The sequence below is a fragment of the Arthrobacter rhombi genome (assembly GCF_900163545.1).
In the GTDB taxonomy this organism is placed as follows: Bacteria; Actinomycetota; Actinomycetes; order Actinomycetales; family Micrococcaceae; genus Arthrobacter_H; species Arthrobacter_H rhombi_A.
In genome coordinates, this window is record NZ_FUHW01000009.1 from 1 (window position 1) to 56,433 (window position 56,433).

50 protein-coding genes and 1 tRNA gene are annotated in these 56,433 nt (G+C 63.3%); 11 read left to right on the forward strand and 40 right to left on the reverse strand.

The window, feature by feature from the left end; all coding sequences use genetic code 11:
* Positions 1-214: 214 nt before the first annotated feature.
* From FM101_RS01595 to FM101_RS01630, 9 genes are all read right to left on the reverse strand, one after another.
* Entirely contained in the window at positions 215-964 is a 750-nt protein-coding gene (locus FM101_RS01595) for a 3-hydroxybutyrate dehydrogenase (protein ID WP_086994504.1), read from the reverse strand.
* A gap of 153 nt (positions 965-1,117) precedes the next feature.
* The gene (prfB, locus tag FM101_RS01600; RefSeq protein ID WP_086994507.1) at positions 1,118-2,236 is read right to left on the reverse strand and encodes a peptide chain release factor 2; all 1,119 of its coding nucleotides are present in this window, start codon (positions 2,234-2,236) and stop codon (positions 1,118-1,120) included.
* Positions 2,237-2,253: 17 nt separating this feature from the next.
* Entirely contained in the window at positions 2,254-2,661 is a 408-nt protein-coding gene (locus FM101_RS01605; RefSeq protein ID WP_086994510.1) for a hypothetical protein, read from the reverse strand.
* A 106-nt stretch (positions 2,662-2,767) separates the two neighbouring features.
* Positions 2,768-3,226, reverse strand: coding sequence for a hypothetical protein (locus FM101_RS15510; RefSeq protein ID WP_143269162.1), 459 nt, complete (start codon positions 3,224-3,226; stop codon positions 2,768-2,770).
* Positions 3,216-3,593 carry a TadE family protein gene (locus tag FM101_RS01610; RefSeq protein ID WP_086994618.1) on the reverse strand — a complete coding sequence of 126 codons (378 nt, stop codon included), beginning with the start codon at positions 3,591-3,593 and terminating at the stop codon, positions 3,216-3,218. The genes FM101_RS15510 and FM101_RS01610 overlap by 11 nt, the downstream gene beginning before the upstream one ends.
* 73 nt (positions 3,594-3,666) lie before the next feature.
* Positions 3,667-3,846: a hypothetical protein gene (locus FM101_RS01615; RefSeq protein ID WP_086994621.1), complete on the reverse strand. Its 180-nt coding sequence runs from the start codon at positions 3,844-3,846 to the stop codon at positions 3,667-3,669.
* 115 nt (positions 3,847-3,961) lie between these two features.
* Positions 3,962-4,903: a type II secretion system F family protein gene (locus FM101_RS01620; RefSeq protein WP_245806595.1), complete on the reverse strand. Its 942-nt coding sequence runs from the start codon at positions 4,901-4,903 to the stop codon at positions 3,962-3,964.
* Positions 4,900-5,721: a type II secretion system F family protein gene (locus FM101_RS01625; RefSeq protein WP_342744338.1), complete on the reverse strand. Its 822-nt coding sequence runs from the start codon at positions 5,719-5,721 to the stop codon at positions 4,900-4,902. Before FM101_RS01625 ends, FM101_RS01620 begins: the two co-directional genes overlap by 4 nt.
* Before the next feature lie 26 nt (positions 5,722-5,747).
* The gene (locus FM101_RS01630; RefSeq protein WP_086994516.1) at positions 5,748-6,974 is read right to left on the reverse strand and encodes a CpaF family protein; all 1,227 of its coding nucleotides are present in this window, start codon (positions 6,972-6,974) and stop codon (positions 5,748-5,750) included.
* An 868-nt stretch (positions 6,975-7,842) separates the two neighbouring features.
* Here FM101_RS01630 and FM101_RS01635 point away from each other — a divergent pair.
* Positions 7,843-11,031 (forward strand): FtsK/SpoIIIE domain-containing protein, encoded by a 3,189-nt coding sequence (locus FM101_RS01635; protein WP_179204200.1) that lies wholly within the window; start codon positions 7,843-7,845, stop codon positions 11,029-11,031.
* Here the strand turns inward: FM101_RS01635 and FM101_RS01640 are convergent.
* Positions 11,028-11,423 (reverse strand): hypothetical protein, encoded by a 396-nt coding sequence (locus tag FM101_RS01640; RefSeq protein ID WP_143269165.1) that lies wholly within the window; start codon positions 11,421-11,423, stop codon positions 11,028-11,030. The genes FM101_RS01635 and FM101_RS01640 overlap by 4 nt on opposite strands.
* Before the next feature lie 353 nt (positions 11,424-11,776).
* Between FM101_RS01640 and FM101_RS01645 the strand changes: the two genes are divergently transcribed.
* Entirely contained in the window at positions 11,777-12,025 is a 249-nt protein-coding gene (locus FM101_RS01645) for a WhiB family transcriptional regulator (protein WP_086994524.1), read from the forward strand.
* Positions 12,026-12,171: 146 nt separating this feature from the next.
* Positions 12,172-14,325 (forward strand): Stk1 family PASTA domain-containing Ser/Thr kinase, encoded by a 2,154-nt coding sequence (locus FM101_RS01650; protein ID WP_342744339.1) that lies wholly within the window; start codon positions 12,172-12,174, stop codon positions 14,323-14,325.
* Positions 14,326-14,415: 90 nt separating this feature from the next.
* On the opposite strand, the gene FM101_RS01655 is transcribed toward FM101_RS01650, so the two are convergent.
* Positions 14,416-15,813 carry a class II 3-deoxy-7-phosphoheptulonate synthase gene (locus tag FM101_RS01655; RefSeq protein ID WP_086994529.1) on the reverse strand — a complete coding sequence of 466 codons (1,398 nt, stop codon included), beginning with the start codon at positions 15,811-15,813 and terminating at the stop codon, positions 14,416-14,418.
* Positions 15,814-15,916: 103 nt separating this feature from the next.
* Positions 15,917-16,855 (reverse strand): lysophospholipid acyltransferase family protein, encoded by a 939-nt coding sequence (locus FM101_RS01660; RefSeq protein ID WP_086994532.1) that lies wholly within the window; start codon positions 16,853-16,855, stop codon positions 15,917-15,919.
* 124 nt (positions 16,856-16,979) lie between these two features.
* Between FM101_RS01660 and FM101_RS01665 the strand changes: the two genes are divergently transcribed.
* Complete coding sequence (locus FM101_RS01665; RefSeq protein WP_086994535.1) at positions 16,980-17,768, forward strand: alpha/beta hydrolase; 789 nt, start codon at positions 16,980-16,982, stop codon at positions 17,766-17,768.
* Positions 17,761-18,216: a hypothetical protein gene (locus tag FM101_RS01670; RefSeq protein WP_086994538.1), complete on the forward strand. Its 456-nt coding sequence runs from the start codon at positions 17,761-17,763 to the stop codon at positions 18,214-18,216. Before FM101_RS01665 ends, FM101_RS01670 begins: the two co-directional genes overlap by 8 nt.
* Here FM101_RS01670 and FM101_RS01675 read toward each other — a convergent pair.
* Positions 18,213-19,178, reverse strand: coding sequence for an ROK family glucokinase (locus FM101_RS01675; protein ID WP_086994540.1), 966 nt, complete (start codon positions 19,176-19,178; stop codon positions 18,213-18,215). The genes FM101_RS01670 and FM101_RS01675 overlap by 4 nt on opposite strands.
* A gap of 140 nt (positions 19,179-19,318) precedes the next feature.
* Between FM101_RS01675 and FM101_RS01680 the strand changes: the two genes are divergently transcribed.
* A complete protein-coding gene (locus tag FM101_RS01680; protein WP_086994542.1) occupies positions 19,319-21,130 on the forward strand; it encodes an AMP-dependent synthetase/ligase in 1,812 nt (603 codons plus the stop codon).
* Between the two features lie 104 nt (positions 21,131-21,234).
* Here FM101_RS01680 and FM101_RS01685 read toward each other — a convergent pair whose 3' ends face one another.
* From FM101_RS01685 to FM101_RS01695, 3 genes are all read right to left on the reverse strand, one after another.
* Entirely contained in the window at positions 21,235-22,656 is a 1,422-nt protein-coding gene (locus tag FM101_RS01685; RefSeq protein ID WP_086994545.1) for a mycothione reductase, read from the reverse strand.
* 5 nt (positions 22,657-22,661) lie between these two features.
* Positions 22,662-23,987, reverse strand: a complete 1,326-nt coding sequence (locus tag FM101_RS01690) for a MinD/ParA family ATP-binding protein (RefSeq protein ID WP_086994548.1) — start codon at positions 23,985-23,987, stop codon at positions 22,662-22,664.
* 112 nt (positions 23,988-24,099) lie between these two features.
* Positions 24,100-27,546 (reverse strand): pyruvate carboxylase, encoded by a 3,447-nt coding sequence (locus FM101_RS01695; RefSeq protein WP_086994551.1) that lies wholly within the window; start codon positions 27,544-27,546, stop codon positions 24,100-24,102.
* 259 nt (positions 27,547-27,805) lie between these two features.
* Here FM101_RS01695 and FM101_RS01700 point away from each other — a divergent pair, with 259 nt between their 5' ends.
* Positions 27,806-28,627: a ParA family protein gene (locus FM101_RS01700; RefSeq protein WP_086994627.1), complete on the forward strand. Its 822-nt coding sequence runs from the start codon at positions 27,806-27,808 to the stop codon at positions 28,625-28,627.
* 95 nt (positions 28,628-28,722) lie between these two features.
* On the opposite strand, the gene FM101_RS01705 is transcribed toward FM101_RS01700, so the two are convergent.
* The 13 genes from FM101_RS01705 to FM101_RS01765 form a co-directional block, all read right to left on the reverse strand.
* On the reverse strand, positions 28,723-29,310 hold the full coding sequence (locus FM101_RS01705) for a MerR family transcriptional regulator (protein ID WP_086994630.1): 588 nt from the start codon (positions 29,308-29,310) through the stop codon (positions 28,723-28,725).
* A gap of 198 nt (positions 29,311-29,508) precedes the next feature.
* On the reverse strand, positions 29,509-29,991 hold the full coding sequence (locus tag FM101_RS01710; protein WP_086994553.1) for a bifunctional nuclease family protein: 483 nt from the start codon (positions 29,989-29,991) through the stop codon (positions 29,509-29,511).
* 18 nt (positions 29,992-30,009) lie between these two features.
* On the reverse strand, positions 30,010-30,696 hold the full coding sequence (locus tag FM101_RS01715) for a MerR family transcriptional regulator (protein ID WP_241895255.1): 687 nt from the start codon (positions 30,694-30,696) through the stop codon (positions 30,010-30,012).
* 74 nt (positions 30,697-30,770) lie between these two features.
* Entirely contained in the window at positions 30,771-31,247 is a 477-nt protein-coding gene (locus tag FM101_RS01720; protein WP_086994558.1) for an FHA domain-containing protein, read from the reverse strand.
* A 317-nt stretch (positions 31,248-31,564) separates the two neighbouring features.
* Positions 31,565-31,638, reverse strand: a tRNA-Pro gene (locus tag FM101_RS01725).
* Positions 31,639-31,722: 84 nt separating this feature from the next.
* Entirely contained in the window at positions 31,723-33,261 is a 1,539-nt protein-coding gene (gene der, locus FM101_RS01730; RefSeq protein ID WP_086994561.1) for a ribosome biogenesis GTPase Der, read from the reverse strand.
* An 82-nt stretch (positions 33,262-33,343) separates the two neighbouring features.
* A complete protein-coding gene (gene cmk / locus FM101_RS01735) occupies positions 33,344-34,012 on the reverse strand; it encodes a (d)CMP kinase (protein ID WP_086994564.1) in 669 nt (222 codons plus the stop codon).
* The gene (locus tag FM101_RS01740) at positions 34,013-35,116 is read right to left on the reverse strand and encodes a prephenate dehydrogenase (protein WP_086994566.1); all 1,104 of its coding nucleotides are present in this window, start codon (positions 35,114-35,116) and stop codon (positions 34,013-34,015) included. It lies immediately after the preceding gene.
* Positions 35,117-35,119: 3 nt separating this feature from the next.
* Positions 35,120-36,145, reverse strand: a complete 1,026-nt coding sequence (locus tag FM101_RS01745; RefSeq protein ID WP_086994569.1) for a pseudouridine synthase — start codon at positions 36,143-36,145, stop codon at positions 35,120-35,122.
* A gap of 33 nt (positions 36,146-36,178) precedes the next feature.
* Positions 36,179-36,784, reverse strand: coding sequence for an SMC-Scp complex subunit ScpB (gene scpB / locus FM101_RS01750; protein ID WP_086994572.1), 606 nt, complete (start codon positions 36,782-36,784; stop codon positions 36,179-36,181).
* On the reverse strand, positions 36,781-37,680 hold the full coding sequence (locus FM101_RS01755; RefSeq protein ID WP_086994575.1) for a segregation and condensation protein A: 900 nt from the start codon (positions 37,678-37,680) through the stop codon (positions 36,781-36,783). Before FM101_RS01755 ends, scpB begins: the two co-directional genes overlap by 4 nt.
* Positions 37,680-38,576, reverse strand: a complete 897-nt coding sequence (locus tag FM101_RS01760; protein WP_086994633.1) for a ParA family protein — start codon at positions 38,574-38,576, stop codon at positions 37,680-37,682. The genes FM101_RS01755 and FM101_RS01760 overlap by 1 nt, the downstream gene beginning before the upstream one ends.
* Positions 38,577-38,766: 190 nt before the next feature.
* Positions 38,767-40,662 (reverse strand): acetate--CoA ligase, encoded by a 1,896-nt coding sequence (locus FM101_RS01765; RefSeq protein ID WP_086994577.1) that lies wholly within the window; start codon positions 40,660-40,662, stop codon positions 38,767-38,769.
* A gap of 161 nt (positions 40,663-40,823) precedes the next feature.
* Between FM101_RS01765 and FM101_RS01770 the strand changes: the two genes are divergently transcribed.
* Genes FM101_RS01770 through FM101_RS01785 form a run of 4 tightly spaced genes read left to right on the forward strand, consistent with a single transcriptional unit; the run spans position 40,824 to position 45,084 of the window.
* The gene (locus FM101_RS01770) at positions 40,824-41,474 is read left to right on the forward strand and encodes a GntR family transcriptional regulator (RefSeq protein WP_086994580.1); all 651 of its coding nucleotides are present in this window, start codon (positions 40,824-40,826) and stop codon (positions 41,472-41,474) included.
* A complete protein-coding gene (locus tag FM101_RS01775) occupies positions 41,471-42,988 on the forward strand; it encodes an MmgE/PrpD family protein (protein WP_086994583.1) in 1,518 nt (505 codons plus the stop codon). Before FM101_RS01770 ends, FM101_RS01775 begins: the two co-directional genes overlap by 4 nt.
* On the forward strand, positions 42,989-43,939 hold the full coding sequence (gene prpB, locus FM101_RS01780; protein WP_086994586.1) for a methylisocitrate lyase: 951 nt from the start codon (positions 42,989-42,991) through the stop codon (positions 43,937-43,939).
* Between the two features lie 2 nt (positions 43,940-43,941).
* Entirely contained in the window at positions 43,942-45,084 is a 1,143-nt protein-coding gene (locus FM101_RS01785) for a bifunctional 2-methylcitrate synthase/citrate synthase (RefSeq protein WP_086994590.1), read from the forward strand.
* Between the two features lie 439 nt (positions 45,085-45,523).
* Here the strand turns inward: FM101_RS01785 and FM101_RS01790 are convergent, their stop codons facing one another.
* The 11 genes from FM101_RS01790 to FM101_RS15670 all read right to left on the reverse strand — a co-directional run bounded on the left by FM101_RS01790 (position 45,524) and on the right by FM101_RS15670 (position 56,325).
* The gene (locus FM101_RS01790) at positions 45,524-46,081 is read right to left on the reverse strand and encodes an 8-oxo-dGTP diphosphatase (RefSeq protein WP_086994593.1); all 558 of its coding nucleotides are present in this window, start codon (positions 46,079-46,081) and stop codon (positions 45,524-45,526) included.
* 18 nt (positions 46,082-46,099) lie between these two features.
* The gene (gene xerD / locus FM101_RS01795; RefSeq protein ID WP_086994595.1) at positions 46,100-47,089 is read right to left on the reverse strand and encodes a site-specific tyrosine recombinase XerD; all 990 of its coding nucleotides are present in this window, start codon (positions 47,087-47,089) and stop codon (positions 46,100-46,102) included.
* A gap of 16 nt (positions 47,090-47,105) precedes the next feature.
* Positions 47,106-47,771 (reverse strand): NUDIX domain-containing protein, encoded by a 666-nt coding sequence (locus FM101_RS01800; RefSeq protein ID WP_086994597.1) that lies wholly within the window; start codon positions 47,769-47,771, stop codon positions 47,106-47,108.
* Positions 47,772-47,774: 3 nt separating this feature from the next.
* Complete coding sequence (locus FM101_RS01805; RefSeq protein ID WP_086994600.1) at positions 47,775-49,463, reverse strand: CTP synthase; 1,689 nt, start codon at positions 49,461-49,463, stop codon at positions 47,775-47,777.
* 63 nt (positions 49,464-49,526) lie between these two features.
* Positions 49,527-51,266 carry a DNA repair protein RecN gene (recN, locus tag FM101_RS01810; protein WP_086994603.1) on the reverse strand — a complete coding sequence of 580 codons (1,740 nt, stop codon included), beginning with the start codon at positions 51,264-51,266 and terminating at the stop codon, positions 49,527-49,529.
* The gene (locus tag FM101_RS01815; protein WP_086994606.1) at positions 51,263-52,273 is read right to left on the reverse strand and encodes an NAD kinase; all 1,011 of its coding nucleotides are present in this window, start codon (positions 52,271-52,273) and stop codon (positions 51,263-51,265) included. Before FM101_RS01815 ends, recN begins: the two co-directional genes overlap by 4 nt.
* Before the next feature lie 96 nt (positions 52,274-52,369).
* Positions 52,370-53,167, reverse strand: a complete 798-nt coding sequence (locus tag FM101_RS01820) for a TlyA family RNA methyltransferase (protein ID WP_086994609.1) — start codon at positions 53,165-53,167, stop codon at positions 52,370-52,372.
* On the reverse strand, positions 53,164-53,340 hold the full coding sequence (locus tag FM101_RS15515; RefSeq protein ID WP_241895246.1) for a hypothetical protein: 177 nt from the start codon (positions 53,338-53,340) through the stop codon (positions 53,164-53,166). Before FM101_RS15515 ends, FM101_RS01820 begins: the two co-directional genes overlap by 4 nt.
* Before the next feature lie 49 nt (positions 53,341-53,389).
* Positions 53,390-54,364, reverse strand: a complete 975-nt coding sequence (locus FM101_RS01830) for an HAD-IIA family hydrolase (protein ID WP_086994615.1) — start codon at positions 54,362-54,364, stop codon at positions 53,390-53,392.
* 15 nt (positions 54,365-54,379) lie between these two features.
* Positions 54,380-55,327, reverse strand: a complete 948-nt coding sequence (locus FM101_RS15665; RefSeq protein WP_179204201.1) for a hypothetical protein — start codon at positions 55,325-55,327, stop codon at positions 54,380-54,382.
* Positions 55,328-55,401: 74 nt separating this feature from the next.
* The gene (locus FM101_RS15670) at positions 55,402-56,325 is read right to left on the reverse strand and encodes a hypothetical protein (protein WP_179204202.1); all 924 of its coding nucleotides are present in this window, start codon (positions 56,323-56,325) and stop codon (positions 55,402-55,404) included.
* Between the last annotated feature and the right edge of the window lie 108 nt (positions 56,326-56,433).

Sequence of the window (56,433 nt, forward strand, 5' to 3'; positions counted from 1 at the left end):
AACCGCCGACAGATATCAAGGATCCATCCCCGATATCCGCTACGGCTTCCGCCGCGGAACCGACACTTTTATCCATTGTCACTTCAAAGACCTCCCTTGCCCCATGAAATATTGCTGCGGCCCCATCGCCGGGCGCTGTGACCGCCGTTACCTTCTAACCTAACGCCTCCGGGCAGGCCTGACCTCATTGGCCTTGCCGTCAGAAACGCTCATATCAGCGCGCGCTCCAGCCTCCGTCGACTGTGTAGGAAGCCCCGGTGACCATCCCGGAGTCAGGTGAGGCCAACCATGCGGCCAAAGATCCGACTTCCTCGGGTTCGACCAGGCGCTTGACGGCGGATTCGGTGAGCATGATCGAGGAGACCACCTCGTCCTCACCGATGCCGTGAATCTTGGCCTGATCAGCGATTTGGGCTTCCACCAGAGGTGTCCGGACGTAGGCCGGTTCGATGCAGTTGCTCGTGACTCCGTGTTCGCCACCTTCGAGTGCCGTCACCTTGGATAGTCCTTCCAGACCATGCTTCGCTGCAACATAGGCACTCTTATAGGCAGAGGCGCGCAACCCGTGGATGCTCGACAGATTGATGATGCGCCCGAACCCACGTTCATACATGCCCGGAAGCACGGAACGAATGAGCAAGAAGGGGGCTTCGAGCATGAGCCGGTGAATCAGCCGCCAGTCCTCGGGAACGAATTCGTGCACCGGGTTGATGCGTTGGATCCCTGCATTGTTCACCAGGATGTCAGCATCCAGACTGAGGTCCTCCAGCGCCGAAGTGTCCCCCAGATCAACCTGCCAAACCTTGCCTCCGATATCAGCGGCGACTTGTTCGGCGGCCTCACCATTAAGGTCCGCGACCGTGACCGTTGCGCCACGCTCCGCAAAGGCCCGTGCACACGCGGCTCCAATGCCGCTGGCTCCCCCGGTGACGATTGCGTGGCGTCCCTGCAGGTATCCGCTCATCTGTTTGCTCCCGTTCTCGCTGTTCCAGCTGTTCCAGCGATCAATGAAGGCGTACCGCCTAGCAGTACGCGTTCGATCGCTGCCTTCGGATCATTGCACGAGAGTAGGGCCGGTGTCAGGAGATATCAGCTCATCCAGGTGTCGCTGCGTGCGTTATTCAGCCGCTTCATGCCGGGCGTTGGCCCGCCAGCGAATACCTGCATCGATGAAGTCATCGATTTCCCCATCGAAGACGGCCCCGGTGTTGCCGACTTCGTGCTCGGTACGCAGATCCTTGACCATCTGGTACGGATTGAGCACGTACGAACGCATTTGATCGCCCCAAGAAGCCTTGACGTCTCCGGCGAGCGCCTTCTTCGCCGCGTTTTCCTCCTGCTGACGTGCCAAGAGGAGCCGCGACTGCATCACCCGCAGGGCAGCGGCCCGGTTCTGGATCTGGGATTTCTCGTTTTGCATCGAAACCACGATCCCCGTGGGGATGTGGGTCATGCGTACGGCGGAGTCGGTGGTGTTCACCGACTGGCCGCCGGGGCCGGAGGAACGGAAAACATCGATTTTGAGCTCATTATCGGGGATGTCGACCGAGTCGGTCTTTTCGATGAGCGGGATGACTTCGACGGCCGCGAAGGAGGTTTGCCGTCGCCCCTGGTTGTCGAAGGGGCTGATCCGGACCAGTCGGTGGGTGCCGGCCTCGACGGACAGTGTCCCGAAGGCATAGGGGGCATTGACCTCGAACGTCGCCGACTTCAGGCCAGCTTCCTCAGCGTAGGAAGTATCCATGACGGTCGTCGTATAGCCATGGCGTTCCGCCCAGCGGAGGTACATGCGCATGAGCATGTCAGCGAAGTCGGCGGCATCCACACCACCGGCGCCAGCACGGATGGTGACCACCGCTGCCCGTTCGTCATACTCACCAGCGAGCAGGGTCACGACTTCGAGCTGGCTCAAGGCCTTGCGCAGGGATTTCAGTTCTTTGTCCGCCTCGGCCAGGGAATCCGCGTCGTCCTCCTCTCCGGCAAGTTCGACAAGAACCTCAAGATCATCGATGCGCCCCTCAAGACGCTCGAGCCGGTTCAAATCAGTCTGACGGTGGGAAAGCTTGGAGGTGATGACCTGCGCTGCGGCCGGGTCGTCCCAGAGGTCGGGTTCACCAGCCTGTTCGGATAGTTCGGCGATATCCGTTTTGATCTGGTCGACGTCGGTGACGGCTTCGATAGAGGCGAATGTATTGCGCAAGTCGCGGATTTCCGCGGGAAAGTCAGTAGAGGCCATGATCTCCCAAGACTACGTCATCTGGTGAGTCCGGTTCGGGCACTGGACTCCACGTTGATAGGAATTCCCTCGGGTACGAACCAGCCGACGAGCGGCGGGCGCACCACTGCGCTCAGGCTGACAACCGCCGTGGTTCCGTCTCCGCTGGAGCTTGCCCGGACGATGGAAAATCCGTCAAACCGCTCGGCTGCACGGACGTCGGCGACATAATTGGAGACAGCAGCAGCCACCCCCGCATCGCTCAGATGCAGCTTCAGCGTCCCGTCTTCCCCGGTTTCCTCCACGTCGAAGCTGTCTGCCGCGACCGTGACAGCACTATCGGCAACACTCAGGAGTTTGCGGGCCTGAGTATTGACCAAAGTCGCCGCTAAGGTCGCGCTGATGGCTAGGAGCACAATCAAGACATAACCGATGATCAAAATCATCGATTGGCCCTCTTCACCAGTCCTTACGCGGCCTGACAGCCGCTGCTCTCTCGAGCACCAGGCGTGCGCGTTCAAGAAACGTTGGCCTCCGGTCACCATGGCAGCATCATCCAAACTGATCGACGCGGACGGTTGCCGACGAAGAGGTCCTACCAAAATCAGCATCAATACCCGGTGGCAGGAAAGGCAACCCCACACGAATAGAAACGTCTACTGACACCGTCGACCCCGGCTCAAGACAGGAAGGTGCGCAGCGATACTCCATCGTCGCCGCATGGGTATCGACAGCAAGGTTTTCCAACGCCACATCAACGGCATTCCTCGCCCGGGCCGCCCCTTCCGCCTCGGTATCAGCAGTCGCGAACGTTCTTGCTGCATGGTCTGCAGCACCAACTGCGGCAAATGAAGCGGCCTGCAACTGCGACGCGCTGATGATGAGATAGGTAACGGGCACCAAAAGGAGAACTCCGAGGAAAATAAATTCGACGATGGAGGACCCACTTTCCGAGGCATGCAGATCGGACCATGCCTGTCGACATCTATTCGAGATGCGGCTAACGACCATATTGTGCCGCCTCGCCGCTCACGTTCAGGTGCCCGCCGACAGCAAAGTACCCCAGCAGCGGGAAGGGCGCACTGACAGTTATTCTGAGGCCGGGCTGGCCGCCGATGGTGATGTCCTTGAACTCGACGTCCTGGCTCAGGCCCGCTCCCAGCGAACCAGCGATGAGTTCACGCGTCCGTTGAGCCCCCTCAGCTGGCGAACGATCAGCCAACGTGCCGAACCGCGCTCCCGACGCTGCAGCATCCATCAACGTATTGCGTACGTGCAAGACGAGCGCTAACTGGAGGACGGAAATGAACAGCATCGTCAACAGGGCAGAGACCATGACGAACTCTGCTACGGCTGATCCGCTCTCTGTTCCCCTCATAGAGACTCGCTTCCCGCAGGCTACGCTGGCGTGCTGCAGAAGTTTCATAGACGGTGTTCGGTCCATAGACCTATTAGCTGAGACCTGAAACTCGATTGATCGCCTGGTTGAAAAGATCGCTCAGGCGCGGACCGGCGACAGCCAGAAGTGCGGCAACCAGTACAGCTGACATCAGGGTGATCATGACCCAACCCGGCACGTCACCGCGTTCGTCGTCGTGAACTCGCGCCCCGATTCCCTGAACCCGTGCCATGCAAAGCAATGTCAAAGTCAGTCCGATCGCGGCGGCTTGGCTCCATGCGTTCTTCATTGTGTTGCGCCTTCCCTGTTGGTGTTTGAGTTCCGCGGATTCCCCCCGGCTCCGGCATTCATAAATTCATATCGATCAGTGAGAGGCCCGGATAGACCGCGAAGATAATGGTGAGGGGAAGAATGCCAAACACCACCGGGATCATCATGCTGATCTCCTTACGTCCGGCAGTCTCCATCAGCTCCCTTTTGGCTGCGTCCCGCACGTCTTGAGCCTGGGCCCGCAATACTTCTGCCAAAGGTGTCCCCCGCTCTGCAGCAACGGTGATGGCGTCGGAAAATCGAGTCATTGCGTTGAGGTCGAGCCGTCTGGCCAATCGTTGGAAAGCTGTCGTCATGGGGGTTCCGGACCGGATATCCGCCAAAAGCGCTTTGAATTCGTCCGGCAAATCGCCTTCGGAAGTGCCGCAAATACGTTCGATGGCACCCACTGTGCTCTCCCCCGCCCCCACGGCCAAGGCGATGAGTTCGGCGATACTCGGAAATTGGCCCAGGATCCTCCGGCTACGTCTGGCCCCCGACTCAGTGAGACGCCATTCGCTAAAGCCAAACCCGGCTACTGCTGCGGCAGACAAAACGGCGAAAGCAAAGAACCCGTTGAAGGTCCCTCTGGCCGCCGACGCGACGACGAAGAGGCTTCCTAACAGAAGTCCGGCACCTGCATAGGTCAATTGAGATATACGGAACTCAGTAACACTCGCCTCCAAGCCAGCCCGTTGGAGCCGTCGTTGTAACCCTCCGCCAGCTGGATTGAATCGGTTCAACATACTGACGAGATCCTTCAGCACGGGCCACAGGATTTTAACGAGCGGGCCGAGCGGCGTTTCTGACGTGACCTGGCCGGGGCGGGCACCCGAAAGCTGCGAAGCCTGACGCAGTTGCCCGGAAATCCTGTCGGAAAACTTCACGCGACGCATGGCGGGGAGTCGAACAAAACACAACCAGAGTCCTGCTCCCAACAGCAGTCCCAAGGCGAGCCCCCAGGCCATGGATCCCGTCATTTGAGGATCCTTTCCTCAGAGGGCAACGATCCAATACCCAGCATGATCCGGTAGCACAAAAAGGATATGAACAGTCCTGCCAGAAGCACGATGGCGCCCCCGACCGTTGAATATGCCTTAACTGCCTGGGGTTGAGTCGACATAAGCAGCAGGATCACCCAGGGCGCTGCGACAGCCAAACGTGCCGCATTCACCGTCCACGATTGTCGGGCTTCGAGTTCGCCGCGGGTCCGGGCACTATCCCTCAGGAAGCCGCCCAAGGTCCCTAACATCTCGCCCAGATCTGATCCACCGACTTCGCGGGTGATCATCAAGGCAGCAACAATCTTGTCAGCTACGGGATCTGCCAGCCGATACCGAAGTCGCTCCATGGCGTCATCGAAACGGGACGTCGCCCGGTAATCGACCCCGAATTCCACGAATGCCGAGCGGAGTTGTTCGGGACCTTGCGCGCCCAATTGGATCAGTGCCTCAGGCAGCGAGAGTCCAGCCCGGATGGCCGATCGAAGATGGTCGACGACATCTGGCCATTGCTCCCGGAGCACTGTTGCTCGCTTAGCTGCACGCCAACGGACAGCCAACAGCGGTACGACGGCACCAAACATCCCGAAAATGAGCGCAATCAGCGGTGACACAGTGGCGATAAAAACTATGACGGCGGTCAAAAAGAAACAAGCCACCATGGAGGAAATGAATCCCCCGACGCTGACTTTATCGAATCCAGCTCGCAACAGAAGCACCTGGATCCGATATTTTTTCGCCTTCTTCGGTTTCGCTGATTCGCTCCAGCACGCTTGCCAAATCAGTAGGAATCCCAACCCCAGGATCAGCCCCCAGACCAGGCTCATGATCCGACCCCTAAGAGCGACGTGGGGTCGATGCCAGCGTTGTCGAATTTTTCATGAGACAGATCCGCCGAGGGAGCCATCTGTAATTCGCCACCGATTCTTTTGAAGGTCGTAGAAGACTCGATGATGCCGTTTTCGACTCTGCGGCCGAGTTTGATGATCTCGGAAACTCTGCGGTGTCCTGCCATGCTTCGCTCGCAGTGGACCACCAGGTCGATGCAGGAGGCAACGGTTGGGAGCACGAAATTTGAGTTGATATTTTCGCCAGCCAACAACGGAAGGGTACAGATTTTCGTGACGGCATCGCGGGCTGAGTTTGCGTGGACACTCGCCATTCCAGGAAGTCCGGCATTCATCGCGATCAGCATGTCCAATGCTTCCGCTTCACGGACTTCACCGACGATGATCCTGTCGGGACGCATACGTAAGGCTTCCTTGACGATGCGGCGCAGATCGATTTGGCCGTGACCTTCCAGATTCGACTGACGGCACTGCATAGCTACGACATCACGGAGCGGGATCTTGAGCTCAAAGATTTCCTCGACGGTGATGACTCGCTCGCGAGATCCAATCCCGGATGACAAGCAGTTCAGCAGAGTTGTTTTGCCCGCTTGGGTCGCTCCGGAAACTAGGACATTGAGTCCGGCCCCTACGGCCGCGTGCAAATAGTCAGCGGCCTGCCGGCTCAGGGACCCCAGCTCAACCAGATGGTCCAGACGAGAGGCCCTAGCAATGAACTTCCTGATGTTCACGGACCAGTATTTTCTGGTGATATCCGGGATGACCACATGCAGCCGAGAACCGTCCGGGAGAGCCGCATCAACAAAAGGCGTGGACAGATCCAAGCGACGCCCGGAAGTCTTCAGCATGCGCTCCACCAGGATTCGGACCTGTTCGTCGTCCAATCGAATAGACGTCAACTCCGAACTGCCGCCACGCGCCGCAAAGACTTCCGAAGGGGAGTTGATCCAAATCTCCTCAACCTCCGGGTCATCCAACAACGGCTGCAACGGTCCGAAGCCGGCGATGGCATCAAAGACCGACCGGCCTGTTTCCTCAAGACCTCCGAGACGGGGTAGCCCCTCCAACAACGAGCGCTCATCATAATCACGCACTGCTGCGCCGACTATGCGCCGGATCTCAGCGACGTTCTCGGAAGGGTCTAGGCCGCGGCGTCGAACATGCTCGCGTACCTCGTCTTCGATGAAGCGTTGTCCATCCATTTGCATCTCCCGTGCAAAGTTCTGGGCACAGGAGTCGATACCCGTGGTGTCCGCAACTGGGACAGCTCTTGTGACATTACCCACACGTCTTAACCCAAACAAGAGTTGTAGGTCCCTGTGTGGATAGTCCGTGTCCACGTTGTCCACAACATTCGGCTAGTACCTACTTCATCGGAGAATCAGGGTTAGCGTGACCTTGAGCCGGGGATCATTGAGCGGAAGAGGCCTCTAGATGACACTTCACGTCACCGTTGTACAAAGGCCACGGGGCTCATTCGACGCCGCCCCAACGACCTCTTTGGAGGTCACCGGTCCCGAGGGCCTCTCGGGAGCTGCGCTTGGAGACGCGCTGGCCGAGTTGGGCTACACAGAGCTCTGGGCGGCTGGTGGAACACGACTGCAGCAGTTGGATCACCTACCTCCGACAGGTACGTTGACCCTCACACCGTTCAGGCGCCCACGTAAGCCCCCAGCATCAACTTCCGAAATCTGGCTTGTCGCCATCAAAGGGCCAGATTGCGGCCCGTACCTACTTCTCACCCGCGGAAGGTATTCCATTGGCCGCGGCGACTGTGACCTATCTACTTCGGATCCTGCGCTTTCCCGTCATCATGCTGACATCATCGTTGACAAGACGTCCATCGCACTCCTGGAGATCCCCGGACCAGCCGTAACCGACCGTTCTGCTCCACACCCGAAAAAGCGCTTGCTTGGTGCCGACGACGAGTTCTCCTTGGGCGACACGACCTTCCGCGTTTTATCCACCCAAGCCGGCTGCATGGAACTGTCCACGCACGATCGCCGAGTCCTCTGGCCGCCTCCTCCAACGCGCATATCCCGGCCCGCTTCCGGCAGTCGACCATGGCTGATGATCGCTACAGCTGGTCTTCCCCTGCTTATCGGCCTTGCCTTGGCACTGACCCTGGGGTCGTGGTTCTTCCTAGCTTTCAGCGCTTTCGGTCTCGTGACCGGTGGCGTCCCCGCCAGTATCGAGTTGATTGCCCGTCGACGATTACGCCGACGCATCCGCAGTATCGCGACCCAGCGGATCCACACCTTGGAACACACGGTCCCTCCCGTCGGGCTCCAAATTCTTCAGGCCATGGTGGAAACCAGAGCGGCCAAGCCACCACGGCGTACATCGGGGGTTTCCCACCCCTTGAGGCTCGGTTCAGGAAAAGTGGCCCCTCCGGTCGTTCTCGAGCCTCCGTCCGAACGGGGACCACAGGTGCAATCAGTTGACGGTCCCGTCATCATCACGGTTTCACCAGGTGAACTAGGAATCCTGTCCGGCTCGGAGCCGAGTCTCGGTCCGATCCTGCGATCGTCGGTCATCCAGCTCTCCTACGCTTGCTCCCTCACCGGTTCCACTTTATTGATCGTCGGCAGAGGCGACTGTCTCCCTACCGAGGTTCGTTTCCTGCCTTGCGTCCGTGCCTGCAATGACGTCGATGAAGCAATACCGCTCTTGCCCACCCTGGGCGCATCCTCCGTCGTGCTGGTCATGTTTGGGGTTTCCTGCACCGAACGCCTCGTTACAGCGATTCGCAATATCGACAGCAGCTGGCCTCCGCCAGCCTTGATTATCGCCGTCCCCACATCCGATGCGAGAGCCGACTGGAATCTTGACGTCACCAAGTCCACATTGAGCCGTGCGGAGGACGAAGTCCTCATGGCGGTGGATGGCATCTCCTCCCCAACGCTTGCCGCAGCATGCACGGCAGGACTACATGAGCTGGAGTTTCCTAGGGCTCGAAGTACCAGCCTCGATCGTGCTTTCCAGGCGCCACGACGCAACCTCGCGGACCTCGGCCCGGTCTGGCAGGGCTCCTCCGCCGACTCCCTTCAGACTCAATTTGGCAACTGGGAGGGGATCCCGGTGTCTTTGGACTTCGTCGGCGACGGCCCACATGTCCTCATCACGGGGACCACCGGTTCGGGAAAGTCCGAACTCCTCAAAGCGATAACCATGGATCTGGTCTGCCGCTACGGTCCTGATCAGTTATCGCTGCTCCTATTGGATTTCAAGGGTGGATCAGCACTGGGCCCGTACGCGGAAACACCGCACTGTCAAAATCTGGTGACTGATCTCAACGCCGAATCCAGCGAGAGGGTCCTCGGTAGCCTGCGAGTTGAACTACAGCGACGGGAATCGCTGTTCAGGGAGGCCAATGCCGAAGACTACGCAGGTTATCGAAGCCGTGCCGCCTCTGCAGCTCAACCTCTTCCTCGCCTCGTGGTCATGGTCGACGAGCTTCGTGTCCTGAGCGACGAACTGGAAGACGCAGTTCCGGAGCTCATACGTATCGCAACGGTCGGACGGTCCCTTGGAGTGCATCTGCTGCTTGCCACGCAACGCCCGCAAGGAGTCGTCACACCGTCCATGCGCGCCAACATCAACACCATCATCGCCCTACGCCTGCTCAGTCCACTCGAATCGAATGAGCTTCTCGGCACCTCGGCAGCCGCCGAGCTCTCGGCATCCAGCCCTGGGCTCGGTTTCATGCGTCGAGCGGGCGATCCACCCGTGCCATTCCGCGCCCTTCCTCTTGAACAGGACACGCCGACCTGGACGGTGCAGGAAATCGGCCCAAGTTTCCAGGACTGCCGCCTGGTAGCAACGATCCATGGCACGCCGCCGGCGGATTCCTCGCCTGGCGCAGTTCTGCGTCGAAAGACCGCAGACGTTCCAGATCCACCATTCCCAGTGACATCGTTCGCTGCACCGCTACCGAGCGAGGTTCACTCCATCCCTCGTCGTTTCCGCATCCACCAGCCCAAGGGATCCATCGCGTTGGGTCTGATTGACGATATCCAGCGTCAACGTCTGACGCCGCTCTGGTGGACTCCAGAACTTCAAAGACGTGTGGCGGTCATCGCTGGTCCAGCAAGTTCGGCAGCGGCTACGCTCCTCGGGGTGTTTGACAGCCTCATTCAGGCGGAACAGGAACGTCACATCTATGTCCTGGACGGGGCAGGGCATTTCGGTGCGGCTGCTGGGAGTCCCCGAGTAGCGGGCTTCGTCTCCTGTGGAGAACCCGAGCGGGTCCACGAACTCCTCGACGTCTTCGAAGCAGCACCGGATGCGGTCGAGGAACAGACAGCAACCCGAATCCTGCTCGTCAGTGGCTTGGCGGTTTGGTCCGCTGAGCTGGGGGCTTCCGAGTTCGCCGCCCTCGATGACCGGCTAGCCGCACTGGCCCGAAGGACAGAACGAGAAAACACGTGCATCATCGTCACCGGCGACCGAGATCTGACCTCGTCACGATTCCACTCCTTGGCGGATCACCGGATTTACCTCAGGTTCGGTCTGGGCCAGGAAACCGTGATGGGTTGGCCAAAGCTCAAGAACACCGGTCCCTACCCCGGGCGAGCCGTATGGACATCCCCCATCACCCAGGAGCAGGGAGTCGTTGTACAACTCCGTACTCCAGCTCCGTCGACCAGCTACGCCCCGGGACCGCCGACTGCCCTGCCACAAAGGACCTGCCATGCCCTGCCTTCCCAGGTCAGAGCCGATCAAGTGCCGAGCTTCAGTTCCGGGCTGGGCCGCTATCCGATCGGTCTCTTGGCGCCGGATCACCGCACCTGGAGCTGGGCGCCGGGTCGTGTAGGCCTCATCCTCGGTGGTACGGGGACGGGAAAAACGAGCCTTCTCGCACTCATCGCCGCCCAGTTGGGGCCCGAGTTCGATATCCGTTACTCCATGGATCAGCTCACTGACGGACCAGGGTTGTTGTTACTCGACGACGTTCTGGAACTCACGGACGCCGAACTGACTCATGTGGATGCACTCATTCGTTCGGGTACCCACGTCGTCATGTCGGCTTCACCTGAACGAGTCGGATTGGTCCGACTTCCTCCGGCCGCACGAATGCTGCCAGCCGCTGCGATGCTTTTGCTTAACCCCCGACAAGCAAGTGACGGCGATTTCCTCGGATGGAGATTCCGGCCGCATCAACGGAGCCAGCCGGGCCGGGCCCTCGTGATGCGAGACGGGACGTTGGCCCAAGTTCAGTGCGCATTATTGGGTGTCGGGGATGGTCCCAAAGACTAGTTTTGTGGGGCGCGATCCCCGAAGAAGGCCGTGGCTTTCGGATCGAAAATCAGCAGGATGATCGCTGCGGAAGGAATCAACAGCGCGATCCCGAGTGCCAGGCTCCAGCCCCCTCCCCCGAGGAAGGAAACAGCAAAGATCACTTGGAAGATCTGCCAAACCACGGCGGCGGCACGGGTCCATGCATGTCCCTTGAACACCTGAATACCCACATTGGTTTGCCATGCCGTGGCTCCGAGAATCAGGACGAGCATGAAGATCCGCCCACCCATCGATAGGGGACCCGATTCACCCAACGATGTGGCATACCAGGCCGCCGCGGCCAATGCAGCAACGGCCTCCAGCAGCAGCAACGCTGAGACCGCGATAATCGATGGCGGACGCCGTCGCACGGGTGCAGGATCGTGGGGAGGAAAAGAGGGGGAACTCGGGGAACTCACCCCTAGAATCTACTCGACGAGTCACACCGCCCCAACCACATCATGATCCCCACGGCACCGGGGAGCGGGCCATGACATGGGAAATGCTAGGCCGCAAGGGTTCGTGCGAGTGAGAAAAGCCTCAGTGTCGGGAAGCGATTAGTTGCCGTCCAACCCTTGTTTACACACAAGTAACATGACAATCTTATGGGGCAGGTGAACGGGAGCATTTTTGAGTGCTCTCTTTTGTGCTGCCACCGCCCCACTTTTCGGATTGGCCGTAGTGGGTCGTCCCCCGAAACCTATCCCAAGGAGCATCACAAAGCATGGATTGGCGTAGTCGCGCAGCCTGCCTGGACAAAGACCCCGAATTGTTCTTCCCCGTGGGGAATACCGGGCCAGCATTGCTCCAGATCGAAGAGGCCAAGAGCGTCTGCCGCCGGTGCCCGGTCATCGACACCTGCCTACAGTGGGCCATCGAATCCGGCCAGGACGCCGGTGTGTGGGGTGGCATGAGCGAAGACGAGCGTCGCGCCCTGAAGCGCCGCGCAGCCCGGGCCCGCCGCGCATCATAGCGAGACAGAACCTCTAGCCGTTCGGAGGGAGCGAATCCACGGATTCGCTCCCTCCGGCTCGTTAAGGACTTCTGCTGGTCCAACGATTCCGCCTCCCCCGGGCGGATGTCCACGGAATGACGTCCGGTTTTGGCTACCATCGTGGGGTGAGTGAACATGGAGCCAGTCCCGACAGGGACACGATGATCGACGGCCGCTATCGCATTATCGAGCGCCTGGCCGTCGGCGGCATGTCCACTGTCTATCTGGCCACCGACATCCGCCTCGAGCGCAATGTGGCCCTGAAGATCCTGCACCCGCACCTCGCCGAAGACCCGCTGTTGGTCGAGCGTTTCCGAACCGAGGCCATCACCGCAGCCGGTTTCTCCCACCCGCATATCGTCGGTGTCCTAGATACTGGCGTCGACGGACATACGGCCTACCTGGCCATGGAGCTCGTCAACGGGCATACCCTGCGCGACCTACTCAAGACCCAGGGGCGCATGGCACCCCGCCAAGCCTTGGCGCTATTGGACGCCGTCGTCGAGGGTCTCGCCGCGGCTCATGCTGCAGGACTGGTCCACCGGGATATCAAGCCCGAAAACGTCCTGCTGTCGAATTCCGGCCAGATCAAACTTGCCGATTTCGGACTGGCCCGCGCGGCGACGAACCAGACGTCTACCGGGAACCTCATTGGCACGGTTGCCTACGTCTCCCCTGAACTCGTCACCGGCGCCCCCGCTGACGCCCGTAGTGACATCTACGCGTTGGGCATCATGTTGTACGAGATGCTCACCGGAGACCAGCCCTTCGTGGCCGATGCCCCCATTGCCGTCGCCTATCAGCATGTCTCCAATGACGTGCCAGCCCCCTCGCTCGTCCTGCCGGGTCTGGCCGCCGACCTCGATGAGCTCGTGGAGTTCTGTACCCGCAAGGAGCCTGAGGAACGCCCCCAAGACGCTGAGGCGTTGTTGGGAGAGATCCGGCAGATCCGACGGACCCTCACTGATGCGGAACTTGATTCCCCGAGCGTCGACCCTGAAAGTGCCGGTTCGGGGCGTGGTGTGGACGCTACCGAAGCCATCGGGTCTCCGGTGCCCCTGCCCTCAACTGGTGGCCAAACGGAAGCGACCGAGGCCATTACTGGCTCCGAACGGTCCGCCGGAGCGACCGAGGTGATCGGGGCCCCCGATAACGCCACCAGCGTCATTTCGACACCCGCCGGGGCCACTCAGGCACTCCCCCGCTACAACGACCACACCGACACCGGGGAGCTCACGGGGCTGCCCCTGGCCTCAGAGGATCCACGCTCAGGCGCGAGCGGCCTCTCACCGCGGGCCCGCGAACGCCAGGCCCGCAAGGAGGCCAAGAACTCCCGTCGGCAGTGGGCCCGCGAAGCACAAAGGCCCCGCGAAAGCCTCGCATCCCCCTCTTCGCGACGACGCGGTTGGATCCTGGCCATCGTGCTCTTTCTCGTCACCGCCCTGGTGGCAACCGGTGCCTGGTTCTTCGGTATGGGGCCGGGGTCCCCGGTACAGATTCCACAACTGAGCGGCCAATCGGCTGCCTCCGCCCAGCAGGCCCTGGAAGCGGGCCGCGTTTCGTCCAGTTCGACCCAGGTCTTCGACGACGAGATCAAGAAAGGTCTGGTGGTCGGTTCCGAACCGGCAGCGGGGACCACCATCCGCCGGTACCAATCAGTTGAGCTCCTGATCTCCAAAGGTCCGGAGCTTTTTGCCGTCCCCAATGTCGTCGGTCTGGAGGAACCCGCCGCCCAGAAGGCCCTCAAAGGTGCCCAGGTCGAAGCGGGGAAGGCCACGAAGGAGTATGACGAATCCATTGCCGCCGGGCAGATTGTTTCGCAGAAGCCGAAGCCGGAAGCGGAAGTGCGCCGGGGGACCAAGGTCTCCTACGTGGTGTCCCGTGGCCGCGCCCCGGTGAAGGTACCCGATGTCACCGGTCGGTCGGAGAAGGAGGCCGCGGCGACGTTGAAGGACGCGGGGCTGGATCCGAAGAAGTCAGGTACGGAATTCGACAAGAACGTCGAAAAGGGAATGGTCATTTCGCAGGAGCCGGCCTCGGGCAAGGCCAAACGGGGAACGACCGTCAGTTTCGTCGTTTCCAAGGGACCACGGATGGTCGAGGTTCCGGGGGTGCGCGGCAAGCAGGTGGAGAAAGCCAAGAAGATCCTCAAGGACGCGGGTTTCGAGGTCGAAATCAACGAGGGCAGCTTCGGCATCATCTTCGGCACGGTGGCCACCCAAGACCCGTCCTCCGGCGAACTACCCGAGGGCTCGACCGTGACACTGGGCGTCGTCTGAGGCACTCCCGGTCGGTATCCACACAAAAATGATGGCCACGTCCAGGGTTTTTCCCGGGCGTGGCCATCAGTATTCGATGCGGTCGGTGGATCAGTCGTTGCGCGGCTTCCGCTCGGCCAAGGCGCCGGCGACGAGGAAGGCCATCTCCAAGGACTGACGGTGGTTCAGCCGCGGATCGCACACGGACTCGTAGAGGTCGTCGAACTGGTCGGCACGAATCGGGTCGGCACCGCCGAGGCACTCGGCCACGTCGTCACCGGTCATCTCCACATGCAGCCCGCCGGCGTAGGTACCCAAGGAGTTGTGCACGTCGAAGAAGCCACGCACCTCGTCCATGACGTCGTCGAACTTCCGGGTCTTGTAGCCGTTCTCGCTGGTTACCGTGTTGCCATGCATCGGGTCGGTGACCCAGAGGACCTGGGCACCCGAGGCGGTGACCTTCTCCACCAGATCCGGCAGTTTCTCGCGGATGTTCTTCGCTCCCATACGGGTGATGAAGGTCAGCCGGCCCGGTTCACGGTTCGGGTCCAGCTTCTCCACCAGGGCCAAGGCATCCTCGGGCGTCGTGTTCGGGCCGAGCTTCACACCCAACGGGTTGCGTACCCGGGAGAGGAAATCAACGTGGGCGCTGTCCAGCTGCCGGGTCCGCTCACCAATCCAGAGGAAGTGCCCTGAGGTGTCGTAGGGCTGGCCGGTGCGGGAATCCGTGCGGGTCAGCGCTCGCTCGTAATCCAACAGCAGCGCCTCATGGCTGGCGAAGAACTCGGTGGTCTTCAGGGCCTCGAAGTCGGCACCGCAGGCGTCCATGAACCGGACGGCACGGTCGATTTCCGCGGCCAAGGACTCGTACTGGCTATGCGCCGGGTTGGCGCGGAAGCCCTTATTCCAGTGATGCACGCTGCGCAGGTCGGCGAAGCCACCCTGGGTGAAGGCGCGAATCAGGTTCAAGGTGGCGGCCGAGGTGTTGTAGGCCTTGACCATGCGGGCCGGGTCGTGCCGCCGGGACTCGGGGGTGAAATCGAAGCCGTTGACGATATCGCCGCGGAACGCCGGCAGCGTGACACCCTCACGGGTTTCCGAATCCGAGGAGCGCGGTTTGGCGAACTGACCGGCCATACGCCCCATTTTCACGACGGGCATCGAGGCGCCGTAGGTCAGCACGACGGCCATCTGCAGGATCGTCTTCACCCGAGCACTGATGCGATCGGCGGTTGCCGCGGCAAACGTTTCGGCGCAGTCCCCACCCTGCAGCAGGAAGGCATGGCCCTGGGCCGCGGCGGCCAGTCGTTCGCGCAGAATGTCCACTTCACCGGCGAAGACCAGCGGCGGCAAGGAGGCCAGCTCGTCGACTGCGCGCGTATATTCCGGGCCGGACCACGTGGGCTGCTGAGAAATCGGGAGCTCGCGCCAGGCATCGAGGCCGGGATCGGCAGCGGGCCCGGGGATGGGCTGGTGGAACGGGGCGGAAGTCTGGGTCGAATCAGTCACTAGCCCAGCGTATCCGGGTCGTGGGTCGGCACCCTATTCGCGGCGTAAAGTTTCGTTTTAGCCGGTCATCCGATGCACGACTGCAGGACAGCGCAGCTGCCGGTCACGCCTGTTTCGCGTTGCCTTCCTCCCCGGATTCACGGGATGGTTCGGTGTCGAGGGGAGCATCGTCGTCGTTCGCCTCAGCGCTCCCCGTGGTGTCCCCCGCTGCCAGGGCCTCGTCCTCAGCAGCGGCGTCCGCCCCGTCCTTGGGGGTGCGGATGTGTTCGACTTCCTTCCTGGCCGCATCCACCGTGGCACGAACCTGGGCGCGAGCGTTCTCTGCCAGGGCCTCACGGGCTGCCTTGCGATCCGCGAGGCGGTCGGCAGTGATCTTTGCCTTGACGGTCGAGGCGTAGGAATCAACGTATTCCTGGCCCGAGAGCCGCATCAGCGCATACATGATCTCGTCGGTGACCGAACGCTGGACGAACCGGTCCTCCTCCATCCCCTCATAGCGGGAGAAGTCCAGTGGTTCGCCCACGATCAGCCCGACCCTGCGGATGTTCGGCACGGTCTTGCCGATCGGCTGGACCTTATCGGTGCCGATCATGGCCACCGGGATCACGGGAACACCGGTGGCCAGGGCGAGCTTCGCGACACCGACCTTGCCCCGGTAGAGGCGCCCATCGGGGCTGCGGGTGCCTTCCGGGTAGATGCCCAACAGCTGTCCGTCCAAGAGGGCCTGCTCCCCCGCTCCCAGCGAGTTCGCCGAGGCGGCACCCCCGGAACGGTCCATCGGCAACTGATTGGAGAGCCGGAAAAACAGGGCGGTGAGCTTGCCTTTGATTCCCTTGCCGGTGAAATACTCCATTTTGGCCAGAAAAACGACCGGACGGTCCACGGCGACGGGCAGGAAGATCGAGTCGGAGACCGACAGGTGGTTGCTGGCCAGGATCGCGCCGCCTTCGGCAGGAATGTTATCCATTCCCTTGACCCACGGCCGGAACAGCAGGTTGGTCAGCGGTGCAATGAGCAGCCGCTTCATGATCCAATAAAACACGTGTGGGAGCCTTCCGCCGGGCAGGTCGTCGGGCGCCCGCCTCGCACGGACCCCATGTCGGTTAGGCTCTACTCTAGGCACATATTCACCCCGGGGCACGATCCCCGGCCTGCTTGGGAGCGCTATGGAATTCTCGGCAACGGCCCCATCCGACGCGTCCGAAGGCTTCCGGGTCCGTGGTGGCAACGGCGATGCGGTCTTGGTGATCCACGGTTTTACGTCCAGCCCGCGCAGTATGCGCCCCTGGGCCGACGCCCTCCTGACGGGCGGCTATACGGTCTCCCTTCCGGTTCTGCCCGGGCATGGGAGCACGTGGCAGGACCTGGCCAGGACCCCCCGCTCCGCCTGGACAGCCGCCGTCGAGGCCGAATTCGATCTGCTGGCCGCTTCACACCGCAAGGTTTTCGTCGTGGGTCTGTCCATGGGCGGGACGCTGGCCCTGCACTTGGGAATCACTCGGAAACCGGCAGGGCTCGCCCTGGTTAACCCGGCCCTGAGCATGGTGGACCGGACCGCGGCACTGACCGGGGTTCTGAAACACTTCATCCCCTCGGTCCCCGCCATCGCCAACGACATTGCCCGTCCCGGCCAGGATGAGGGCGCCTACCCGCGGACCCCGGTGGCCGCGGTGCACGAACTACGGCAGCTCATCCACGCGACGCGGAAGATCCTCAGCGCCATCGAAGCCCCGGTGTTCGTTTTCCGCTCGGTGGTGGACCATATCGTTTCCGAGGCGGGTTTGAATGTCCTGCGACGCGAATTGGTGGGCATGCACCCTTCCGGGGTGCCGCGGCTGCAGCTGAGGTATCTGGAACGTAGTCTGCATGTCGCGACCCTTGATTACGACGCCGCAGCGATCTTCGACGGCTCACTCGCCTTCTTCGACGCCCTGGGAGGCCATGCCCATGGCTGAGGACAACTCGCGCTCCCCCCGCGATCGGGCCGCCGACGAGGCCGCCTGGCAGGATCTGGTCAGCCGGCTCGATGACGTCGGTGTGGATATCGATCCGGACACCGAGGCGACCGCTTCGCCGGCCCCGGAACCGGATCCTCTCGATGAACCGGTCCCTGTGCTCCGGCCAGCCGGAGGGCCGCGCGATTACGAACTGCTCGAGGAGCCCGAGGAGGACTGGACGCCGGAGGATCCTCCGGCCTTGGGCTCGGGAAATCCGCTGACGGTCCTGGCCTGGACCTGTGCCGCAGGGGCACCGATCGCCCTCTTGCTCTTGGCCATCCTGTGGCGTTCGGCCCCGATGGGGGTCTGGTTGACCTTATGCGTGGTCTTTGTCGCTTCCGCCGGCTATCTGGCCTTCAGGCTCCCGCGGCACCGTCAGGAAGGCGATAACGGCGCCAGGGTCTAACCGGTCTGCCGGGCGAGATCGGCGGCACCGATGAGTCCGGCATCGGCCCCCAGCCCCGCCTGCCGGATGTCGGCGAAGGGCCGGTACCCGCGGCCGGTGAGGTTCTTCCGGTACGACGTTTCGGCTTCCTCCAGCAGACGAGTGGAGGCCGACCCCAGACCGCCACCGATGACAAAGGTCCCGGGATCCAAGGCCGCGGCCAGATTGGCTAGTCCCAGGCCCAACCATTGGCCGGCATCAATGATGAGCTCCTGGCAGGCAGGATCCCCCGCGGCTGCCAATTCGGTCACCAACGCCCCGTTGATGGCCTCCACGTCCCCTTCCGCCGCGTCCAGCAGCGTATGGGCCACCGGGGAGTTGGCCCGGGCCAGTTCGCGGCCTTCACGCCCCAGGGCGTTTCCGGAAGCATATTGTTCCCAGCATCCACGGTTTCCACATTCGCAGCGGTGGCCTCCGGGGTGGATGACCTGGTGGCCAAACTCGCCGGCCAACCCAAAACGACCTCGTCGCAGCTGCCCTCCGGCGACCAGCGAACCGCCGATTCCGGTGCCGAGGGTCAAGCACACCAGATTCGGTTCCCCCTGTCCGGCACCAAAACGGTATTCCGCCCAGCCTGCCGCGTCGGCGTCGTTGACCACGCAGACCGTGCCGCCCAGGACGGTGGCCAGCCGGTCACGCAGGGGTTCATTGCGCCAGGCCAAATGCGGGCTGAAGAGCACGGTGCCCGTTTCGGGATTCATCCAGCCGGCCGCCCCGACGCCGATCGGGGCGCGGGGGGCCCAGCGACGCAGTCCGGTCACGAGGTCCACCACCGCCTGTTCGACCTGTTGGGGGCTGGAGCCGGGGGTCGAAAGCTGGGCCCGGTGAAGGAGTTTCCCTGCCTCGTCGACGATGCCGGCGGCGATTTTTGTGCCGCCGATATCCAGTCCGATGGCCCAGTGGGCGTCCGGAGTCGTGCCCATGGCGATTCCCTTCCCTGGCCCGATGTTGGCACCGTAAGTTACTAGCGAGTAGGTTAGTGATGCAACACACTATGCTTGGATGACGATCCCCATCGTCAGATGTCCAATCTGAAGAGCCTACTGAAGTAGAGGAGCACATCGTGCGAGAGTTCAGCGTACCCCCGCTCGTGGTCAGCCCCGCGACGTCCAACACCACGGATTTCGTGCTGGAAAAAGCGAACGGGACCAACCCGATGCTGTTCTCGCGGCCCGATGGTCACGGCGGATGGATCGATGTCTCGGCCCGGGAGTTCAGGGACGATGCGAGCGCCCTGGCCAAGGGCCTGATCGCCTCGGGGCTCGAGAAGGGCTCCCGGGTCGGCATCATGTCCCGGACCCGCTACGAGTGGACGCTGGTCGATTTTGCGATCTGGTTCGCCGGATGCATTTCCGTTCCGGTCTACGAGACCTCCTCCCCCAGCCAGGTTGCCTGGATCCTCGGCGATTGCGGTGCCGCGGCGGCCATCGTCGAGTCACCGAACCACGAGAACGTGATCCGTCAGGCCTCCATTCAGGAGCAACTCGAAGACATCGACCATATCTGGCAAATGGAGGGAGACGGGCTCGACGTCCTGCGCACCGCCGGCGCCGATATCAGCGACGAGGAACTCGAAGCACGCCGCTCCTCCATGGGGCTGGAGACCGTGGCAACCATTATCTACACCTCGGGCACCACCGGGCGTCCCAAGGGCTGCGAATTGACGCACCTGAACTTCGTGGAACTCTCCCGCAACGCCCAGGCGGCCCTGCCCGAATGCGTGCATGAGGGTTCCTCGACCATCATGTTCCTGCCCCTGGCCCATGTGTTCGCCCGCTTCATCTCGGTACTGGCCGTCGCCGGTGGGGCCAAGGTCGCCCACACCCCCGACATCAAGAACCTGCTGCCGGACCTGCAGGGCTTCAAGCCCACCTTCATTTTGGCCGTCCCCCGGGTCTTCGAGAAGGTCTACAACTCCTCGATGCTCAAGGCCGAGGATGCCAGCAACGTGAAGGCGAAGATCTTCCACGCCGCGGCGAAAACCGCAGTGCAGTACTCCCGCGCCCACGGCGAGGGTTCGGTGCCGCTGGCGTTGAAGCTACGCCACGGACTCTTCGATAAGCTCGTCTTCTCGAAGATCCGCGAGGCCATGGGCGGACGCATCCAGTACGCGGTCTCCGGTGGCGGCCCGCTGGGCGAACGCCTCGGACACTTCTTCAACGGTGCCGGTTTGATGATCCTCGAGGGCTACGGCCTCACCGAGACCACCGCCCCCATCACCGTGAACACCCCGAGCAAGCTAAAGATCGGCACCGTCGGCAAGCCGTTGCCCGGCAACGCGGTGAAGATCGCGGACGACGGCGAGATCCTCACCCAGGGTGTCTGCCTCATGGCCGGATACCACAACCGCCCCGACCTGCGGGCCGAGGCGTTCGACGGCGATTGGTTCCGGACCGGAGATATCGGTGAACTCGACGAAGACGGGTTCCTGAAGATCACCGGACGCAAAAAGGAAATCCTCGTGACCGCCAGCGGGAAGAACGTGGTTCCCGGCTTGCTCGAGGACCAGATCCGTGCCGATGCCCTGGTCTCCCAGGCACTGGTGGTCGGAGATAACCGTCCGTTCATCTCGGCCTTGGTCACCCTCGACGAAGAGGCCCTACCCGGCTGGTTGAGCCGCCACCAGCTCGGTTCTTTGACCGTGGCGCAGGCCTCCGAGCACCCCAAGGTCCGTCAAAACGTCCAGGCCGTCATCGACAAGGCCAACCAGACGGTTTCCCACGCCGAGGCCATCAAGGCCTTCCGCATCGTCCCCACGGACTTCTCCGAGGCTTCCGGCCACCTGACCCCTTCGTTGAAGGTCAAGCGCGGCCAGGTGCTCAAGGACTTCGAAATGGTCGTCGAGGAGATCTACTCAGCCAAGAAACCTTCCTGACCCTCTGAGGGCCCCGTCGCCGACGCCGGGGCCCTCAGCCAGAAGGCCGGGCCACGCATGCTGCGTGGCCCGGCCTTTTCTGCGTGCACCGATGTGTCGCTTCGCTACAGGGGCGCGTCCTGGCCAAACGGCAGGTCCAGACCCAAGAGGGCATTCTCCACGACCTCGGTCAGCGCGGGGTGGATCCAGAACGGACGCCGCGCCATCTCGATCACCCCGAGCCCCGTGGCCATGGCCTGGATCAGTGGTTGGATGAGGATCGAGGCCTCGTGGCCCATCACATGGGCACCGAGCAGCAGACCCGTGGAACGGGAGGCGACCAGCTTGACAAGGCCTTCCTGGTCTTCCATCGCCCACCCGTAGGCAGTGGAGCCATAATCCTGCACGACGGTCACGACGTCCTCGGGGTCCTGCGCTTGGGCCCTGGCCTGTTCGGCGGTGAGACCCACCGCGGCAATCTGCGGATCGGTGAAAACCGCCGCTGGGACGAACGAACGGTCGGTGGAGCGCAGGTTCGTGGGATGTTCGAGGTTATGGGTCACCACCCGTGCCTCGCGGTTGGCGACATGTTTGAGCTGGTATTCATTGGAGGCATCACCCAAGGCATAGCATCCGGGCACGGCCTGCCCGCCGGAGAGCACGCGCTGGTACTCGTCCACCGCCAGGCGGCCATCGGGTTCGAGGTCCAATCCGGCAGCCTCCGCGTGGAGCCGGTCCGAGTTCGGCACCCTGCCCGTGGCCATCAGCACGACGTCGGCCCTCACCTCGACGGGCCCGTCTGCGGTCTCGAAATGCCCGGTGACGCTTCCGTCGTCGTTCTCGGTGACAGCGCTGAGTGCATGATCCAGCTTCAGCGTCCAGCGTTGCCCCGCGGCCCGCGTGAACCTCCGGGAGATCTCCTCATCGTGATGGCGCAACAAAGCCGAGGAACGGTTGACTTGAATGACCTCGGAACCCAAACCGTGGAAGACATGGGCGAATTCGGCGGCTATGAAGCCACCACCAACCATCAGCACCCGTTCCGGCAGCGCCTCCAGACGCATGACGGTATCGGAGGTGTGGACCTGGGGTAGCTCGACACCGGGAACATCAGGCAGCACGGCACGGGACCCCGAGGCCAGGACGACCTGGTCGGCGGTGATGACCTGTCCGGATTCGGTGACCAGCGTGTGGGGGTCCCTCAGGCGTACCGTTTCGGTGTAGACGTCCACGTTCTCGAGTTCCTGGTCCCGGTAACGCAGACCGTCGGCCGAGATGGCATCGATCCTCCCGAAGATCCTGTCCCGGATCCCCGGCCAGTCGGTGCCGCGGTGTTCCAGGTCGACGCCGAGCCGGGCTGCCTGCGCGGTGGAGGCGGCCAGGGTGGCCGGATACACGAACATCTTCGTGGGGATGCACCCCACGTTCAGGCAGGTTCCACCAAAGATCCCGGCATCGATGATGGCGACCTTCTGGTCGTCCCAATAACCGGTGATCAGTGAGTTGCCGGAGCCGGATCCGACGATGGCGAGATCGTAGTGGGTCAAAAGATTCAGCCCTTCAGCTCGTCGACGACCAAGGCAGCCAGCTCCATGACCGCGTCCCGTGTGCCCGGCTTCAGCCGGTCCAAGGAGACCCGGGAGCCCTCGGCCAGATGCGGATCGTGCGGCAGGCGGACGACGGTGGCCACCCGGGAACGGAAATGCGATTCGATCTCTTCCACGTTCACGCCGCGACCGGTTCCGGAGGACTGGTTGATGACCACGATCGCGTTCTTCGCCAGCTCCGTGCGTCCGTGCGCTTCCAGCCAGGACAGCGTCTCGGAAGCCAACCTGGCTTCGTCGACACTGGCACCGGAAACCAAGACGACGGCGTCGGCCTTTTCCAAGGTGCCCTTCATGACGGTGTGGACCATCCCGGTCCCGGAATCGGTGAGCACGATGGAGTAGTACTTCGAGAGCAGATCGGTGACGGCACGGTAGTCGGCGTCGTCGAATGCTTCGGCCACCCGCGGATCGGTATCCGAGGCCAACACATGCAGACGCGAACCCTCCCGGGCTGCGTAGGAGGAGAGCTTGGCGAAGGTGTCCACGCTGAAACGGTGTTGGACCAGGTTCCGGGCGGTGAACTCCGATTTGCCCGGTGAGCGGTCGCTGAGCGTGCCGCGGTCGGGGTTGGCGTCCAGAGCGATGATCCGGTCCTCACGAATCTGGGCCAGCGCCATGCCCAGCAGGGTGGTTACGGTGGTCTTGCCGACGCCTCCCTTCCGTGAGAGGACGGGGACGTAGCGGGTGGTTCCCGGCAGCGAGGCGGAAATCCGGTGGTGCATTTGCCGGCGGATCCGCACGGCGTCGGAATCGCCGACGTTGACCTTGCCCAGCGAGGCGCGGAACAGCAGGCGACGCCAGCCGCCCACGGGTTCGCGGTCCCGGGGTTCAAGGAGCCGGTCAGCCGTTAGTTGCGAGGCGCTTTCGGGGGCCGCTGCCTGCGTGGTCTGGTCACTTCCGGATCCGACGTCCGCGGTGGTCGTGGCGGTGGCCTGGCCGGTGGCCGGGTAGTCGTCGGCCGCCTCGGCGCTGTCGGTCTTCGGCTCTGGCTGGTGCGTCGGCGCTGCGGGGATGACGACCCCGTGGGCTTGCGGGCGGGCCTGGGAAGTTTCCGTTGCTGCTGTTTCGTCGTCGTGCTGCACCGGCTGCCAATCGGAGAGATCCGGTAGGTCGGCGGCTCCGTGGCCGGCACCTGCCGGCTTCAGGTCCTCGCCCGGTTCCCCTGCCGCAGGGCCTGTTCCGGTCTCCGAGGCATCCAGCTCGTCTTGCGGAGCCGGTTCCGGGTTCTCCGGGGCTTCGTCGTCGTCGTGGTTCTGGTGGGGCTGGGTCATGGCATCCTCTGCGGAAAGTACTGGCTGTAGGAACGTCAGCCATCACCCTAACGCAAGACGGGACGCCCACCTGTTGTCGGTGGACGTCCCGTGGCGGGCGGATCCTGCGGTTCTAGGCCTCCAGAACCACCAGGAGATCCCCGCCCTGGACCTGAGCGGTGCCCTCTATGGCGATACGTGTCACCTTGCCGCCGGCGGGCGAGGTGATCGCCGCCTCCATCTTCATGGCCTCGATGGTGGCGATGGTGCCCCCTGCGGGGACGGTGTCACCCACTTCGACCGATGCGGTCACGGCGCCGGCGAAGGGTGCAGCCACGTGCCCCGGATTCGACGTATCCGCCTTTTCCGCGGCCTTGACCGTGGATTCGACGTTGTCGTCACGGACCGTGATCTGGCGCATCTGCCCGTTCAAGGTGCACATCAGGGTGCGCATGCCCTTCTCGTCGGGTTCGGAGATGGCCTGCAAGGTCACGAGCAGGCGCACCCCCTTACCCAGGGAGATCACATGTTCGGCGTGCTGGACCAGCCCGTAGAGGTAATCGCGGGTGTGGAGCAGCGAAACATCGCCGTATTCGGCCCGCAGCTTCTCGAAGTCACGGGTGGGTCCGGCGAACAACAGCCGGTTCAGGGTTGCGCGGCGGGTCTTCGAATCCCCGGCCAGACCCTGCTGGTCCTCGGGTTCGAGTTCCTCCACCCGGACCTTGACGTTGCGTCCCTGCAGGGCCTTGGTCCTGAAGGGTTCGGGCCACCCGCCGGGCGGATCTCCCAGTTCCCCTGAAAGGAACTGAATGACCGAATCGGGGATATCGAATTCTTGGGGGTTGGCCTCGAATTCCTTCGGGTCCACGTTCATGCCCACCAGCTGCAACGCCAAATCGCCGACGACCTTTGAGGACGGGGTCACCTTCACCAGCCGGCCCAGGATCGCATTGGCAGCGGTGTACATCTCTTCGATGTCCTCGAAGCGCTCGGCCAGGCCCAGGGCCTTGGCCTGCTGGCGCAGGTTCGAGAGCTGGCCACCGGGGATCTCGTGGCGGTAGACCCGCCCTGTCGGACCCGGCAAACCCGATTCGAAGGGCCCATACATGGCACGGACCGCTTCCCAATACGGTTCCAGCGAGGCAGCAGCCTCCAGGGAGATGCCGGTATCGCGTTCGGTATTGGCCAGGGCGGCGACCAATGCCGATTCGGAGGGCTGCGACGTGGTCCCGGCCATGGAAGCCACCGCGACGTCGACGGCGTCGACCCCGGCGTTGGAGGCCGCCATAAGCGTCGCCAACTGTCCACCTGCGGTGTCATGGGTGTGCAGGTGCACCGGCAGGTCGAAGCGTTCGCGCAGCGCGGTCACCAGCTGGGCGGCTGCCGCGGGGCGCAGCAGGCCAGCCATGTCCTTGATCGCCAGGATATGGGCGCCGGCGTCGACGATCTGCTGGGCCAGGTCCAGGTAGTAGTCCAGCGTGTAGAGCTTCTCGTCGGGGTCCAGCAGGTTCCCGGTGTAGCAGAGGGCCACCTCCGCGACAGCGGTCCCGGTCTCGCGGACCGCCTTGATGGCCGGAGCCATCTGGGACACGTCGTTGAGCGCGTCGAAGATGCGGAAGATATCGATTCCCGCTGCCGCCGCTTCCTGGACGAAGACATCGGTCACCTCCGTCGGGTACGGGGTGTATCCGACGGTGTTGCGTCCGCGCAGGAGCATTTGTAGCGGAATATTCGGCAGCTCGGCGCGCAGCAGTTCCAGTCGCTTCCACGGATCCTCACCCAGGAATCGGAGCGAGACATCGTACGTCGCTCCTCCCCAGACCTCCATGGAGAACAGCTGCGGCAACGTGTGGGCGTAGGCAGGAGCCGCGGCGATCAGATCACGGGTGCGCACGCGGGTGGCCAGCAACGACTGGTGGGCGTCACGGAAGGTGGTGTCGGTAACCGCCAGCTCGGTGCGTGAACGCAGTTCGGCGGCGAAGCCCTCCGGCCCGCGATCGAGCAGTACCTGACGCCAGCCGGACGCCGGCTCGTGCTCCGAAGGGCCATCGAAGGGGCTGCGCATCGGCTGGTCTGATTTATCGCCCGGGTAGTACGGCAGCTTCTGTCGCGGGTCCAAGCCCTCGCGGCGTGGGCCGTTGGGCTGGTTCACGGTCACATCGGCCAGGAACGACAAGGCCTTGGTGCCGCGGTCCTGGCTGCGGTTGCCCTCGAGCAGGTCAGGACGCGAATCGATGAAGTCGGTGGCGACATCACCGGCGATGAACTGTGGGTCGTCGAGCACGTTCATCAGGAACGGGATATTGGTGGCCACGCCACGAATCCGGAATTCCGCCAGCGCCCGGCGGGCCCGGCGCACGGCAGCTTCGTAGTCGCGGCCGCGGCAGGTGAGCTTGACGAGCATGGAGTCGAAATGGGGAGACACCACGGCACCGGTGTAGATGGTGCCACCGTCCAGTCGGACGCCCGAGCCGCCGGCCGAACGGTAGACGGTGATCGTGCCGACGTCGGGGCGGAACCCGTTGGCGGGGTCCTCGGTGGTGATACGGCACTGCAGCGCGGCGCCCCGGATCCGCAGCTGGTCCTGGTGGATGTCCAGATCCGACAGCGATGCCCCGGCAGCGATACGCATCTGGGCGGAGACCAGGTCGATGTCGGTGATCTCTTCGGTGACCGTGTGCTCGACTTGGATCCGCGGGTTCATCTCGATGAACACATGCTCCCCGGCGCGCTCCCCCACCGTGTCGACCAGGAATTCGACGGTTCCCGCGTTCTGGTATTTCAACGCCTTGGCGAACTTCACGGCATCGGCGTAGAGGGCCTGACGGATGTTTTCGTCCAGGTTCGGTGCCGGGGCGATTTCCACGACCTTCTGGTGGCGGCGCTGCAGCGAGCAATCCCGCTCGAAGAGGTGCACCACATCTCCGTGGGCATCGGCGAGGATCTGGACCTCAATATGACGCGGGCGCAGGACGGCCATTTCCAAGAACATGGTGGGGTCGCCGAAGGCGGTGGCTGCTTCACGCATGGCAGCATCCAGGGCTTCGGGAAGCGCCTCACGGGTATCCACCCGGCGCATGCCGCGACCGCCGCCGCCGGCGACCGCCTTGACGAAGATGGGGAACCCGATTTTATCGGCTTCACCGATGAGCCATTCGGCGTCGTCGCTCGGTTCGGAGGAGGCCAGGGTCGGAATACCCGCCGCCTTGGCTGCCTTCAGCGCCTGAACCTTGTTCCCTGCCAGTTCCAGCACATCGGCCGGCGGTCCGACGAACGTGATGCCTGCTTCTTCGGCGGCCCGGGCCAGGTCGGGGTTCTCCGACAGGAATCCATAGCCCGGGTAGATCGCATCCGCCCCGGAATCCTTGGCAACACGGATGACTTCTTCCACATCCAAATAGGCGCGGACCGGGTGGCCCTCCTCGCCGATCTGGTAGGCCTCATCGGCCTTCTGGCGGTGGATGGAGCCGCGGTCCTCGTAGGGGAAGACGGCAACCGTCTTGGCACCCAATTCGTAGCCGGCACGGAATGCGCGAATCGCGATTTCTCCGCGGTTGGCTACCAAAACCTTTGAAAACATGGTTCTCCTGCATGGTGTCTGTTCGGACAGGACGAACGCAACGGTCTCCCCGAAAATCGGGGGGTTTTGCCTCCGTGCGTCAGGCGCGAAGCGTAGATTCAAGCCTGCGCTCACCCTACAGTGGCCCAACACACAGCTGAAACTGTATTTCTTCATGACCTGAGCCACACCGTGACTGGGGAGGCGTCGAATGGTGGGCTCACCCTATGATGGATGGGAGCCGAATCAGCATAAACACAGTAAGGTCGTGGTCCGTTCCGTGCAGGTCGTGAGCATCAGCAGTCTCAAGGGTGGCGTTGGTAAGACGTCGGTCACCCTCGGTTTGGCGTCGGCGGCGCTAGCCGCCGGTATCCCGACCCTGGTGGTGGATCTGGATCCCCACGCCGATGCCAGCACCGGTCTGGGTGTGGAACCCAACGGTGAGAACGGCATCGGACATCTGCTCAAGAATGCCCGGCGGGGCGATATTACCGCCACCGCCGTCACCAGCCCGTGGACCACGAGGGCGCCGGAAGTCTCCACCAGGACCGGACCGGCCATTCTCGACGTTGCCGTCGGAGGGGCCTTCAGTGGCATCTATGACCGCCCCGATCTGCGGTTGCGCCACCTGCGCCGCCTGAAGCAGTTGCTCTCGCGCCAGACGCGCTACGAGCTGGTGCTGATTGATTGCCCGCCGTCGTTGAACGGCCTGACGCGGATGGCCTGGACCGCAAGCAATGACGTGCTGCTCGTGGCAGAACCCAGCCTGTTCTCGGTGGCCGGAACCGAACGCACCCTGCGTGCCCTGGAACTCTTCCGCAGCGAATTCGTCCCGGGGCTGCAGACCGCAGGAGTGGTGGCCAACCGGGTCCGCCAATCCTCGGCCGAACAACGTTTCCGGCTCGAGGAAATGCGCACCATGTTCGGTGACGCTCTCCTCTCCCCCGTCTTGCCCGACCAGGCGAACTGGCAGCAGATCCAGGGGGCCGCCTACCCCGTCCACCAGTGGCCTGGCGATGCCGCCCGCCAGTCGGCAGCGCGTTTCGATGAACTCCTGTCAGGTCTCACCAGCGGCCCGGCCCGGAGCGGCACAGACACCTAGATGCCCCGGACCCACCGACAAGAAACGGCGCGCACCCCGCAGGGTTGCGCGCCGTCGTCGTTTCCCGGTGCTGGGCACCGGGGCCGATCACGGTTCTAGCTCGCCGACTTCTTGGCCGCCCGACGACGAGCCAGTTCGTCTCCGGGGAAGACCTCTTCCTCGACGACTGCCTGTTCGCTGGGTAGTTCGGCTAGGCTGCCTTCAACTTCGCGCCAGACACGGCCGACGGCGATGCCGAAGACTCCCTGTCCGCCCTGTACCAGGTCAATGACCTCGTCGGCCGAGGTGCATTCGTAGACGGATGCCCCGTCGCTCATCAACGTGATCTGGGCCAGGTCCTCCACCCCACGCTCGCGGAGGTGTACGACGGCGGAACGGATCTGTTGGAGGGAGACCCCGGTGTCCAGCAGTCGTTTGACGACCTTGAGGACCAGGATGTCCCGGAAGCTATAGAGTCGTTGGCTGCCGGAGCCAGCGGCCCCTCGTACTGCCGGCTCGACCAGCCCGGTGCGGGCCCAGTAGTCGAGCTGACGGTAGGTGATGCCCGCCGCCTTGCACACCACGGTGCCGCGATATCCTGCGCCTTCGTCCAGGACCGGCAGATCCTCAGTGAACAGCAGGCCCTGGGAATTGACTCCGGTGCGCGTCTGGCCTGGGCCTGACGCCCCGCTATGCTCACCTATCGGACTCACGTGGACCCTCCTCGTTGAAAACTCCCCCCAATAGGGAGTTTGCCAGCTGTCGGGGAACCGTGGCGGCATCGGATACCGTCCACTGTGCCGAGTGATGGGACAGCGAAGCAATGGGATTCTTATGCTTTGACGGTACGGCTGAACCTGCCCCACGTCAAAGACCTTCAAGTTTAACTTGAGGGCGTGTCGCTACTCGTCGAAATCCTCGGGTTCGACGTCGGCGAGGAACTCCCGGAATTCACGCACCTGGTCCTCCGCTGCCTCCTCGGTGGAGCCCTCGTCGTTGACCAGGACGCCCGCCTCCTCCAGGACTTCCTCGGTGCAGGTGATGGGGCATCCCGCACGCAGGGCAAAGGCGATGGCATCCGAGGCCCGCGAGTCCACGGTGGCCCCGCCGTCGAACTCCAGCTCGGCGTAGAAGACGGTTTCCTTGACCGACACCAGACGAGCCTCGATCAGGGGGTGGCCCAGGGCCGAGGTGATGGTTTCGAGGAGGTCGTGGGTCATCGGTCGCGGCGTTTCCATCCCCTGCTGGGTCATGGCAATGGCCGAGGCCTCGGGCGTACCGATCCAGATCGGCAGGTGGCGGGGGCCGTCGATTTCCTTGAGGAGAACCAACGGCTGGTTCGAGGGCAGTTCGATCCGGACTCCGACGAGCATCAGCTCTCGCATGGGTTCCTCCTGCAGCGCCTAGTGGTCCATCTTCGCGATCGAGCCGTTGACCAGGGCGCTATGCAGAGCCAGGCAGGCATCGCTGATTTCGCGCGCCGTCTCTGCCGCGCTGGCGCGGGAGGAGACATCACGCCGGCTGGCTAACGGGGCGACGGCCCGTTCAACCAGACCGATTTCACGGTCGGCAGCGGCACGGAAACCGCGCAGGTGACGTGGTTCGATCCCGTGACCAGCCAGTTTGGCACTGGCGGTGGCGATGCGCACGGCATGCTCATCGAAACGCTGATCGTCCTCGGTGATGATTCCGTAGGCCAACAGTTCCGACACGAGGTCATCCGAAGCCCCCGTCGCCCCTTGGAGTTCGGCCCGGGTCAGCGGCCTGGTGTGCCCGGCGATTTCCTGGGCCAGCTGGTCGGTCACGCTGCGCGGGGTCAACGTCAGGCCACCCGCCAACTGGTCGGGGCGCTCGCCTCGGTCGACGGCGTCCAAATAGTCCTTGATGACCTTCAGCGGAAGGTACTGGTCCCGTTGCAGGGACAAGATGAACCGCAGCCGGTCGATATCGGTGGCCGTGTACTTGCGGTATCCGGCGGCGGTGCGCTGCGGGGTGATCAGACCCTTTTCCTCGAGGAAACGGATCTTCGAGGCAGTGATCTGCGGGAAGTCCGCCGAGAGCTCGGTGAGGACCTCGCCGATATTGAGCACACTGGCCCGCGGGGTGTCGGCGCTGACGCCGAGACCCCGTCGGGAAGGTGCGGATGAAACCACAGGGATGACCGTCAGTCCTGCCGTGCGGCGGTGGTCGGGACGGTACCCGAGTAGAACGTGAGACGGAACTTGCCGATGCGGACCTCGGATCCGGTGCGCAGGCGCACCGCGTCCACCCGGTCACCATTGACATAGGTGCCGTTGAGGCTGCCGGAGTCCACGACCTGGAATCCTTCGCCGTCACGGCGGAACTGGGCGTGCTTACGCGAGACCGTGACATCGTCAAGGAAAATATCGGCCTCCGGATGCCGGCCCACGGTGGACAGTTCCCCATCGAGCAGGAAACGGGCCCCACGGTTCGGCCCGGAATGGGCAATCAGCAGGGCCGAGCCTTCGGGAAGTGCGTTGACGGACGAGCGTTCCTCGGTCGACAGCGACGTCTCGGGAGTGCTCTCATCGCTGGCCGGAGGCAAGCCGATGCTGGTGGTCTCCGTAGCGGATTCCTTGCGGTCCGCAGCGGTGTCCTCCCAACGGTTTTCGCCACTCATGTGTTTCCTCCCTGAAATGCCACGTGCCTGCTTCGGCCATCGGGGCTGGTAGCGCCCAAATGGCGTGCCCACTTAGTGTTTTATCAAGCCTAGCCTACCGGTTATCCCCCGACGCAAGCTGGTCGTCATCATCTGAGCCCGGAGCGTTTGCGAGGACGTCCCTGATGTCTTATCCCCGCGGTACCCAAGAGAGGAACGACGGGAAAGCTCAGGGCCGAAACCTGGTTGATCCGCGGTCCTGGAGGTATGGAGCAGAGCACGGCAAGAAGGACCTTGCCTGAACGATGTTTCGTTCTGACAAGGTCCTTCTTGGCCGGTCGGGCTAGCGGGATTCGAACCCACGGCCTCCTGACCCCCAGTCAGGCGCGCTACCAAGCTGCGCCATAGCCCGGCGGTTTCGCAGCCGTTATCCCGTCCAAGAGGGGCGGGTGCCGTCTGCGAAAAGCTCCTCGGCTACTCTACCTCATTTTCTGTTCTACTTTGACCGCCCACGCTTCTCCCGGACGCGCATGCTGACCTCGATCGGGGTCCCTTCGAAACTGAAGGTCTCCCGCAGCCGCCGGGTGATGAACCGACGGTATCCGGGATCCAGGAATCCGGTGGTGAACAGCACGAAGCGCGGTGGGCGCGACGAGGCCTGGGTGGCGAAGAGGATCCGCGGCTGCTTTCCCCCACGCACCGGGTGCGGGTGCGCGGAAACGAGTTCACCGAAGAAGGCGTTGAGCTTGCCGGTGGGGATGCGACGGTCCCAGGATTCCAGCGCGAGGTCCAGGGCCGGGACGAGTTTTTCCTTATGCCACCCGGTGGCCGCCGAAATATTCACTCGTGGCGCCCAGTCAACATGGGCCAGGTCCTGTTCGACTTCCCGCTCGAGGTAATGGCGGCGTTCGTCGTCGAGCAAGTCCCATTTATTGAAGGCCAGGACCATGGCACGGCCCGAATCGATGCCGGTTTGCAGGATCCTCACGTCCTGTTCGCTGAGGACCTCGTCGACGGCCAACAGGACGACGGCAACTTCGGCCTTCTCCAGCGCCGATTGGGTGCGCAAGGACGCGTAATAGTCGGAGCCGACGGCCATATGCTGGCGGCGACGGATTCCTGCGGTGTCCACGAACCGCCAGGTGCGTCCACCGATGTCAACCAGCTCGTCCACCGGGTCTCGGGTGGTTCCTGCGGTGTCGTCAACGACGACGCGCTCAGAACCTGCCAACTTATTGAGCAGTGAGGACTTGCCCACGTTCGGACGCCCGATGAGGGCCACCCGGCGGGGGCCTCCGGTGGGGATCGGCGAGCCGACCGCCGAATAGGCCGGCAGCTTCTCCAACAGGTCATCGAGCAGGTCGGCCGTGCCACGCCCGTGCAAGGCGGAGACCGGGTACGGCTGGCCGAAGCCCAGGCTCCAGAGGGAGGCGGCATCGGCTTCCTGGGATTCCCCGTCGACCTTATTGGCCACCAGGAACACCGGCTTCTTCTGTCGACGCAGCATCTTCACGACCAGTTCGTCGGTGGCGGTGGCCCCGACGGCGGAATCGACGACGAAAACAATCGCGTCGGATAGATCGGCTGCCAGCTCGGCCTGGTCGGCGACGCGGGCGTGGATCCCCTTGGCGTCGTGTTCCCAGCCGCCGGTGTCCACCAGGGTGAAGTCACGTCCGCTCCACTCGGCACGGTAGGACACCCGGTCGCGGGTGACTCCGGGAACATCCTCGACCACTGCTTCGCGGCGGCCGATGATCCGGTTGACCAACGTCGATTTGCCGACGTTGGGTCGGCCGATGATGGCCACCACGGGTGGTGCTTTTTCCTCAGCCACCTCGAAGTCATCGTCGTCGAGGTGGGACAGCAGCTCGGTGTCCTCGTCGTCGAGATCGTAGTCAGCTAGGCCTTCACGCAAGGAAGCGGCGCGTTGCTCGGCCTCTTCATCGGTGATCAGGTCAAGTTTTTCGGCGACGTGGTCCTCTCCCGAGGGGACGTATTCGTCTCCGTCGCCGGGAACGGCGGCGTGATCGGTCATGTTCAGGGGTTTCCTTTGTTCGCCGCTTCCGCCCTACGCGGAAGCACTTACCATTTTTGCACGCTTTGGGGCCCGCAGCTCATCAGGCCGGAGCGTCGGCAGCCTCCACGACGGAGAGCACCGCTTGTACCGTCTGCTCGAAATCCAGGTCGGAGGAATCGACGGTCACCACTCCGTCGGCCGCAGTGGTGAAACTGGTAACCGTGGAATCCTTGGCGTCGCGGGCGACGACCTGACGCTGCAGGTCCTCGCCGCTCTGGGTGCCGCCGAGCTGCAAACCACGGCGGGCCATCCGTACTTCCTCACGGGCGGTGAGGAGGATCCTGGCCGGGGCGTCGGGGGCCACCACGGTGGTGATGTCTCGCCCTTCGGCGACGATTCGCTCGTGCCCGGCAATAATCTCCTGCTGGCGGCGAACCAGTTCGGCCCGGACCTCAAGGATGACGGCGACCGAGGAGACGGCCTCGGAGACGTGGGGGGCGCGGATGGCCTCGGACACGTCGGCCCCATTGACCGTCACCTGTTCCGCGTCGGGCTCGGTACCGATCTGCACGGAGGCCGCCCTCACCGCGGTGATGATGGCTTCCGAGTCGTGGAGATCAGTTCCGGCTTCGAGGCAGGCATAGGTCAGCGCCCGGTACATGGCACCGGTATCCAGGTAGGCTGCGCCGAGCCGGCGGGCCACCTCCTTCGACACCGATGATTTGCCGCTGCCTGATGGGCCGTCGATGGCCACCACTAGATTCTGCACTTACTGCACTACCTTCCATGAGCGTTCGGTGAGGGCCTCCATGAGTTCCTGGCTGCGCCCCGGTAAAACTGAGATTTCGACCATACCTACCTGATGGCCCGAGGAGTGTTCCATCCGCAGGTCCTCCAGGTTGATTCCCGCGTCCCCGACATCGGCCAGCAAGTGGGCGATCTGCCCCGGACGGTCGTCCACGATGACGGTGACCACGGCGAAGGCCTGGGGTGGGGAACCGTGTTTGCCGGGGATCCGCGCCTGCCCGGCATTGCCCTCCCCCATGAGTTCGGCCAGATCCAACAGGGCACCGGGGCCGTCGGGGTCCTCCAACGTGGAGATGAGGCGATTCAGGTCTTCCCGCAAACCGTGCAGGATATCGACGAGTTCGGGGGCGTTGTTGCTCAGGATCTGGATCCAGAGCCGGGGGTCCGAAGCGGCGATGCGGGTCGTATCGCGCAGCCCGTTGCCGGCCAGGGCCAGCGTATGAGCCGGGGCATTGAGCAGTCGCGAGGCCAAGAGCGAGGAGGCGATCTGCGGAAAATGTGAGATGAGCGCGACGGCCGCATCATGTTCCCCGGCGTCCAACCGGTGGACGGTGGCGCCCAGGTCGATGGCCAGATCCGCGGCGATGACCACACTGGATTCCCGGGAGCCCGGATGCGCACAAATAACCCACGGCATGGCCGTGAATAATTCGCCGCGGGCCGCCGCGGGACCAGATTTCTCCCGCCCGGCCATGGGGTGGGTCCCCACATAGCGGGATAAATCGGTTTCGGTCAGCCGTTCATCGGCTTTCAGCCGGCGCAGAATGGAGGTCTTGACGCTGGCGATGTCCACCACCGTCGCCCGCGGGTGGGCCCTGAGGGCGTCGGAAACCACCGAAGCCGTCACGTCCGGAGGCGATGCCACCACGACCAGCAGTGGCTCGGGCGTGACACCGGGCTCGTACAGGGTTCCGGCACCGATATCCTGCGCAACCCGCGCAGCGGTCGGCGAGGTATCGGCCAACGAGACCTGGACGCCGAGCCGGCTCAACCCGAGTCCGACGCTCGCGCCGAGCAGTCCGGTACCGATCACCAGCACCGGACCGGATACGTGTGCAGCAACCACCAGTTACATACCCACTTCGGAAAGCAGGTGGCCTACTTCGTGGTGGCCGAGCTGACGGATGGTGCCCTGCTTCTGGTCGCCCAGACGGATCGGGCCCATCTGCACGCGCACCAGGCGTTTGACCGGGTGGCCGACAGCATCGAAAAGCCGACGGACGATCCGGTTACGCCCCGAGTGCAGGATCACCTCCACCAGCACCTTGCCCGGAGTGGAGTCGACGAGTTTGAAGGAGTCGACGCTGGCGATGCCGTCCTCGAGCTTGATCCCGTTCTTCATTTCGGCACCGATGCCGTGGGCCATCGGTCCGGGAACCTGGACCAGGTAGGTTTTGGGGATCTCGTAGGAGGGGTGGGTCAACCGGTTGGCCAGCTCCCCATCGTTGGTGAGCAACAGCAGCCCTTCGGTGTTCACGTCGAGGCGGCCCACGTGGAAGAGGCGTTCGCTCTTCTTGCGCAGGAAGTCCGAGACGCATGGGCGGCCCTCGGGATCCTCCATCGTGGAGACGACGCCGCGGGGCTTGTTGAAGACGAAGTACTTCATCGTCTCGTTCAGCTGGATGCGCATGCCGTCGACGTGGATGCTCTCGGAGGAGGGGTCCACCCGGATGCCCAGTTCGGTGACGATCTCTCCGTTGACCTCCACTCGCCCGGCGGTGATCATTTCCTCACTGACCCGGCGTGAGGCGACGCCTGCGTTGGCCATCACCTTCTGCAAACGGACGCCGTCCTGGTCCTGACCCTGATCGGTGCGCGGTGTGGTGCGTTTCTGGGAGGCCGGACGGTTCTTCTTCACCGGTCCGAGGTTGCGGCCGAAGCGTTCGCCGCCGAAGGCCTGCGGGCCACGCGGGGCCGAAGGGGACTGGTCCTTCTTGGGTGCGCCTTGTTTCTTGGCACCGAAGCTACCCCCTGATTTGGGGCCCTGCTTCGGACCGTCCTGTCGTCGTCCGGAAGCGCCGCGCCCGGCACCCTGGCCGGGCGTTGACCGGCGTTGATTGCCGCGGCCTGCGCCTGAATTGGATCCCTGGGTCATGTCGATTCCTTCGTTACATACTGAGGTGGTGGTTTAGAACTGGACGTCGTCGTAGTGCTCGAGGTCGTCCAGTCCGGGCAGATGAGGGGAGAGCTGCGGCAGGTCCGCCACGCTGTCCACCCCCAATCTTTCCAGAAAATAGTTGGTGGTCCGATACAGCATGGCACCCGAAGTCGGATCCGTCCCCTCTTCCGCGACCAAACCACGCAGCGAAAGGGTCCTGACGACGGAGTCGACGTTGACCCCGCGGATCGCCGCGATGCGGGCGCGGGAGACCGGTTGCCGGTAGGCGATCACCGCCAGCGTCTCCAGTGCAGCCTGCGATAAACGGGAGGTGGCCCCATCCAAGACGAAGCGGGAGACAACGGGAGCAAAGTCACGTTTTGAATAGACCCGCCAGCCTCCTGCCAGCTCACGTAGCTCAAACCCATGGTGCAGGTCATAGTCGTTGTGCAGTTCACGGAGCAGTTCGCGGATTCGCTGCACCTCCACGTCGAGAACCTCTGCCAACCGCAACGCGGTGACCGGTTCGTCGGCGACCATCAACACTGCCTCGATGGCCGCCCGCGCCCCGCCCGGAAGTTCTTCAACGGGAAGCCCATCAGTCCGGGACTGCGCCCCGCCGTCATCCTGGGTCATGGCTGGTCCTCCTGTACTGAGGGGGTTGCTGCGACCGGCACGGGCAGCTGATGGTTTGCGGTCTCCGTTGCGGGTTGCCACGGTCCGGCGTCCTGGTTCCAGAAGATCAGCAGCTCCCCCAGCGGGCCCGCCTGATCGAATCCGACGAATCTGTCACGAAATAGATCCAGTAAGGCCAGGAACTTGGCGATCACCATGGGGGTTTCCGGAGCGTCGGCCACCAGCTCCGCGAAACTGACCGAGGCACCCCCCGTGAGGCGGGCGGCAATCAGTTCGGCCTGTTCACGCACGCTCACCGTGGGGGCGTGCAGGTGTTCGAGACCGACTTCGGTCGGTTCGACCGGTTGAGGTTCCATGGCTTTGCGGGCCAACCGGGCCAAGGTGGCCGGGTTGGTGGTGAAGACCAGTTCGGGCAACAACGCCGCGAAACCGGGTTCGAGGGCGACCCTGCGTGGGTAGCGTTCGGTTTCCTCGGCGAGGCGCTCCGAGAATTGCCCGGCGATGGCCTTGAAGGCCCGGTACTGCAGGAGCCGGGCGAAGAGGAGGTCGCGGGCCTCGAGCAGGGCGATGTCTTCATCGGATTCAACCTCACCGGTGGGCAGCAATCGTGCCGCCTTCAGATCCAGCAAGGTGGAGGCCACCACCAGGAACGACGTCGTCTCCTCCAGGGCGCCTTCGCCCTTGCGTTCACGCAGGACACGCAGGTAGGCGATGAATTCGTCGGTGACCTTCGCCAGAGCGATCTCGGTGATGTCGAGCTGGTGTTTGCCGATGAGGTTCAGCAGCACGTCGAAGGGCCCGGAGAAGTTCTCCAGGGCCACGGCGAAGCCACCGGTCGCCTCCGGTTCGGTCACGGCGGACGGCGACACGGTGTCCGCCAGGTCCGCCGCCGTCATTACGGGGCGCCGCCGCGGCTGATGAGCTCCTTGGCCAGCATCCGGTAGGACTCCGCCCCCGGATGGTTGGTCGCATAGCTGGTGATCGGCTCGGCGGCGACGTTGGCATCGGCAAACTTGATCGTGCGTTTAATGACCGTTTCGAAGACCTGGTCCCCGAAGGCTTCCACGAGTCGGCCGATGACTTCCCGGGAATGCAGGGTTCTGGCGTCGTACATGGTGGTCAGGACGCCATCGATCTGCAGCGAGGGGTTCAGCCGGTCCTGGACCTTGTCGATGGTCTCCACCAGCAGGGCCACGGCGCGCAGGGCGAAGAACTCGGCGGTCAGCGGGATGATCACCCCGTGAGCGGCGGTCAGCGCGTTGACGGTCAGCAGGCCCAGCGACGGCTGGCAGTCGATGAGGATGACGTCGTAATCATCGGAGACCTTGCGCAAGGCACGTTCAAGCACCTGTTCGCGGGCTACCTCGTTGACCAGCTGGACCTCGGCGGCCGATAGGTCGATGTTCGCCGGCAACAGGTCGATGTTCTCGACGTCGGTGTTCAGGATCGCATCATGGATACTGGTCTTGCGTTCGAGCAGCACGTTGTAGACGGTGATGTCCAGTTCATGCGGGTTGGTCCCGAACCCGGCGCTGAGGGCCCCTTGCGGGTCGAAGTCGACCAAGAGGACCTTGCGGCCGTATTCGGCGAGCGCCGCAGCCAGGTTGATGGTCGAGGTCGTTTTACCGACCCCGCCCTTCTGGTTCACCATCGCGATGACGCGGGCCGGACCGTGGCTTTCCAACGGCTGTGGTTCGGGGAACTTCGTCAGGGGTCGACCGGTCGGACCGACCACTGGTGGCTCCTTCAGCAACCCTGCCGTCCGAGTCCTCGAACCCTTTTCCTCGCTCACGGTATGAACCACGCTTCCGATCGTTGCTTGTATCTCACTGCTTAGCCTCTAGGCTATCGCCGCAGCAGTGCGCAACCGTGCAGGTTTGCCGGCGAACGGCGAGCCTTTACCTTGAAGCTGAACTCGAGGGTTGGCCGCTCCGGGGCGGCGTTCAACGCCCCGGAAAGGCGAGCCCGGCCCCCTCGACCACTCACTCCATCCGCAGGAACGGTATCAGTGCCTCGATGACCGCGGGGTCCTCAATCGTCGAGGGCACCGAGTAGGCCTTGCCGTCGGCGATCTGGCGCATCGTCTTGCGCAGGATCTTTCCGGAGCGCGTCTTCGGCAGGGCCTCCACCACCCGGACCCGGCGGAAGTCGGCCACCGGTCCGATCCGCTCGCGCACCAGGGCCACGAGTTCGGTGGCGAGCTGTTCCTCGGAGGTGGAGATCCCCGATTTGAGCACGACGAAACCACAAGCGCTCTGACCCTTGAGCTCATCGGCCACGCCGATGACCGCGCATTCGGCCACCGCAGGGTGGGCCCCGAGGACCTGCTCGATGGCCCCGGTGGAGAGCCGGTGGCCCGAAACGTTGATGACGTCGTCGGTGCGGCCCATGACGTAGAGGTAGCCGTCCTCGTCGAGGTAGCCGGAGTCACCGGTGGTGTAGAAGCCGGGGAACTGGTCGAGATAGGCCGAACGGTAGCGCTCATCATTGCCCCACAGGGTGCGCAGCGCCCCGGGCGGCAAGGGCAGCTCCAGGACGATGTTGCCCTCCTCCCCCGCACCCACCGGCTCGCCCAGCGGGTCAAGGATCTTCACGTGATAGCCCGGAACCGGAACGGTCGGGGAACCTGCCTTGATCGGCAGGGCCTGAAGCCCCAACAGGTTGGAGGCAATCGGCCACCCGGTTTCGGTCTGCCACCAGTTATCCACGATGGGCACCCCCAGCACTTCTCCTGCCCAGGCGAAGGTATCCGGGTCCAGCCGTTCCCCGGCGACGAAGAGTGCGCGCAACCGCGAGGTGTCGTAGTTGCCCAGCAGTTCGGCCTCCGGGTCGGCCTTGCGAATCGCCCGTAACGCGGTCGGGGCAGTGAACATGACGTCGACCGCGTGTTCGGCCACGACCCGCCAGAAGGGACCGGCGTCGGGGGTGCCGACGGGTTTGCCCTCATACAACACGCTCGTGGCGCCGGCGATGAGCGGCCCGTAGACGATATAGGAGTGCCCCACCACCCAGCCGACGTCGGAAGCGGTGAACATCGTCTCACCGGCTTCGACTCCATAGATATTGCGCATCGACCACGCCATGGCCACCGCATACCCGCCGGTATCGCGGACCACGCCCTTCGGAGAACCCGTCGTTCCCGAGGTGTAGAGAATGTACAGCGGATCCCCGGCAGCCATGTCCACCGGACCTGCCGGTTCCGCCGTTGCGCTCAGGTCCTCCCAATCGAACCACCCTGCGGGGGTTCCCCCGTATTCGGAACGGTCATGTTGGAAGCCATCACGATGGTGCACGACGACGGTGTCCAGTTTATGCGCGGCGGTTTCCATCGCCTCGGCGACAACCGGCAGGTATTCAACGCGGCGGGCCGGTTCAACCCCTCCGGTGGCCGTCACGATGGCCTTCGGGCGGCAGTCGTTGATCCTGGCCGCCAATTCCTTGGCGGCGAACCCACCAAAAACCACCGAGTGCACGGCACCGATCCGGGCACAGGCCAGCATGGCAATGGCCGCCTGCGGGATCATCGGCAAATACAGGATGACCCGGTCCCCCGCCCCGATCCCCTGATCTCGCAGGACGCCGGCGAAACGTGCCACCTGGTCCAGGAGCTCGGTGTAGGTGAAACTGCGCTGGATGCCCAGGACCGCAGAATCGTAGACCAGTGCCGGTTGGTCTCCGCGGCCGGCAGCCACATGGCGGTCCAGGGCGTTCACGGTGATGTTCAGTCTCCCGTCCGGATACCAGCTGTAGAACGGAGCGGAGGAGTCGTCCAGCCCTCGTTCGGGCTGGGTGCTCCAGTCAACCAGCGTGGCCGCTTCCAGCCAGAAGGCTGCTGGGTCTTCGGTACTGGCGGCGTAGGTTTCGCGGTAGTCAGACATCTGGCAACTCCCTTGTGGACGGGCAGGTATGGGCCCACTCTATGGTCCCGATCACAGATGCTCAACCATTATGTATACACAGATCTTCGAATTCACGCGTATCCTGCGAGCGTTTCGCGCCAGAGTGGTCATCACGCCGAGTTCTTGTATACACTGATGGCATGAAGGCCAGTGATAAAGCCTACGCGGCGCTGCGACGAGATATCGTTTCGTGGGCTCTGCCGCCGGGCTCGGTGCTCGGCGAGGTGGAGCAGGCCGAACGACTCGGTGTCTCCCGTACCCCGCTGCGCGAAGCGTTGTCACGGTTGGCCGCCGACGGTCTCGCGGTCTCCCAACGAGGTCGTGGCGTCGTCGTCTCCGACGTCTCGCTGGACCACGTTGACGATTTGTTTTCCCTGCGTCGCGCCCTCGAGGTCGAAGCCGCCCGTAGCGCGGCCCGATCCGGCACTCCGGCCATCTTCAACGAGCTGGCCCGACGCTTCGATGCCGCGGCAGAGAACCTGAGTGCCGCCGCCGATCGTGACGGCTACTACGGCTTGGCCGGCGAACTGGACGCCGCCATCGAAGACGCAGCATCCAACGCCTATCTGGCCCAGGCCCTCCAGGGTCTGCGTGTGCATCTGGCCCGCTTGCGTCGGCTCTCCCATGATGCCCCGGCTCGTTTGCGTGCTTCGGCCCGCGAACACGCCCAGATCGCCCGGGCGGTAGCCTCCGGAGACCCCGGACTTGCTTCGGCCGCCACACTGCTGCACCTGCACAACAGTCTTGAACACATCAGATCCCATGCCCTACCGAAAGAGGCCACCGCATGATCAACCACCCAGTCCGTGTCTACCGTTCGGAAGAGAACCTGCCCCGCGAGGAACAGCTGGCCCATAAGATCGCCACCGTCGCCGCCGATCCGGTGGCGGTTTCCGCCGAGGTCACCGACATGGTCATCAACCGGGTGATCGACAATGCTTCGGTCGCCGTGGCTTCACTGAACCGTGGACCGATCGTTGCTGCCCGCTCCCAGGCCCTCTGCCATGCCCCCAGCACCGGTGGCGCCGGGGCTTCGGTCTTCGGGATCACCGAGAAGGTCTCCCCCGAGTGGGCTGCCTGGGCCAACGGGGTCGCCGTGCGCGAGCTCGACTATCATGACACGTTCCTGGCCGCCGAGTACTCCCACCCCGGAGACAACATCCCGCCGATCCTGGCCGTCGCCCAGCACACCGGGGCCTCCGGCGCCGACGTCGTGCGCGCCATCACCACCGGCTATGAAATCCAGGTCGATCTGGTGAAGTCCATCTGCCTGCACAAACACAAGATCGACCACGTCGCGCACTTGGGCCCTTCCGCCGCCGCGGGCATCGGTACCCTGCTGGGGCTCGACGTTGAAACGATCTTCCAGGCCGTTGGCCAGGGACTGCACACCACGACGGCGACCCGCCAGTCGCGCAAGGGCGAGATCTCCACCTGGAAGGCCCATGCACCGGCCTTCGCCGGCAAGATGGCCGTCGAGGCCGCCGACCGCGCCATGCGCGGGCAGACCTCCCCCGTGCCGATCTATGAGGGCGAAGATGGCGTGATCGCCTGGATGCTTGATGGGCCCGACGCCGCCTACACGGTGCCGCTGCCCGAGGCCGGTGAAGCCAAACGCGCCATCATGGATACCTACACCAAGGAGCACTCGGCCGAATACCAGGCGCAGGCGTGGATCGATTTGGCCCGCAAGCTCCACCGCGAACACCCGGAGGCCACCGACCCGGCCAACGTGAAATCGGTGCTGATCAAGACCAGCCACCACACGCACTTCGTCATCGGCTCCGGCGCCAACGACCCGCAGAAATACGATCCGACCGCTTCCCGCGAAACGCTGGACCACTCGATCCCTTACATTTTCACCGTGGCCCTGCAGGATGGCTCGTGGCACCATGTCGACTCCTACGCCCCCGAGCGTGCCGGCCGGGCCGACACCGTGGAACTCTGGCATAAGGTCACCACCGAAGAAGATGCCGAATGGACCCGCCGCTACCACTCGATGGACATCGCCGAGAAGGCCTTCGGCGGATCGGTGGAGATCACCCTGAACGACGGTACGGTCATCACCGATGACATCGCCGTCGCCGATGCCCACCCCCTCGGCGCCCGGCCGTTCGCCCGCGAGCAGTACATCAACAAGTTCCGCACCCTGGCAGAAGGATTGGTCGCCCCCGAGGAAATCGACCGTTTCATCGCCGCAGCCGAACGCCTGCCCGAGCTGGCCGCGGGAGAAATGGACCAGTTGAACATCGTCGCCGCACCGGGTGTCATCGACGCTGCCGCCGCACCGAAGGGATTGTTCTAGATGTTGTATTCCACCACCACTCCCGAGGCCAAGCGTCGCGCCCTGCGCGAGATGCTGGTCCCCGGGACCGCACGCCAGTTCCCCGGAGCCTTCAATCCGCTCTCGGCACGACTGATCGAGGAAAAGGGGTTCGATGGCGTCTACATCTCCGGTGCGGTCCTCGCCAACGATCTCGGCCTGCCCGATGTCGGCCTGACCACGCTCAGTGAAGTCGCCGGTCGGGCCGGGCAAATCGCCCGCATGACCGACCTGCCGGCCATCGTCGACGCAGACACCGGGTTTGGCGAGCCGATGAACGTGGCCCGGACCATTCAGGAACTCGAACACGCAGGCCTGGCCGGCTGCCATATCGAGGACCAGTTCAACCCGAAACGCTGCGGCCACCTGGACGGCAAGAACGTCGTGGAACTGGAGACCATGGTCAAGCGGATCGCTGCGGCAGCAGATGCCCGCAGGGACCCGAACTTCCTGATCATGGCCCGCACCGATGTGCGTGCCGTGGACGGTTTGGATGCTGCCGTGGAGCGGGCCAAGGCCCTCGTCGATGTTGGAGCCGACGCGATCTTCCCCGAGGCGATGAAGGACCTCTCGGAGTTCGAGGCCATCTGCAACGCCGTGGACGTGCCGGTACTGGCGAATATGACTGAATTCGGTAAATCTGAATTGTTCACTCGTGCAGACCTCGCCGCAACCGGCGTCGCTCTGGTCATCTACCCGGTCACCTTGCTACGCAGCGCCATGGGTGCCGCGGAGCGAGTCCTGGACGCCATCAGCTCCCAAGGGACCCAGCAAGAACAGGTTCCGCAGATGCTGACCCGCGCCCGGTTGTATGATCTGGTGGACTATGAAGCGTACAACCGCTTCGATACCGGGATCTTCAATTTCCAGGTCCCCGGGCTCGAGATCGACGGCAATGGCGCAAATCTTCCATCGGGTTCAAAGGAGCAGTAAGCATGAGCGAAACCGAGACCGACATCAAAAAGGGCCTGGCCGGGGTCGTCGTCGACTACACCGCCGTCTCCAAGGTCAACCCTGATACCAATTCCCTGCTCTATCGCGGCTACCCGGTCCAGGACCTGGCTGCCCAGAAGAGCTTCGAAGAAGTGGCGTTGCTCTTGTGGACCGGCGAATTACCCAGTGCCGCGGAACTGGAGGAGTTCGTCTCCTACGAACGGGCCAACCGCGCCTTGGAGGACAACGTCAAGGCCGCAGTGGACCTCTTGCCGCTGGAATGCCACCCGATGGACGTGGCCCGGACCGCGGTTTCGGTCCTCGGTGCCAACCACCCGTTGGCCGAGGACCCGTCCCCGGAGGCCGAGCTGGAAAAAGCCAAGTCGTTGCTGGCCCGCTTCCCTGCGGTCCTGGCCTACGATCAGCGTCGGCGCCGCAATCAGGACGTCGTCGCCCCGCGTGATGATCTGGACTATTCGCAGAACTTCCTGTGGATGACCAATGGTGAAGAAGCGGCACCTGAGGTCGTGGACGCCTTCCGTGTCTCGATGGTGCTGTATGCGGAGCATTCGTTCAACGCCTCGACCTTCACCGCCCGGGTGATCACCTCGACGCTCTCGGATATGCATTCGGCAGTCGTCGGGGCCATCGGAGCCTTGAAGGGTTCCTTGCATGGCGGTGCCAACGAAGCCGTCATGCACACCTTCGAGGAGATCGGCATCCGCAAGGATGAGACCCGCGAGGCTGCGGCCATCCGTGCCAAGAAATGGATGGAGGAAGCGCTGGCCGCCAAAAAGAAGGTCATGGGCTTCGGCCACCGGGTCTACAAGAACGGCGACTCCCGCGTTCCCACGATGAAGAAGGCGCTCGACGCAATGATCGCCCACTTCGGCCGCGACGAGATCCTGGGACTCTACGATGGCCTCGAGGCGGCCATGGCCGAGGCGAAGCACATCAAGCCGAACCTGGATTACCCCGCAGGCCCGACGTACCATCTGATGGGTTTCGACACCCAGATGTTCACCCCGTTGTTCATCGCCTCACGTATTTCCGGCTGGACAGCGCACATCATGGAACAGCGCGCCAACAACGCGCTGATCCGCCCGCTGTCCGCCTACAACGGTCCGGACCAGCGAGAGCTATAAGGCCTGAGTCATTTCGAGCACCGGCGGTGCGGGCCCCACAGGGGGTTCCGCACCGCCGTTCTTTTTTCAGGTCCCAGGTTGCTGCTCGTGGCACGGGGCAGGGAGTTGTCGTGAAGTCCTGACCGAAGGTGCACCACCCCGGCGCCGGGGCATGGAAGCTCTCCGACGTCCAGGCTCGGCGGCAGTCTGCTCCCGATCCGGAGCCCGGGCATTGCCGCAACGTCGCAGGTCACGGCCCGCATGGAACGAACGCTGCGCCTGCTTGACGAGGCTAGATCTGTCACGGCCTTCCACTCGTTCGCTCAGCGCAGCAGAGGGCGTCCATTCAAAAAAATAGACGTTTAATCGTCTAGGCGATTTATCGACTGGATGATTGTTGCAATTCTCATTCTTTCCCCGGTTGGCGCCTCCCAGCAGCAGATCCCGGCTCCGGCCTTGGCTACGAAGTGGTGGGAAAGTCAGTTTCAATGGCGGGAGTGTCAGGGAGCTGACGCGCAGGCCAGTCAATGGTGGCGAAGTGGGCCACCGATTCGTTGTCCTCCCCCAGGCAGACCAGGGCGTCGAAGCGTTCACCGGAGAATATCCGGTTCAGCCACATCGGCGAGTCCTCCCACATTTGGGGCAGGGGTAGATGTCCGACCGGATACCATCCTGGTACGAGCTCGTCCGAGGGAGCCGCCATGCCGGAGAAGTCAGAGGTCAAGAAAACCTGGCAGTCCATATCTGCTGCGGGGTTGGCCGGAAAACGGAAGTAGACACGGGCTGCAGGTTCCAGCGATGCCGGATCCGTGATCAGCGAGGTTTCCTCTCGGAGCTCCCGTGCCGCCGCTTGGGCCGGGCTCTCCCCCGGCTCGATCTTTCCGCCGGGTGCCACCACGTGCCCGACACCGAACCCCCGTTGCTTCAGCCCCAGCAGCACTTGACTGCCAGTGAGCCCGCGCAGGATGGGCAGGCACAGGACGACCTGAACGGGAGAAGCTGCCGGTGTGGGTGCCATGGTGTTGACGGTCCGTTTCTAATGGTGTGCGCGGGGGTGCGTCGCAGCATACACCTCGCGGAGAGTCTGGGCATTGAGCATGGTGTAGATCTGCGTAGTCGTCACCGAGGCGTGGCCGAGGAGTTCCTGGACCACACGGACATCGGCACCGCCTTCCAGCAGATGGGTGGCGAAGGAATGTCTGAGCGTATGCGGGGAGACGTCCTTGCCGATGCCTGAACGTTCCGCGGCCACTTTGAGTGCCGTCCAGGCCGATTGCCGGCTCAGCCTGCCACCACGACGATTCAAAAACAGCCCGGGGGTTCCCTGCCCCTTGGCAGCCATTCCGGGGCGGCCCCGGACCAGATAGGCCTGCAAGGCCGTAGCGGCGTAAGACCCCAGGGGAACCACGCGCTCCTTGGATCCCTTGCCGAATAGTCGGACGATGGCAGGGCCGTCGGACGGCCGCTCCAGGTGCAGGTCATCGACGTCCAGTCCCACTGCCTCGCTGATACGCGCACCGGTGGAATACAGGAACTCCAGCAATGCCCGATCGCGGAGCCCCGATTCGGAGTCGGTGGGGACCGCTTCGAGAAGCGCGGTCACCTCGGCAACGCTGATGGCCTTGGGCAGCCGCTGCCCGGCAGCTGGCGGATGGAGGTCCGCAGCGGGGTTGTCGTTGGTGGTCCCCTCCAGGACCCAGAACCGGTGCAAGCCCCGGACGGCAACGACACTGCGGGCCGCGGAGCGGGCGCTGAGGGGAGCCCCACCATCGGAACCGTCACGGAGCGATTGGGAGAACTCGGTCAAATGATGGCGGGTGATTTCTGTCGCGGATTCAACATCTCTACCGGCGAGGAACGTCGCGTACCGTTGCAGATCCCGGCGATACGCCGCCACAGTGTTGGCTGCCATCCCTCGTTCGACGGCGACGTGCTGCAGATAGGCGGCCAACTCTCTGGCCAACGGTCCGGGAACCCCCTCACCGTCTCCGGCGGCTGCCGGCTCCGGCGTCACGGCCGTGGACATGTGCTCACCCGCTTCCCTATCCCCCGGAAGCCCGCAGACGAGGGTGGGCCGTCCACGGCTCTTCGGCAGGCCGCAAACCGGTGAAGTCTTGGGCCCGAGCAGCGGCGGCAGCCATGACGCCGGCGACTGCCGAAAGGTTATGAATATTTCCGTCCAGCACCGCCTGGACGGCGTCGGCAAGCGGAACCCACTGCCATTGCATTTCCGCTTCTTCCTCCGTGCGTTCGAAACGCTGGTCGGCGGGAACGAGGTGCGGATCGCGGGCCAGATAGATGCGTAGTGCTTCACTGGAGGAACCTGGTGAATTGAACATATCCACCAGGACATCCCACCGACCGGCCGTCAGATCTGCTTCTTCGGCCAATTCTCGAGCTGCCGCCTGCAGCGGTCGCTCCCCCTCCATGTCGAGCAGCCCTGCGGGGATCTCCCATAACTGCATGCCCACCGGATGACGGTATTGCCGCACCAACAGCACCCGGTCCTGGTCGTCGAGGACCAGGGTAGCCACGGCACCGGGATGGTCGATGTAGTCCCGCACCAGGGGGGCGGCACCTTCGGATAATTCGAAGGTGTCCTGCAAGACATTCCAGATGCGCCCCGAATACACGGTTTCGGAATGCAGCACCCGGCGCCGGCTGGTTTCATCTACCGGCGCCGTGCTCTCTCGCCCTCGGCTGGTCATGCTCTATCGACCGGCTTTCTGGTGCTCCAGCCCCGCCTTGATCAGGCCGGCGAACAGCGGGTGCGGCCTGGTGGGACGCGAGCTGAGCTCCGGATGGGCCTGCGTGGAGACGTAGTACGGGTGCTGGTCTGCCGGGAGTTCAACGAATTCAACCAGCTCGCCATCCGGGGAAGTTCCAGAGAAGACCAATCCGGCGTCCTCCAGCTGCTTGCGGTAGCTGTTGTTGACCTCGTAGCGGTGACGGTGGCGTTCGGCGACCTCAGTGGTTCCGTAGGTCGCAGCCACGACCGTTCCTTCGCCCAAGATCGCGTCGTAGAGACCCAGACGCATCGTGCCGCCCAGATCGCCCTTGCCATCGACGATATGCTGCTGCTCGGCCATCGTGGCGATGACCGGATGAACGGAGTCGGGTTCGAATTCGGTCGATGAGGCTTCAGCCAGACCGGCGACGTTTCGGGCGTATTCGATGACCATTGACTGCAAGCCCAAGCAGAGGCCCAAGGTCGGCATCGCGTTCTCACGGGCGAACTTCAGCGCGCCGAGCTTGCCGTCGAGGCCGCGGATGCCAAAGCCACCGGGAACGCAGATGGCGTCTACCCCGTGCAGCGCCTTTTTGGCTCCTGCGTCGGTGGCGCAATCATCCGACGGGACCCAACGAATTTTGACCCGGGCACCATTGGCGAAACCACCGGCGCGGAGCGCCTCGGTGACCGAGAGGTAGGCGTCGGGCAGTTCGATGTACTTTCCGACCAGCGCCACTTCGAGCTCGTGGTCGGGGTGGTGGACCACATGCAGCAGGCGGGTCCACTGCGTCCAATCGACATCCTTGAACTTCAGGCCCAGGGCCTGCACGATATAAGCGTCCAGCCCCTGATCATGGATCTTCACGGGGATGTCGTAGATACTCGGAGCGTCGGCGCAGTTGATGACTGCCTCGGGATCGACGTCACAGGTCCGCCCGAGTTTCTCCCGCATTTCGTTCGGGATTTCGCGATCCGAACGGATCACCAAGGCGTCTGGCTGGATGCCGATGGAGCGCAATGCCGCCACAGAGTGCTGGGTCGGCTTCGTCTTTAGCTCATGGGACGGACCGATATAGGGGACCAGCGAAACGTGGACGAAGAACACATTATTGCGACCGACGTCCTGGCGCACCTGGCGTGCTGATTCGAGGAAGGGCTGTGATTCGATGTCGCCAACGGTGCCACCAATTTCGGTGATGATCACGTCGGGTGCGTCGTCAGCCTCGGAGGGCAACCGCATGCGGCGCTTGATCTCGTCGGTGATATGCGGGATGACCTGGACAGTGTCGCCTAGGTAGTCGCCACGACGTTCTTTTTCGATGACCCGCGAGTAAACCTGACCGGTGGTTACATTGGCCGAACCGTCGAGGTTCTCATCCAGAAAGCGTTCGTAGTGGCCGATATCGAGGTCCGTCTCGGAACCGTCGTCGGTCACGAAGACCTCGCCGTGCTGGAAGGGGTTCATCGTGCCGGGATCCACATTCAGATATGGATCCAGTTTCTGCATGGTCACCGTGAGGCCACGTGCCCGCAGAAGGTGACCGAGGCTTGAAGCCGTCAGCCCCTTTCCGAGGGACGACGCCACACCACCGGTGACAAAAATCTGCTTGGTAGTTTCGGACCGGGACTTGGAAAATGTTCGCTGCACCACGGGGTTCGAGCCTATCATCTATTTGCTGGACGGGTTGTCGTCAATCTACCTCCCGGACGCCGTCGTTGGCATCCGAAAAAGCTATGTCACGAAGCTCGAAACGGCCTGACGAGCGCTTTCGAGCAGTTCCTCCGCATGCGCCTGCGCCGTGTCGGAGTCTTCCGCTCCGGCCAGCATGCGTGCCAACTCACGCACACGATCGCCCTCTTCGAGCCGGACGACGTCGCTGGCGGTGAAACCCGCGCCCTCCTGTGCTTGAGCATCGGAGTTCTTGATCACCCGGATATGTCTTTGGGCATAGGCAGCAACCTGCGGCAGGTGGGTCACCACGATCACCTGAACATGACGGGCCAGCATGGCCAGCCGTTTTCCGATCTCGACGGCTGCCTTGCCACCGACTCCGGAATCGACCTCATCGAAGACGAACGTCGGCACCGGATCGGTTTCGGCCAACACGACCTCGATGGCCAGCATGACACGCGAGAGTTCGCCCCCGGAGGCACCCTTGCCGAGGGGACGAGGAGCACTGCCCGCATGGGGTTGCAGCAACATGGAGATGTTGTCGGCCCCATGCCTGACCGGTTCCTCGGCGTCGGTGACTTCCACGACGAATTGGGCGTCGGGCATCGCCAGGGCTGCCAACTCGGCGCTGACGCGTTCGGAGAGTCGCTGCGCCGCGGCACGACGAAGAGCACTAAGGGCCGCGGCCTGCTCTGTCAGCCGCCCCTGCAGGCCCTCCAGTTGGCTCTGGAGGGCCTCAACCCTTCCAGTGTCGTCCTGCAGGTCCATATGCCGCCTGCGCGCAGTCTCGGACCAGCTGATGACTTCGTCGACGGTCGGGGCATATTTACGGATCAGTTGGTTCAGGGCCGAACGACGTTCCTCGACCTCGGCCAGCCGCCCGGGGCCGTCTCCGTCGAGTGCCGCGAGATAGCTACCGAGTTCCATGGTCACGTCGGCAACGAGGATGCCGATCTCTTGGACCCGGCTGCCGAGCACCCGCAATTCCGGATCATCATCGGCGACGAGTTCGAGGGACCGGCGGGCAACGTCGACCAAACCGACGGCGTTGGGATCCTCACTGAACTCATCTCCGCTGAGCGCCGCATGGGCTGTGACGGCAGCGGACCGGAGTCCTTCGACGTTTCCCAGTTTCTGGGCTTCGGCTTTGAGGTCTTCGTCTTCGCCCGGCCGCGGGTCGACGGCATCGATTTCCTCCAGCGCCAGTTGTAGGGATTCTGCCTCACGGGCCCGTTCGCGGGACGCGGAGGTGATCTCTTCCAGCTCCATCCAGACGGCCTTCCAGCCGTCAAAGGTCTCTTGGTAGTCGGAACGTGCCGTGGCCAGCTCCGGCCCCCCGAACTTGTCGAGGGATTCCCGTTGGGCCACCGCGCTGCGCAGGCGCAGTTGGTCGCTTTGTCCGTGCACTGCTACCAAGTGGGATCCGAGTTCCGAGAGCAATCCCACCGGAGCTGAGGTGCCCCCGACGGCGGCCTTGCTCCGACCTTCGGCGCTGAGGATCCGCGCCAGGATCAACTCAGAATCCCCATCGTGTTCTTCCACCAGGGCACCGCTATCTTCGGCGCGGGCGACGGCGGGACTACCTGACGGCAAACGCAATGTGGCTTCGGCGACGGCTTGCTTGGCTCCGTGACGGACCGCCCCAGCATCGGCACGATTGCCGAGCAGGAGTCCCAAGGCAGTAACAACCATGGTTTTACCGGCACCGGTCTCACCGGTCACGACCGTGAAGCCCGGGTCCAGCTCCAAGGTGGCCCGGGTGATGACGCCGAGGTCGGAGATACGGATCTCCTCGATCATGGGTGCTGCTCCGAGTCTGGACGCGGCTGGTAGTGGCGGGGCTCGACAACTTGGAGGGGCGAGGTCACCACCGGCAGCGCGGAGGTGGCTGTATCTCGGTGCGCATCGGCCACAGGACCACGCCAACCACTGGTCGGCAGTTCAAATTTACGCACCAGACGTTCGCTGAACGGCGTGCGGTTCACGCGGGCCAAACGCACCGGTTTAGAAGAACGGGTGACCTCAACTCGAGACCCTGGCGGAAGGTCCAGTGTCCGGCGGCCATCGCACCACAGCACGCCCTGGGCATCTGTACGTGTCAGCATTTCGATGGCCATGGTCGACGTCGGTGCGACGACCAATGGTTTGGCGAATAAGGCATGAGCGGAAATCGGCACCAAGATCAACGCTTCGACCCCTGGCCACACCACCGGACCACCGGCAGAGAAGGCATAGGCAGTCGACCCGGTAGGGGTGGCCATGACCATGCCGTCACAGCCGAAAGTGCTGATGGGTCGGCCATCGACCTCCATAACGACTTCGATCATCCGTTCGCGGTTGGCCTTTTCCACGGCGGCCTCATTCAACGCCCAGGTGTGGGCAATCCGCCGGTTTCCGAGCCAGACCTGCACGTCAATGGCCATGCGTTCTTCGACAACGTAATGACGGTTCACGACCCAGTCCACGGTTTGGCGTAGATCTGCTCGCTCACTTTCAGCAAGGAATCCAACATGACCCAGGTTGACGCCCAGAAGTGGGACCGCAGACTCGCGCACCATTTCGGCGGCACGCAACACGGTGCCGTCACCGCCGAGGACCATGCCGAGGTCGATATCGCTCAGTGAGACGTCTTCGTCAAGGACCTCCACTTCGAGGCTTTTGCCGTCGGGGGCATTGCGCACGTTCCGGAGTTCTTCGCGGCGCATCACGGGAACGAGCCCGGAGTCGCGCAGTCGAAGACAGGTATCCAACGCCGCCCGGAGGGCGTCTTCCCTCCCGGTGTGCGCCAGGACGAGTATTCGTCTCATGCGTTCCTTCCCTTATGTGAACCTACTTCACGGTAGACGAAGGCGTAATGGTCTCCGGTTCCTGACACGGAGGGGTCCGTCCGAAACGGGTTCCCTTCAAGAGTAGTCAACTTCTGGCAGTCTCGGGGATTCCGTGTCCAGTTGTGGGTAGGCTTCGGTGGCCGCGGAGCGAAGCCGGAGGAAGAACTCCACATTTCCATCCTGTCCGGGCAGTGGGCTTCGGGCCAACCCGGTCAGAGTGAGTCCGGATTCCCGGGCGGCTTGCACCACCCCTGCGACAGACCGTCGTCGAAGTTCGGTGCTTGTGACGACGCCGGTCCGCCCGAGGTTATCTCGCCCCACCTCGAACTGGGGTTTAACCATCAAGACCAGTTCCCCGCCAGGACGGGTCACACCAGCCAGGGGCCCCACGACCAGACGCAAGGAAATGAAGGAGAGGTCAGCGACGACCAGGTCGACGGGGCCACCGATCATTTCACTGGTGACTGCACGGATATTCATTCCTTCATGCACGTCGACACGCGGGTCATCGCGGATCTCCCGGACCAATTGGTCATGCCCGACGTCGACGGAGATCACTCGGCTAGCTCCACGCCGCAAGAGAACCTCTGTAAATCCACCGGTGGAGGCTCCTGCGTCTAGACAACGACGACCCTCCACGACGACGTCAGTAAAGGCCCCCAGCGCGCCAGCGAGTTTATGTCCGGCCCGGCTGACGTATTCCTCCCCTTCCGCATCACCCACGGACAGGTGTTGGGACTCCGTCACGTGCTTCGCTGCCCGTGTCACCAAGTGGCCATCAATGCTGACGCGCGAATCGGCAATGAGCTGAGCCGCATGGGTCCGCGAACGAGCCATGCCGCGGGCAACGAGTTCTTGGTCGAGTCGGCTCATGCTTGGGCAGGATCCTCATCGAGCGTACGTTGCAAGGCTTCATGCACGGCAGAAAATACTGCCTGGTGTTCTTCAACAGGCAGCCCCTCCAGGACATCCAGGACTTCGAGCTCTTCGTCGACGACAGGATCACCAGTAGTCCCGGCGTGATGTTCGTCCTTGGGGTTATCCACGATGGTCCTCCTCGTCTACGGGGCAGCGATTACGACGCCGAACGGTGCCTTATGAACTGAAACTGATTTCCGGTGTTGTGCGCTCGGTTGAATGCGGATTCGCGTACCACCACGCGCAGCAGGCTGCACGCCAACTGTTGAGGTCCTCCCGCGAACCGGTCACGGTAATCTTCCCGTTCTCCACGCCGGCACGCGCTTGCCCGCAAACGATCTGCTTTCCGGTGGCCTGCACAATCGGATAGTCCGCATACAGTTCGGCAAGGGTCCCCAAGAGATACCGCGGACGCTGATCGGTCGGAGCACCAAGGATGGACTCGGGATCATCTACCCCGGTGAGTACAACAGCGGTCGCGAAACCAGCACGGTTCCCGCCGAGGATATCGGTGTCCAGACGGTCACCCACCACCAATGGTTTCGCAGCCTCGAGTTGCTCTGCGGCGACATGGAAAAGCAATGGCTCGGGTTTGCCGGCAACAACGGGTTTCACTGATGTTGCCGACGACACAGCCCGGACCAGCGAGCCGTTGCCGGGGGCCATTCCACGAGCTCGTGGAATGGTCATGTCGGTGTTGGTGACCACCCACAACGCCCCGGCATTCAGTGCATGAGCTGCTTCAGCCAGATCGCACCAGTTCACCTCGGGGTCGAACCCCTGAATGACTGCGACCGGCGACTCGTCAGCGGACTCTGCCAGCGCAAAGCCGCGTGAGACGACGCAATCACGTAAGTACGCGCTACCCACCACCAGGACTTTGCTCTGCGCCGGGATGCGTTCCGCCAACAAGTCAGCGCCGGCATCAGCCGAACCAAAGACCGTGCTGGCCTCCGCCGGGGCGCCAAGTTTGCGAAGATGCCGCGCAACCACTTCCGGGGACCTTGAGGCATTGTTGGTGATGTAGGCCAGCTCGACCCCGACACCAGCCAATCGCCCCAGCGCTTCGGGGGCTCCCTCAATGGCATTCGGACCGGTATAGACGACACCGTCGAGATCTGAAAGGACGGCGTCGAAAGCGGAAATCAACATAGCGAGCTGAATATCCTACTGGTCGGTTTCGGGCGCGTGGGAGGACGGTTCTCCGTCGGAATCGGTCTGACCCGGCTCCTCAAAGCTGCCACTCGTCTCGACATTTTCCGTGCCTCGGAACTCTGCGGTGCTCGAGCTTTCAGATTCCGATGTAGAGCCAGCCGTCTCGCCCGAAGCCGCACCCCCAGAACGCTCATCCGGCGTCGTGCCAGCATCATTGACAATGTCTCGTGCGCGCGGCTTGTCGTCCTCTGCGGAGTCATCGTCATCGCCCAGGTCCATGATGTCCGGATCTTGGAATTCTCCGACTCCGAGGGCCCGTTCAGCCAACGTAATCTGGCGACGCCACAGTTCGGCCTCACCCTTCTTGCCTACGGCTTCCAGTGCAAGGGCATAAGCCTCAAACAGACGCGGGCTGAAAGAGAAGGCCCGGTTGATGTCGAGCTGAGGAATCTGCAGTTCGTTCAAGGCAGCCTCATGGTTGCCCAGATCCGCTTGTGCTCCGGCGGCCACGATGGCCATCTCAACACGGCCTGGTGTATCCAACGTTGTCGCTTCTTCACTGTGCGCCGTCTCGAGCGCCTTCTCCGGCCGCCCCAGACCGCGTTCACAGTCTGCCATGACAGGAAGGTGGATATTGGACCCACTAATTCGACGGAACGTGCGGAACTCACGCAGAGCCTCTGCGTAGTTACCGGCAGTGTATGCGGTCAGGCCTACGGCCTCACGCACAACAGCTACACGTCCTCCCCGCCTACTCGCAGCCATGGCGTGCTCATAGGCGGTATCCGGCTCAAGGTCGATCATGCGCCCAGCCATCACCAGGTGCTTGGCAACCCAATCAAAGTTCTTCTCATCCAGGTAACGCAGCTCGGCACGAGTGATCCGGTCCAGTTCCTTACCCGTAACGTCGGAGTCAATCTCAGGAGAGCGCGGACGATCGGCTCGGTTGGAGACTCGCAAGTCAGCAGGATTATGCGCCGGGCGTTCTCCATCATCCAGACCAGGGAAATTACGTCGCGTATCGTCCCCGCGCTTCAGCTCACGTGGTTCAGCTGAATCCTGCTTATTCCTGAAGCCACCGTCAAAACGCTTTTCCTTGCCGCGGTAGCCGACATCCTTACGATCATTGCCACCGCGGTAACCACCCTCACGACGGTCGGCTCCCCCGCGTGGGCCGCCTTCACGACGATCATTACCACCGCGGAAACCACCTTCACGACGGTCATTGCCACCGCGGTAACCACCCTCACGACGGTCGGCTCCCCCGCGCGGGCCGCCTTCACGACGGTCGCCGCCACCACGCGGACCGCCTTCACGACGGTCATTGCCACCGCGGTAACCGCCCTCAGAGCGATCGTTCCCGCCGCGGTAACCGCCCTCACGACGGTCGCCGCCACCACGCGGACCGCCTTCACGACGGTCATTGCCACCGCGGTAACCGCCCTCAGAGCGATCGTTCCCGCCGCGGTAACCGCCCTCACGACGGTCGCCGCCACCACGCGGACCGCCTTCACGACGGTCATTGCCACCGCGCTAACCGCCCTCAGAGCGATCATTACCACCGCGGAAACCACCCTCACGACGATCATTACCACCGCGGAAACCACCCTCACGATGGTCATTACCGCCGCGGAAACCACCCTCACGATGGTCATTACCGCCGCGGTAACCGCCTTCACGCCGATCGTTGGAGTCTTGGTTTCCGCGGAAACCACCTTCACGGCCTGGGCGGTCGTTGCCGCGGGCCCCCTTGGACTTGTCGTCCCGCGGGCCTCGGAAATTCTTGCGTTCGTCAGCCACGGTGGCCGTTCCTCTCTGAGATCCGGCCATGCCGCATCTGGGTTCCTGCTTGGGCCCCTCGGAAGTGACCAAGGGGAAAAGTTCGTTGACTCAATCTTAGACGAATCGTCCATGAGTTCGCCGACGATGCGCAACAGCCGGCTGCCAGAAAGTGGCATCGGCTCTTAAAGAGTTGAGGCCCTCAACCTAGGGTCGAGGGCCTCAACTACTTAAAATTTGTCCGGCGGCGACCTACTCTCCCACACCCTCCCGAGTGCAGTACCATC

Coding starts and splice junctions, on each gene's coding strand:
- prfB (WP_086994507.1), bottom strand. CDS start 2,236: ATGGCCTCTACTGACTTTCCCGCGGAAATCCGCGACTTGCGCAATACA.
- recN (WP_086994603.1), bottom strand. CDS start 51,266: ATGATCGAGGAGATCCGTATCTCCGACCTCGGCGTCATCACCCGGGCC.
- FM101_RS01620 (WP_245806595.1), bottom strand. CDS start 4,903: ATGACGGGATCCATGGCCTGGGGGCTCGCCTTGGGACTGCTGTTGGGA.
- prpB (WP_086994586.1), top strand. CDS start 42,989: ATGTTGTATTCCACCACCACTCCCGAGGCCAAGCGTCGCGCCCTGCGC.
- FM101_RS01645 (WP_086994524.1), top strand. CDS start 11,777: ATGGATTGGCGTAGTCGCGCAGCCTGCCTGGACAAAGACCCCGAATTG.
- FM101_RS01765 (WP_086994577.1), bottom strand. CDS start 40,662: ATGTCTGACTACCGCGAAACCTACGCCGCCAGTACCGAAGACCCAGCA.
- FM101_RS01675 (WP_086994540.1), bottom strand. CDS start 19,178: ATGGGCACGACTCCGGACGCCCACTGGGCCATCGGACTGGATATCGGC.
- FM101_RS01720 (WP_086994558.1), bottom strand. CDS start 31,247: ATGAGTGGCGAAAACCGTTGGGAGGACACCGCTGCGGACCGCAAGGAA.
- FM101_RS01830 (WP_086994615.1), bottom strand. CDS start 54,364: ATGTTGATTTCCGCTTTCGACGCCGTCCTTTCAGATCTCGACGGTGTC.
- FM101_RS01635 (WP_179204200.1), top strand. CDS start 7,843: ATGATCGCTACAGCTGGTCTTCCCCTGCTTATCGGCCTTGCCTTGGCA.
- FM101_RS01785 (WP_086994590.1), top strand. CDS start 43,942: ATGAGCGAAACCGAGACCGACATCAAAAAGGGCCTGGCCGGGGTCGTC.
- FM101_RS01695 (WP_086994551.1), bottom strand. CDS start 27,546: ATGTTTTCAAAGGTTTTGGTAGCCAACCGCGGAGAAATCGCGATTCGC.
- FM101_RS01690 (WP_086994548.1), bottom strand. CDS start 23,987: ATGACCCAGCCCCACCAGAACCACGACGACGACGAAGCCCCGGAGAAC.
- FM101_RS01790 (WP_086994593.1), bottom strand. CDS start 46,081: ATGGCACCCACACCGGCAGCTTCTCCCGTTCAGGTCGTCCTGTGCCTG.
- xerD (WP_086994595.1), bottom strand. CDS start 47,089: ATGTCCACGGCCGTGACGCCGGAGCCGGCAGCCGCCGGAGACGGTGAG.
- FM101_RS01775 (WP_086994583.1), top strand. CDS start 41,471: ATGATCAACCACCCAGTCCGTGTCTACCGTTCGGAAGAGAACCTGCCC.
- FM101_RS01800 (WP_086994597.1), bottom strand. CDS start 47,771: ATGACCAGCCGAGGGCGAGAGAGCACGGCGCCGGTAGATGAAACCAGC.
- FM101_RS01610 (WP_086994618.1), bottom strand. CDS start 3,593: ATGAGGGGAACAGAGAGCGGATCAGCCGTAGCAGAGTTCGTCATGGTC.
- FM101_RS01630 (WP_086994516.1), bottom strand. CDS start 6,974: ATGGATGGACAACGCTTCATCGAAGACGAGGTACGCGAGCATGTTCGA.
- FM101_RS01805 (WP_086994600.1), bottom strand. CDS start 49,463: ATGATAGGCTCGAACCCCGTGGTGCAGCGAACATTTTCCAAGTCCCGG.
- FM101_RS01615 (WP_086994621.1), bottom strand. CDS start 3,846: ATGGCACGGGTTCAGGGAATCGGGGCGCGAGTTCACGACGACGAACGC.
- FM101_RS01710 (WP_086994553.1), bottom strand. CDS start 29,991: ATGCGAGAGCTGATGCTCGTCGGAGTCCGGATCGAACTGCCCTCGAAC.
- FM101_RS01665 (WP_086994535.1), top strand. CDS start 16,980: ATGGAATTCTCGGCAACGGCCCCATCCGACGCGTCCGAAGGCTTCCGG.
- FM101_RS01745 (WP_086994569.1), bottom strand. CDS start 36,145: ATGACCCAGGGATCCAATTCAGGCGCAGGCCGCGGCAATCAACGCCGG.
- FM101_RS01595 (WP_086994504.1), bottom strand. CDS start 964: ATGAGCGGATACCTGCAGGGACGCCACGCAATCGTCACCGGGGGAGCC.
- FM101_RS01815 (WP_086994606.1), bottom strand. CDS start 52,273: ATGAGACGAATACTCGTCCTGGCGCACACCGGGAGGGAAGACGCCCTC.
- FM101_RS01605 (WP_086994510.1), bottom strand. CDS start 2,661: ATGATTTTGATCATCGGTTATGTCTTGATTGTGCTCCTAGCCATCAGC.
- FM101_RS01755 (WP_086994575.1), bottom strand. CDS start 37,680: ATGACGGCGGCGGACCTGGCGGACACCGTGTCGCCGTCCGCCGTGACC.
- FM101_RS01820 (WP_086994609.1), bottom strand. CDS start 53,167: ATGAGCCGACTCGACCAAGAACTCGTTGCCCGCGGCATGGCTCGTTCG.
- FM101_RS01770 (WP_086994580.1), top strand. CDS start 40,824: ATGAAGGCCAGTGATAAAGCCTACGCGGCGCTGCGACGAGATATCGTT.
- FM101_RS01670 (WP_086994538.1), top strand. CDS start 17,761: ATGGCTGAGGACAACTCGCGCTCCCCCCGCGATCGGGCCGCCGACGAG.
- FM101_RS15670 (WP_179204202.1), bottom strand. CDS start 56,325: ATGCCACTTTCTGGCAGCCGGCTGTTGCGCATCGTCGGCGAACTCATG.
- scpB (WP_086994572.1), bottom strand. CDS start 36,784: ATGACCCAGGATGACGGCGGGGCGCAGTCCCGGACTGATGGGCTTCCC.
- FM101_RS15510 (WP_143269162.1), bottom strand. CDS start 3,226: ATGGTCGTTAGCCGCATCTCGAATAGATGTCGACAGGCATGGTCCGAT.
- der (WP_086994561.1), bottom strand. CDS start 33,261: ATGACCGATCACGCCGCCGTTCCCGGCGACGGAGACGAATACGTCCCC.